We start from the raw sequence: 54872 nt of genomic DNA, 5'->3' as shown, positions 1-54872 counted from the left end.
CGCCAGTTCGTACTCGGGGTCCTCGGTGAACGGCCTGTCGTGAGCCTGCAGATAGGCCCGTGTGAGTTCGTCTGACTGGTACGTCGACAGGAGATTCGCGCCGCGGTCGCCAAGCTGCTCTGCCACGGCGACTGCGAGGTCGTGGGCTCCGTCTTCAACGGCCACGACCACGTCGTCACCCGCGTCGATGCGAGCGCTCCAGTCGACGAGAATCCGAGCGTGTTCGCGTATGCGGTCGTCCATGCCCTCACCAAGAGTGGCCGGAACAAAACGGCGGTGGTCCTCGGAATATCACGTATGATGTGATTGTATTCCGTAGATTTTTTTGGATTCCAGAGCCGGAGTATTCGGTGCAGTACGGGACAGCGCTACGTGGCAATTGCTGGCTTCCCACGGCCGCTTCCGAGGCAGTTGGGTGGCGATGGCGCTATGACTGACGACGGCACGGGTGGTGTTCGTGCCACGGTTTTCTGTCGAACCGCAACCCCTACCTGTTCGGTCGGCGACTCCTCGGTATGGAACTTGGCGTCATCGGACTCGGACGCATGGGCCGAATCGTCGTCGACCGCGTACTCGAAGCCGGCCACGAAGTCGTCGTCTTCGATATCGACGAGGAGAGCGTCGCCGACGCGGCGGACGCCGGCGCTCGGCCGGCGTCGTCCATCGCGGACCTCGCGGAGAAACTCGGCTCGGAGAAACGCATCTGGCTGATGGTTCCGGCCGGAGACCCAGTCGACGCTGCGCTGGACGAGTTGGCTCCGACACTCGACGGCGACGACATCGTAGTCGACGGCGGCAATTCCTACTTCGAGGACTCGGTTCGCCGCGCCGAGTCGACCGAGGCGGCCTATCTCGACTGTGGAACGTCCGGCGGTCCGGCGGGTGCAGAACTGGGGTTCTCACTGATGGTCGGCGGCCCGCAGTGGGCCTACGACGAACTGGTTCCCGTCTTCGACGCCGTCTCGACCGGCCCCGACGGCCACGACCGGATGGGACCGGCCGGCTCGGGCCACTATGTCAAGATGGTCCACAACGGTGTCGAGTACGCACTGATGCAGACCTACGGCGAGGGCTTCGAACTGCTGGCCAACGGCCGTTATGACCTTGATCTCGAATCGGTCGCCAACACCTGGAACAACGGCGCGGTCATCCGGTCGTGGCTGCTGGAACTCTGCGAGGAGGCGTTCCGCGAGGAGGGCAACGACCTCGGTGACGTGGCCGACCGCGTCGAGGGCGGGTCGACGGGGACCTGGACCGTCCAAGAGGCGCTCGAACAGGAAGTCCCGGTGCCGCTCATCTACCAAGCGCTGGCCGAGCGGTTCGGTTCGCGGGCCGACGACGGCCGCTTCTCGCGCCGCCTCGCGAACCGACTCCGATACGGCTTCGGCCGCCACGAGGTCCCTCGCCGGGAGTAACGCGCTCGCTGTGCCGTGACTCTGCGGGACCTTCTCGCCAGCGCTCTACCTGACTCAGCGCTCGGGTGTCGGCACCTGTCCGCGGGCGAGGACCGCCGTCCCCTCTTCCCCGTGCCAGACCAGTCTGACGGTGGCTCCGTTGGGTGCGTTCATTCCGAACTCATCGCCCGCAGTCACGGTGCCGTCCTCGTCTTGCCACGTCTTCGTCGGCCGGTCGTCTGCTTCGAGCGTGAGTCGTTCGGCGGCGATGGCGTCACCGCCCTCGTGCCTGACGACGACTATGGGGCCAGTCATCGCGTGATCGTACTCGATAGAAAACGACGTCTGCGGTGCTCTCGGCTCCTCGACGCTGTCTCCGACTCCGAGAACGAACGACCCCAGAATCGCCGCAATGATGACGATGAGCACGACCGCTACCACCAGGGCGCCGAACCCGGCAACGATTCCCACGAGTACCTTCGTAGAGCCGTCCATCTCGGACCAGGACTCTCTAATTCCCATACCTCTCGAACAGCATTAGTATTAATATATTTTTTGAATAATTTAACACTAATATCTTCAAGAAATGACTAGTCCGAGACGTGCGACAGGAGGCCCTGCAGGCGGAAACAACAGCTAATTAAACCAGTATTCCATAGCCGTGCACATGGTAGAACTCGTTGGACTCGCCGCCGGGGCCACGCTTACCCTGATAGTGGTCGCGCTCCACTACGCCAAAGGGACCGGTTGGGAGGCACCGGAAGATATCTCTCAGGAGGTCCTTGAGCAGCGGGCCGCGACAGTCCCCGAGACGGACTTCCCGGAGCCGTACAACCGCTCTATCGGCGGTGGCGGTGCCACAGCGATTCCGGCCGGTGAGGCCGAAGGCGAACTCGGCGAAGGCGAAGAGGTCGAAGAGGAGGACGACGGCTTCGACCCCGACGACATCGCCGACGACGAGGTCGAGTACTACGAAATCGAATTCGCCAAGGAAGGCGAGACAATCGAGGTCGCCAACAACGAGACGATTCTCGATGCTGGCGAAGAGGAAGGCTGGGACCTCCCCTACGCCTGCCGTGAGGGCCAGTGTATCTCCTGTGCCGGCCATATCGAGGACGGCCCAGCGACGGACTACATCCGTCACAGCAACAACGACTCGCTGATGGACGACGACATGGAAGAGGGGTACTGTCTGACCTGTGTCGCGTACCCGACCAGCGAGTTCACTATCGAGACCGGCGAGTCGCCCTGACGGGTTCACAATCGTTAAGACGCGCAGTCCGATAGCGTTTCTTGTGGGCGGCTAGTTCAGCGGACAGAACGCCTGGTTCCGGACCAGATGGTCGGGGGTTCAAATCCCTCGCCGCCCGTGCAGCGAACCCGAGTTTTACGAGCGGTGAGCGAACCGGAAGCGAGGATTTGAATCAGGGAGTGTAGCGGTGCGAAACGACTGTGGTTCAAATCCCTCGCTGCCCGCTATTCTGCGAGGAGCGGACGTGACGAGCGAATAGCAGTATCAGAGCGGTTTGAACCCGGGGAATCGCAACGCCCGTCCCTGTTTCTCACGGCCCCGGTGACTGTCACGGCACGGGAATCGCCGCAACGTCCTTGAGGTTCCGACACAAGGTACGAACACATGCGTGTGCTCGTCGTGGGTGCGACCGGATTCATCGGACAGCGACTGGTCCGTGCCCTGAACGACGCAGGCCACGACGTGGTGGCGTTCTCCCGGAGTGCGAGCGAAGAATCGTTTCCCGACGGGGTCGAACCGTTCGAGGGTGACCTCGGCGACCCAGACTCCCTCGATGGACTCTGCGACGACATCGACGTTGCGTACTACCTCATCCACTCGCTCACTTCCGAGAACTTCGCTGAGCTGGACCGTCGCTACGCCCGTCGGTTCGCGGACTCGGCGTCGGCCGCGGGCGTCGACAGGGTTGTCTATCTCAGCGGTATCAGCGGTGACGAGGAGAACCTCTCGCCCCATCTGGCGTCGCGGCGCGAAGTCGAGTCGGTGCTGGCGGAGGGGTCGTTCGACCTGACGGTACTCCGTGCGGCGGTCATCATCGGCCCGGAGAGCGCGAGCTTCCGGATCGTCAACGACCTGACCGACCGGCTGCCGCTGATGCTCGTCCCCAAGTGGGTCAGAACGCCGTGTCAGCCCATCGGTGTCGACGACGCGATTAGCTACCTCGTGGCGTTGCTCGATGCCGACGAGACCCGTGGCGAGACCTACGACATCGGCGGGCCGTCAGTGTGGTCCTACGAGTCGCTGCTGAAACTCACCGCGGCAGAGAAGGGCAAGCGACTGTTTATCATCCCCGTGCCGGTGATGACGCCGGGCCTGTCCTCGCACTGGCTTCGATTCACGACAGACGTACAGTACGCCATCGCCCGGCCGCTGGCCGAGAGTATGCGGAACCCGGTCACGGTTGACCCGGCAATGGACCTGCAAGATGTCGTGCCAATCGACCAGACGCCAATCAAGGACGCTGTCCGGAAGGCGCTCGCTGCGGCGTGAGGACGGCCATCGACGTGTCCCGGCGGAACCCCTTTGAGTCTGTCTGGTGCATATCCTTGCATGCCCGAATCGGTCGCCGTCACTGGCGGTAACGGCCGTGTCGGCACGCACGTTCTCGAATATCTGGATGCAGCGGGATACCGGACGGTCAATCTCTCCCGCGGTCGGCGCGACGAGACACACTCGGACGTATACATCGAGACTGACCTGCTCGATGCGGGCGAGGTGTACGGTGCACTCGCAAAGAGCGATGCCGACGCTGTCGTCCACCTCGGAATGGTTCCCACGCCCGACCAGACGCCGGGATACCGGACCTATGAAAGTAACGTCATGTCCAGCTATCACCTACTGGAAGCAGCCGGCGAACTGGGTATCGACACGGTCGCTCTGGCGTCGAGTTTCAGCGCCATCGGCGGCGGGTTCGAACCGGACGCCATCACGCTCGACTACCTCCCAATTGACGAGGACCACCGCCTCACGCCGTCGAACCCGTATGCAATGGGGAAACAGGCACTGGAGATCGCTGCTGATGGGTTCGCCCGCCGGAGCGCGGACGCACCCCAGACCATTACGTCGCTTCGGTTCCCGTGGGTGGTCGACGATGACTTGGCCCACGAGACGTTTGTCGAGGCCGACCGTACCCTCGCTGGACTCCGGAACTCGGCGCATTTCCATACCCAGCGTAACACGCTCTGTGGATATGTCCACGCGACCGATGCTGTCACGCTCGTCGAGGCAGCCATCGAGGCGTCGTTCGATGGCCACGAGCGATTCTGGGTGTCGGCCCCGGACACGAGTGCTGAGACACCGAGCGCCGAACTCGCAGCGGAACTGTATCCCGAGGCCGACTACCGAAGACAGACGGGCGAGGACAGCGACCCGTATGCGGCGCTCATCGACACCTCGAAAGCCCAGCAGCTGCTCGACTGGGAACCGACGTGGAGCTGGCGACAACTGGCGTGAAGCCGACGGTGGCCCGTGCATCGCGCCGGACGCTGCCATTACCACGCCGCATGTAGCGGCCGTTTCATCCGGAACACGTTGCTAAAATGTAATGTGTATGTAACTAACAAGCATGAGTGACGCCGAACAGCCGTCAGAGAGCGAGACACACGACCATCACGAGCATCACGACCACGAGGGGCCGGGCTATGCCACTCCGCAGGCGGCCATTGAGGAGGCCGAGCGCGAACGGACCGCCTACGTGATGGGGCTGCACGTGGGTCAGGACGTCGACGCGCCGGACTTTCTGGCTGTCGTCGATGTCGACCCTGACTCGGACACCTACAGCGAAATAATCAATCGAGTCAAAATGCCGAACAAGGGCGACGAGCTCCACCATTTCGGGTGGAACGCCTGCTCCTCATCGTGCCACATGGACGGACTGGAGCGCCGGCATCTCGTCATTCCCGGCCAGCGGTCATCTCGAATTCACATCGTCGACACCAAGGAGCGACGCGACCCTGAACTGACGAAAGTCATTGAACCGGAAACGGTGTACGACCACGACCTCTCCGCGCCCCACACCGTCCACTGCATCCCCGACGGTGAGATCCTTATCTCCATGCTGGGCGACGCCGACGGCGACCTCCCCGGCGGCTTTCTGGAACTGAACGACGACTTCGAGGTGCAGGGTCGGTGGGACCCGCCCGGCGAGATAGAGATGAACTACGACTACTGGTATCAGCCCCGCCAGAACGTGATGCTGTCGACGGAGTGGGCGGCCCCGAAAACCTACTACCCTGGGTTCGACTTAGAGGACGTTGAGGACGGCAAATACGGCCAGCATCTCAATTTCTGGGACTGGGAGGCTGGCACCGTCGAACAGACCATCGACCTCGGCGAGGACGGTCTGATTCCGCTCGAAGCCCGCTTTCTCCACACACCCGAGAGCACGCACGGCTACGTCGGCGCGGCGCTATCCTCGAATATCATCCACTTCCACGAATCGAACGGTGAGTATCATGCCGAACCAGTCATCGAGTTCGACGACCGTGAACACGAGGGGTGGGACATGCCGGTGCCAGCACTGGTAACGGACATCCTCATCTCGATGGACGACCGCTACCTCTTCGGGTCGAACTGGCTCCACGGCGAGGTGTGGATGTACGACATCTCGGACCCGTCGAACCCCCGGAAGGCCGATTCGATCTCTATCGGTGGCTACTTCGGCGACATTCAGCAGGTACAGGGCCGTGACATCGTCGCGGGTCCGCAGATGCTTCAGCTCTCACTCGACGGCGAGCGGCTGTACTGGACGACCTCGCTGTTTTCGTCGTGGGATAACCAGTTCTTCCCCGAGGAGGCCGAGACCGGCTCGGTAATGCTCAAAGCCGATGTGGATCCGCGGACGGGGACAATGTCGCTCGACCGGGACTTCCTCGTGGACTTCGGCGACCTGCCCGAAGGCCCTGCTCGTGCCCACGAGATCCGGTGGCCCGACGGAGACTGTACCAGCGACGTGTGGCAATGACGGCGGTGCGGGTGGGCAGCTGATGTCCGAGGTCCAGCTGGACTGGCGGGACAGCGACCGGACGGAGACGATTTTCGTCCCGGACGGCAAGACGATACTCGATGCCGCGGCGGCCGCGGATATCGGACTGCCGTTCGGCTGTCGAACCGGTGCGTGCGGGACCTGTACCGCTCGGCTGCTGTCCGGTGACGTGGTGCATCACCGCTCGCCGCGGGCACTCAAGGACCGACAGCTTGCGGACGGCTACGTCCTGCTCTGTATCGCCGAGCCGACAACCGACACGCATCTCGCCGTCGGCGCGACGGTGCAGGCCGAACTGGTCCCGAACCCCTGGAAGTGACGGGGAGCCGGTCAGGTCCGGTGGTGACCCGACAGCGCTTGCTGGAGTACCTGTCCCAAGAACCCGATGGCCGGGACGACGAACACCGTCGCGTGGACCCAGGCGTCGTACGTGATATCGCTCGGCTTGGTGACCAGAAAGAGGCCGTAGAGGACGAGCATCACGATAACCCACAGGACGGTGATGACCAGAAACGGGAGCGCGTCCCGGGCTGGGTCGACGACAGCGTCACGCAGTATGTTGGACATGCTTGGGGTGTCAAGCTGAAGCGCTAAAAGCGTACCCGCTACCGGCCGAACTCCGTTACCAGTTCGATACCGTCGGTCCCGTAGTCTGTCATCGCGGCCAGCCGCTCCGAAACTTCCTCTAGTGCCACCCGGCGGGTGACGAGTGCGCCGGGATTGAGCGTCCCGTCAGCGACCAGACGGAGGAGTTCGTCGTACCGCGACGGCGGCATCCCGCGTGAGCCGAGCACGTCGATATCCCAGCGGGTGATCCAGTCGGTCGGCAGCGCCACCTCGCCGCGTTCAGCATCGGTCGTCAGCCCGACCTGAACGTGCGTTCCTCGTGGTCGGAGGCATCGAACGCTGTTCCGACAGGTCTCGGCCCGGCCCAGCGCGTCGACGGACACCTCCGCGCCGCCGTCGGTTTCGGCCTCGATGGCCGCTGGCACGTCTGCCACAGCGCTGGCGTCAACGACAGCGGTCGCACCCACATCACGGGCCATCGCCAGCGGGTCCTCGCGGATGTCGACGGCGATGACGCTCGCACCCAGCGCCGACGCGATCTGGACGGCCGCCAGCCCGAGGCCGCCACAGCCATGCACCGCGACGCGGTCCCCGGCGGCGATGTCAGCCCGATGTGCCAGCGCGTGAAAGGCCGTGACGTACCGACAGCCCAGCGCTGCCGCGGCGTCGAAATCAACGCTGTCGGGCAGCCCCACGAGGTTGTAGTCGGCCTGTGGGACGGCGACCTGCTCGGCGAACGCGCCCGGAACGTCGGACTCGAAGCCCAGCGCCCACCCGCCCGTACAGACGTTGCCGTGACCGTTTCGGCAGTAGCCACAGGTCCCGTCGCCGAGGTTGAACGGCACGACGACGCGGTCGCCGGACGACACTGTCGTCACCCGGTCGCCCGCTTCGACGACGCGGCCCGCCGGTTCGTGGCCCAGCACCTGTCCTATCGGCACGTCGTCGTCGGCCCAGTCGCCGTGGCCCTGCCAGGCGTGCCAGTCGCTCCGACAGATGCCACACGCCTCGACCGCGACGACGGCCCCGTCCGGGTCCGGGGTCGGCGGATCGCGGTCCCGGACTGCCAGCGGTTCGTCGTACGCCTCAAGCACTGCGGCGCGCATAGGTCTGCTTCGCGCGCTCCGGACAAAATACCGGAGGCCGCCGTCGCTCGGGAGTGACTTTATGACTCGGACCAGCGATATCCGGACATGACCCTCCTCCCGGTGCTCGCTGCCCTGTTCGTGTCACCGGTCGCGGTCGCGCTGGTGTATGCCGACGCCGGGCGACGCGACCTGTCCAGCCGGTATCGCGCGGTCGCCGCCGCGACCGTCGGCGTCGCCAGTTTCGGCGGGTTCCTCGCCGCCGCCGTCTTCGGGAGCGGGCTCCTTTCGGCGTACCGCCGCCTGCTGGACCAGCCGGCGGTCGCCGTCACGCCGCTGGAGTTTCTCCTCTCCCTGCTCCTGTTCGGCCTCGTCGGCACCGCGCTGGCTGTCCTGGGGTACGGAGTCGCCAGCCGGTTCGGTCCGCTCGCGCCCCGGTAATCGCCGCGCCGGCCGCCGACCCCTACCTTCAAACCCGGCACGACCCCACCGAGAGGTATGGACGACACTGACTGGATAGGCGAGACCTTCACCAGCACGGTCGGGTGGGACCACCTGGAGAGGCTGGTCGACATCGGGAACCGGATGGCCGGCAGCGACGGCGAACGGAGGGCTGCCGAAGCGACCCGAGACGCGCTGGCGGCGTACGCCCGCGACGCTCGACTCTCCGAGTTCGAGATACAGGGCTGGGAGCGGGGCGACAGCGCCGTCCACGTCGATGGGTCACCGGTCGCGACACAGGCGCACGAATGCATCGCCCTCCCGCGGTCGCCGTCCAGCGAAGTGACCGGCGAACTGGTCGACGTCGGCCACGGCCTCCCGGAGGATTTCGAGGACGCTGACTGTGAGGGCCAGATAGTGCTGGCCCGCTCTGACGTGCCCGACTGGTACGACCGGTATATCCACCGGCGGGAGAAGTACTACCTCGCCGTCGAGGCCGGGGCGGCGGGGTTCATCTACCGCAACCACGTCGAAGGCGTGCTGCCACCGACCGGGAGCGTCGGCACGGCTGAGACCCCCATCGGCGAGATTCCGGCAGTCGGCGTCGCCAGCGAGACGGGCGCGCGACTGGGTCGCCGCTACGCCGGTGATGATGTCGCCCTTAGCGTCGACTGCGAGACGCCCGCTGCGACGAGTCAGAACGTTCACGCCGAACTCGGACCGGACACGGACGAACGACTGCTGGTGACCAGTCATGTCGACGCCCACGACATCGCGGAGGGCGCGATGGACAACGGCGCGGGGACGGCGATGGTCGTCGAACTCGCGCGGGCGCTGGCCGGCCGCGAGCACGAACTGGCGACGCGCGTGGAGTTCGTCACCTTCGGCGCGGAGGAGGTCGGACTCGTCGGCTCGAACCGGCTGGCCGCCCACGTGGCCCCCGACGACGTGACGGCCGTGCTCAATCTGGACGGCGTCGTCCAGGGCCGGACGCTGAAGTGTTTCACCCACGGGTTCGACGCGCTCGCGGCCGCCGCCGAGGACGTGGCCGACCGTTTCGACCACCCCATCTCGCTCACGCCGGAGCAGGGTCCCCACAGCGACCACTGGCCGTTTGTCCGGCGCGGCGTCCCCGGCTACCACGTGACCAGCGAAACCGGCGGCGAGGGCCGCGGCTGGGGCCACACCCACGCCGACACGCTGGACAAACTGGAATCCCGGACGTTCCGCGAGCAGGCCGTCCTGCTGACCGAACTCGCCGTGACGCTCGCCGACGGCTCGGTGCGCGCCGACCGCAAGGACCCCGCGGAGATAGCTGCCGCCCTCGAATCGCAGGACCTCGCCGAGGGGATGCGGATTACGGGCGACTGGCCCTTCGACGACTGAGACCCACTGCCGCGGTGGTCTCCGCGACTGGCGGCGGATACATACCAGATTTCTAGTATATCGGACCCCTCTCGTGTTCGGCAGTCCTGGTGTCTGACGATGGATTATAATGATTTACTCGGTATAGAAGTAACATATTCCGTAGGTTATTTACCATATGGGGACATGGAAACCGATGGCAGGTTGATTGGTCTACGTACTGTAGCCCGTATGTGAACGCCGTTACCGGCGTTCGCTGCCAAGCTCCCATGCTCTATCGGCCTCGCGGAGTCCGAGGCCGAGTCGACGTGAGTAACCACACCTGCCGTCGTCAGTCAACACCAACACCAATACCTGACACAACGGCCGTCCACGTGCCAGGACGGCCGCTGTGTCCACTTTCGGACATACTACTCCAAACACCGACTGGTAACGCAGACTGAGCAAAGCGGCACGTAGCGGCAGGGCCACTCTATGAGTCGTACGCCTGCGCTACGTCAGCCTTCGCCGACGGAATGACCTGCTGTTCGGCGTGGCGCATCGACCGCAACGCCTCGTCGGTGAATTCGACGTTGAGCGTGGGCAGGGCCCGTGCGAGACCGCCAAGCACCTCGCCGGGGTCGATGCTGAGTTCGAAGGCGAAGGCGTTCTGGTCCTCCTGCAGCGGAACGGAAAACTCGAAGTGCGTCTGAACGATATCCGTCGCCGTCTCCTGGTCGTATGTATCAGTGACAGCCGTCCAGAAGTCGTCGCTGTCGGCGGCGACCAGCGGCGCGAGGTCGTCTCCAAACGACTGCTGGCGGGCCAGCAGCCGCTCCCGAATCTGGTCTCGTCGGTCGCCACGGACAGTGTCACGGAGCGCGTTCCAGTAGATATCGCGGGCCAGCACGTCGTCAGCGTAGGCGTCGAACGCCGCGTCGGTGGCAGCGTAATCCAGCACCGGCTCCAGCTGGTCGAGTATCTGCTGCTGGTAGGACTGGAGTTTCGGCCGGATAACGTGTCGTTCCAGCGGGCGGCTGTTGTTCAGCAGTTTGCCCGCAACGCGGCCGCCGCTCCCGTTTGACCCGCGAAGCACGGCTGCCACATCGAACGCCGCGTACGTCTCGTCGACGAACTGCGAGAGGTAACGCTCGAACTCCCGTTCGACGGCACGTCGTGTCACACCCAACCCTGTGGGCTGCAGTGACCTATCCCTTACGCCGATATCCGCGAACGATAGTCGCCTGTGAGATGGGACTCCCGTCCATCGCTTTCGACCGCTGTGTTCCGAGATCACTGCCGGCCACAGCCCGCCCACCCACCCACAGGCGTCCGCACGGCGAGGGTACCACAGGTGCTGTCCGGGCTTGCGCCTCGGGTCCCCGCTGGACATCTAACACGGCCGTTATCACTGTGCGTGCCTAACAGCGTTTGTGTCCAGTGACCTGCCCAGCGACGTACACGCGGTGCTGACACAACTCGCTGAAGAGGGCGAGACGGCGATCAGCGGCGCGGAGTTCGATACGGCTCGACAGGCAGTTGCGACAGCCGAGACGGTCAGCCAGCACAAGCTCCCGGAGTGTGAGTTGCGCTCGCAGTTGCTCCACGGCTGCGAGCAGGTACACACGGCGCTAGATGACGGCCATCCCGACGCTGCCGCCGAGTATCTCCGAGCGATGAACCGACGACTTGCGGCCGTCGCCGACGATTCACTCTCCGAGTGACTTGCCACTCCCACTAACACGTAGCGCGGTCTTCGATGGTCGTCGAGCGCCGTCCCACGGTGAACGCTGTCCGTTCGTTCCCGAGGGGTGTCTCCACTGCGCACCTACTGTCGGACAGTGACGACTCGCCCCCGCTCGTCTCAGTTCTGTGTTACCGAGGCACTGGCTAGCCAGCTCCCGTGAGAGTTAAGCCACCGACCGATAATACCGTGGTATGTCTCAGGGACTATCGAAGGCCGATGACACGCTCGCCGACGCTGGCGAACGGAACCTCGTCGTCGGCGGTGATCGGCCGCTCCGTATCTCTGCGGGCCATCGATTGCTACATCACGACGGGAAATGCTCGCGCCCGCACGGACACAACTACGAAATAACGGTCCGTGTCACCGGTGAACTCACCGACGAAGGGTGGGTCGTGGATAAGGGAGACATCACGGACGTGGTCGACGAGTGGGACCACCGCTTCCTGCTCGAGGCCGGTGACCCGCTGGTCGAAGCCTTCGACGCCAGCGGCGATGGCGATGCCGTGGTCGTCCTCGACCACCCGCCGACGGCCGAGGTCATGGCCGCGATACTGGAACAGCGTCTCGCCGACCGCCTCCCGGAGACGGTGTCGGACGTCGCCGTCTCCGTCCGGGAGACCAGCGAACTCTGTATCCGCTGATGCCGGTCGCAAACGACACGCCCGGGGTCGACATCGAGGGGACCGACGCCGACGCGGAGACGGGCGACCTCCCTATCAACGAACTGTTCCAGTCGCTTCAGGGCGAGGGCCGACTGGCCGGCGTCCCGAGCGTGTTCGTCCGAACCAGCGGCTGTAATCTGCGGTGCTGGTTCTGTGACTCCTATCACACCTCCTGGGAGCCGACCCACGACTGGTTCACCGTCGGCGACGTGGTCGCGGCTATCGACGAGTACGACGCCGACCACGTCGTCCTCACCGGCGGCGAGCCGCTGATTCACGATTCGAGCGAGACCCTGCTGGCGCGGCTGGCCGACCGCGGGTATCACACGACGGTCGAGACTAACGGAACCGTCGTCCCGGACGCCCCTATCGACCTTGCCAGCGTCAGCCCGAAACTGGCCTCCAGTACGCCGACGGCCGACCGCGACCCCGACGGCGACGGCGAGTGGGCGGACCGCCACGAGGACCGGCGACTCGACGTGCCGACGCTGGCCGAACTCGTCGAAAGCTACGACACGCAACTGAAGTTCGTCGTCACCGGCCGCGAGGACATGGCCGAGATCGAGCGCCTCATCGACCGACTCCGCGACGCCGCGTCCGCACGCGTGGATGACGACGACGTGTTGCTGATGCCGGAAGGACAGACGCGCGACCAGCTCGAATCGACCCGGGAGACAGTCGCGGACCTCGCACTGGAGTACGGCTATCGGTACACGCCGCGGCTCCACGTCGACCTCTGGAACGACGCACCGGGAACGTAACTGCCTGCGATACCACTTAGCATGACTAACGACACCCGCGCTGTCGTGCTCGCCTCCGGCGGCATGGACAGCGCCACGGCGGCGTACGAAGCACAGACCCGCGGCTACGACGACCTGTACCTGCTGCACACCAGCTACGGGCAAAACACCGAAGACCGGGAGTACGAGTGCGCCAGCGCGCTGGCCGACCACGTCGACGCGGCGGACTTCCTCCACGTCGAGACCGAGCACCTCACCCAGATCGGCGCGTCGTCGCTGACCGACGACTCGATGGCCGTGGCCGACGCCGACACCGACAGCGACGAGATTCCGAGTTCCTACGTCCCGTTCCGTAACGCGAACCTGCTGTCGATGGCGGTCTCCTACGCCGAAGCCAACGACTGCGGGGCTGTCTTCATCGGCGCACACAGCGAGGACTTCTCGGGGTACCCGGACTGCCGGCCCGCCTTCTTCGACGCCTTCCAGGGCGTCATCGACGCCGGCACAAAGCCCGAGACGGACATCGACCTCGTCGCGCCGTTCGTCGAGTGGTCCAAGACAGACATCGCCGAGCGCGGCGTCGAACTCGGCGTCCCCTACGAGGACACATGGAGTTGCTACCGGGACGACGAACCGGCCTGTGGGACGTGTGACGCCTGTGCGTTCCGACTCGAAGCTTTCCAGCGCATCGGCGAACGGGACCCAATCGAATACGCCGAACGACCGACGTACGCCGAATAAGCAGATTACGGGCGGTCGTCCACCGAGGAATTAGTCGTCAGCTTGGTCCCGAGCCAGTCCGTCCAGCACGTACTCCGCCGAGGTTCGCGTCGTCGCCAGCGGCACGTCATGGACATCACAGATACGCAGGAGCGCCGAGATGTCCGGCTCGTGAGGCTGTGCTGTCAGCGGGTCCCGAAGGAAGACGATGCCGTCCATCCGGCCCTCGGCGACTTCCGCGCCGATCTGCGTGTCCCCGCCCATCGGCCCGCTCTCCTTGCGCTCGACCGTGAGGTCGGTCTCGGCCATGATGCGCTTGCTCGTCGTGCCGGTCCCGACGAGGTCGAACGCCGACAGCGTGTCCTCGTAGCTCTGTGCCAGGTCTATCATCTCGGGTTTCTCGTCGTCGTGTGCGATGAGCGCGACGCGAGTCATACTTGGGGCTCTCGGGCCATCGACTTATCTCATTTGGACGGGGGCGTGTCAGCGCCGGTTACCCGTCGACAGAAATCGCTCCGTCAGCGGTTATTGTCACGTCGTGTCCTTCGACAGCGAACGTTAGCGACTCCGTCGTCCCCTCGCCGACGACTGCACGGAGAGACTCGCTGTCGACGTACGTATCAAGCCTGTCAATATCATCCGCAGCCAGATCTGTCGCTTCAAGCACCGCATCGGCAATAACATCTTCTGCGGGCTCGGGGCTCACCCAGTCGTCGGACCCCTCCGTGGCCCGGTTCCGCAGCATATACACAGTCCCCTCGTTCGAGCTCATACGCCATCATACGCTCCCTTCTCTTATAACAGCGGATGAGCTATTTCACTGTCTGAAGTAACCGACGTGCCGATGACGGACCACTCTTCGGCACTGTCAGCTCACACGCGGCTACTTACCACTGTGTCGCCACAGACCTGTTGCTCACAGCTGGTCGGCGTCCCACCACCACCGCGTTCTCCCACCCGGAAGTTACTCTCTTCCGGTCACTCTGGCGGTGAGCCGACAAGCGGTCGCTCAGGGGCCGCCAGCGTGTTCTGGACCAACGTCCGGGTTCCCCGCCGGAGCCGCTCTGAAGCGGCTTGGCTGGAGATACCGAGTTCGGCGGCGAGGTCCGAGAGAGAGGACTCCCGCGGGACGGTGAAGTAGCCACGATTGAGCGCGAGCAACAGCACTTCTCTCTGTGGGTCCGTCACGCCGAACTGCGGGGAGGCTTCCGTGTCATCAGTGATGGTCTGAATGTCGATGGTGATATCACTGGACACGAGCGCGTCACGGAACGATAGCACCGAACTCTTCTCGGGGAACCGGGCCCGGAAGACCCAGTCTTCGCCGGTCTGTGCGGCGCCGAGCAGGAACCCGTCCGCGTTCAACAACGCTTCTCCGATCGTGTCGATTGTCGTATCAGTCGTATGTAGGGTGTACCAGTGACCATCTCCTTCTGCCGCTACGTGGGCATAGTCGGTGATACTCTCGTCCTGGGCCAGATTCGCTTCAATGGCGGGCCGCTCAACGGGGCCAATCCAGGCGACGGCACGACAGTCGCCGCTCTCGCAGTGCAGTCGCTGTATCCGTATCGCTGCTTTACTCAGCGTTTCAGCTGTTCGCTGCAAGAGGGGGGCGTCGATGTGAAATTCTACTATCATGTCTCACTGTCACGCAGCAACGATGATAAACCCCGGTCAGACAGTTGTCGTACCTGAAAACGGTGCTTGTGTAATTTCCGGGTACTGAAGGCTGACGGCGGTATGGACCGGGGTATAGTCGATTCAAGCACCAATGGATAGCACTCGGGAAATCCACTTAAATTCACAGCATGGCCTACCATGTCTCAACCATCAGCACCCTTTTGACTGCGAACGAGTACTAGTACACTATCCGCTCTGCCGACGCCTGCTGACACCATGTGTCGACGGTTCCACACAAGGCGCTGCGGTCGGACTTGACATGACTGACTCATCCCGCGGTCAATCGGAGACGGTCGGCATCGTGTTACTGACGGCTGTTATCGTCGTGCTGGTCTCGGTGCTGGGTGCCGGTGTTCTCTCGTCCGGACCACAATCGACCGCGGAGCCGCTGGTGGACCTCGACATAGATATCACGAGCACTACCGTCTCGATCACACACAACGGCGGTGACACTGTCGACGGCAGGTCATTCGACGTTATCATCCGAAACGAAACTGCGAGTCAGCGCTACGAGTCAGCCGTCACCGGCCCGTTCGAACCGACCGATACCGTGCGACTGTCTCATTCCTACACCGGCACCGTCACCGTCCTCGCCGTTGCTGTCGACAGCAGTACGGTCCTCGGTCGGGAGAGCCGGACGGTGGCTACTGATCCGACGCCGACCACAGACACCGCGACGCCGACTCCGGAGACTGAGACACCGGCTACGGAGACTGCGACGCCAGCTCCGGAGCCACCGGCTATCGATTCGGCGACACTCCCCGGAACACCGATAGATGACACAGAAGCTAACAACAACGTCGAACGCACGCTGACGCTGACTTTCGATACGGAGATGGACCGGACTATCGCGCCGAGCATCGAACTCGACGGCGTCACCGAAAGCTCGGCGACAGTAGTGACCGCGGACGGGACCTGGACGACGGCGAAAACGTACGAGGTCCCGATCCGGTTCGCCGACAACGACGTGGACAAGACTATCGACGTGACGGTATCGGAAGCGCAAGACGCCGACGGAACCGAAATGTCGCCACAGACTGCCCTATCCTTCGTGCTCGACAGTCGCTCGCCAGGCGACGTGAACAACGTCGTTGTCGAACCCGACGCCATCACCCAGGCGAACCAGAACGCCGTCGACGTGACTATCACAAACCCGGATTCGCTGGACGGTGACGAGACGGCACGCGTCACACTGACCGACCAGACCGGGACTGACATCACGCGGTCGGCGACTATCGACCCGGCGACTGACGAGACGACGCTGACGTTCGACACGAGTTCACTCGCCGACGGGACAGTCACGCCAACGGCGGTCGTCGAAGACGACGTGGGGAACCGCGGCGATTCCGTCACAAATGACCAGACGCCGAAGGACACGACCGCTCCGGCGGTCGATTCCTTCACCGCGACCGAGACCGGCAGCCGAACGTTCACTGTGACACTCGAAGCGACAGAGCAGACCTCGATTCAAGCGAGTGACGTGACACTGGGCGTGTCCGGACCCGGCACTGTCGAAAACGTCGAGCAGTTGAACCTCGACAACAGCGGCTCGTCGTTTACCTACAGAGTCAAGTACACCGTGAGCCAGCCCGGCGAATACACGGTCACGCTGTCGGAGCTGACGGACGCGTACGGTAACGACGGCGCGACCGGCCAGACCGCGACCGTGGCGCTGGGCGACGCGGCTGACTTTGTCAGGTACACCGGCGACGCAGAGACGTTCGGTGGTGACGGCTCTGGTGTCGCGCTGTCCATTGAAAACACGGCTTCGACGGCAGTCAGCGTCAGGAACGTCACTGTCAGTACGGACGCTGCCAGCACGCTGTTCGAGAGCGGGTCCGGTAGCACCCGGACTGACCACGAAATCCGTGTCGTCGGCGCATCGACGGGGGTCTGGGACACGAACAAGGAACGCAACGCCGGGAAAGACGGCTACCAGATCGGGAGCACGGCGGTGCTATCTGACGCCGCAATGGTTTCCGGAAATTCGACGGCTGAGGTCACAATGTATGAATTCCTGACCTCAGGAAAGGGTAACTCCGGGAAGCCCGTCGACATGGCCGGGGACGAAATCACGGTTACGCTCGGATTCAGCGACGGGAGCGAACTCACGTTCACTGTGACGCCGTAAGCGGCCCGTCGCAACTACAGGTTCTCGCCCTGATACGACCCCTCGTACGTCCCCTCGTGAGCGGCGTCGGCGAGCACGAGCTGTGCGATCCGCGCGCCCTGTTCGAGTTCTATCGGGTGGTGGACTTCAAGCAAGCCCTCGCCCCGCCCCTCGTAGCCGGCGTCCCAGACGGCTGTATCGAGCATGCAGGAGTTGCGAAGCAACGACGACCGGGGAAGGAGAAAACCGATGTGTCCATCTGGAATGACGACGCGGTCGGCGTACTCGACGATGTACCCGCCACGGTCGAGCTGATAGACACCGTCGCTGGGTTCGACTTCCCGTCGGTCACCGACGGTCTTGCCGTCGCGCTCAATGCGCCCCGGTTCGACCTGTTCGTAGATTGCCCCGAGCGTGAGGTCGACGCCGTTCGGTTGCACTTGTGGTTCTCTCAGGTCGCCGAGGGCATCGGCGACGAATCGCCCACTTTTGAACATACCCGGTTCTGTGCGAGTATCGTGGAAAGGCCTGCCGGTCTGGCCAACCGCTGTTCTGTCTCGTTGACTCGCTTCCGAGTGACGGACGGCACGGGTTTTTATATGAAAAATACGACGGAATACGCGGGATTTATACCGCCGCGCCATCCATTGACGCACGTTATGGGACAGACGCTTACGGAAAAAATTCTCGACGACCATCTCGTCGAAGGGGAACTTACACCCGGAGAAGAGATCGGGATCGAGATCGACCAGGTGCTGACACAGGACACGACCGGGACGCTCGTCTGGCTGCAGTTCGAAGCGCTGGGCCTCGAAGAGGTACAGACGGAGCTGGCCGCACAGTACTGTGACCACCAGACCTATCAGTTTGACTTTAAGAATACCGACGACCACCGCTTCCTCCGTTCTGCGGCGGGTACGTTCGGGGCACACTTCTCGCGCCCCGGCAACGGTATCTGTCACAACGTCCACAAGGAGAACTTCGCCGCACCCGGCAAGACGATGCTCGGGTCCGACTCGCACACGCCGACGCCCGGCGGCCTCGGCGAACTCGCCATCGGGTCCGGTGGCCTCGACGTCGCCGTCGCGATGGGTGGCGGCGCGTACTACATCGAGATGCCGGAAGTCGTCAACGTCCGCCTCGAAGGCGAACTGCCCGACTGGGCAACCGCCAAGGACGTCATCTTGGAGCTGCTCCGCCGGCTTTCGGTCAAGGGCGGCGTCGGCAAGGTGCTGGAATACACCGGGCCTGGCGTCGAGACGCTGACCGTCCCCGAGCGGACGACTATCACCAACATGGGGACCGAGCTCGGTGCCACCTCCTCGATCTTCCCGACGGACGAGCAGACCAAGGACTACCTCGAACGCCTCGGCCGCGAGGACGTCTTCGAGGACATCGGCCCCGACGAGGACGCCGAGTACGCCGACGAAATCGTCGTCGACCTCTCGGACCTCGAACCGCTCATCGCCGAGCCGTCGATGCCTGACAACGTCGTGCCCGTCTCCGAGGTCGAGGGCGTCGACGTCGAGCAGGTCATGATCGGCTCCTGTACGAACGGTGCCTACGAGGACATCCTCCCGGCCGCGAAGATGCTGGAAGGGCGCAACATCGACAAGAAGACCGAGATGATCGTCGCCCCCGGATCCAAGCAGGCCTCCGAGATGCTGGCCCGCGAGGGCTGGACCGCGGAGATGATGGCCGCTGGCGTCAACTTCTCCGAGGCGACGTGTGGTGCCTGTATCGGCATCGGGCACGTCCCGGCCTCAGATTCAGTCTCGCTGCGGACGTTCAACCGCAACTTCGAAGGTCGCTCGGGTATCGAGGACGACAACGTCTACCTCTGTTCGCCGGAAGTCGCCACCGCGGCGGCCATCAAAGGCGAAATCGTCGACCCGCGGGACCTCGCCGACGAACTCGGCGACCTCGAGGCACCCGGGCTGGAGATGCCCGACCAGTACATCGGCAACTCCGAATCGGACCTCATCGCGCCGGAGAACGCCGTCGACGACGAACTCATCAAGGGCCCGAACATCGGCGACGTGCCGCTGAAGGACCCGCTGGAGACCGAAGTCGGTGGTGAAGCCCTCCTCAAGATGGAGGACAACATCACGACGGACCACATCATCCCGGCCACGCAGGACATCCTGATGTACCGGTCGAACGTCCCGAAGCTCTCCGAGTTCACGCTCTCGCGCGTCGACGACACGTTCGCGGAGCGCGCACTCGAAGCTGACGGCGGCGTGCTCGTCGCTGGCGAGAACTACGGTCAGGGCTCCTCGCGTGAACACGCGGCCCTGTGCCCGATGTACCTGGGTATCGAGACCGTCCTCGCACAGAGCTTCGCCCGCATCCACAAGGCGAACCTGTTCAACTTCGGTATCGTCCCGCTCACCATCGACGAGGAGACCTACGAGAAAATCGAGGAAGGCGACGACATCGAGATCGTCGACGACGCGGCCGAGGCCGTCAAATCCGGCCAGACGGAGTTCACCATCCGCGTGAACGACGACTGGGAAGCAACCGGTCAGCTCGACGCCTCCGAGCGTGAACGCGAGATCCTCGCCGCCGGTGGCAAACTCTCGCACACGAAGCAGCAACACGACGAAGGCGGCGCTGCACCCGCAGACGACTAGAGCGAGGTTTCGCAGAAACCTCGTATTGGGAACGGGACCGCAGGTCCTGCGAGCAGAGCGATTCCGAGCGTAGCGAGGAATCCTTTCGAAGTCGAACAGCGCTTCGCGCCGTGAGACAGCAGATCGCTTTTCGAGCAGTGAAGCCACAAACAGCGCGGCATCCGCTCCGGTCGAGCGACACATTCCTCGGTCTATCGGGAAACACACGCACAGAGAGATGTGGTTCGGGTACCGGCACAGGACGACCGGTTAGCGACAGCGCGAGACTGTCTTTTTCGTTCTCCATACTCGTAGCCGACGCTGTTTCACGGGAATGAGTGTCCCGGTTACGGCATAGCGGTCCCCAAGACAGACCCAGGTGGCGATGGAAAAGTTTGGAAAGAGGGGTGGGGGTGGGGGTGGTGGCACCCAAATGGGTGCATGCATAGATACACTCGTCAGAGTAAAGAACCTTCCGCATTTCTAACCATGGCAGGGTCGTATCGATGCATGAATTATCAGTACCTATCGACAAACAGTCAGAACTCGGGTATCTTCGGTCGGCGGTAACACATATGTAGGTCCACACCGAAATGCGTACGTGACAACGGTCGCTCCAGACGGGCCGGAGACGCCGGGTACCCCGGCGGTTCGGCGCGCTGTCCGTGCGGACCTCATCGAGGTCCACCGCGTCGAGCAGGCGTCGTTTCCACAGCCGTGGCCGTTTTCTGCACTGGAGAGCTATCTCGGCGAACCGGGGTTTCTCGTCGCCGAAACCGGCAACGACGATGGCGACCCGCCCGCCGTCGCGGGCTACGTCATCGCGGACACGGTGCCGAACCACGGTACCCCGCTCGGCCACATCAAGGACCTCGCGGTTCGGCCAGCGTACCGTCGGCAGGGGGTTGCGAGCGCGCTGTTGACGCGCGCACTCGAGGTTATCGGCGAGACGGGGGCCGGCTCAGTCAAGCTGGAGGTCCGGGCCGACAATGACGGCGCACGAAAGCTGTACCGGCGGTTCGGGTTCGAGCACCGCAAGACTATTCCGAACTACTACAGCAACGGCGAAGATGCGCTTGTGATGGTCCGACTATTATGACTGTGTCGGCTACGTCTGGCATTGTCTGAGCGCTGTGGTCGCACTCCCGTCGTCTACTGCCGGACGCCCCTTCGCAGCCAGTCCTCTCGCAGTACCCACCGCTCCGAGACCCCGACTGCATATACGGCTCCGCGTCCACGGTTCGCACACTGATGGGATACGCCTGTCCAGTGTGTGACGACCCGCAAGCCGACGACGTGCATCTGGCGAATCATCTCGCGTTTACGGCGATGACCGGCGGCGACGACCACGAAGCGTGGCTCGACGAGCGCGTCCCCGACTGGGGCCAGCTCGGTGAGGACGAACTGTCCACCGAGGTCGTCGAGTACGCCGAGGAGACGGAGTTCCCACAGGTGTTTGAAGACACCGTCGACCGCAGCGACGGGGGCCACAGCCATGAACACGACCACGGCCACACCGACCTGCCGCAGGGGGCGGACCGCCACCGTGGGTCGAACGCGCTCAGCGACCACGACAGCGAGGTGCTGGCCGAGGCGCGCGACCTGACGCGGGAGATGCTACGCGAGAGCGACAACGAGAGCGATGGCGACGCCACCGACGGCGATACGTCGGTCGACGGCGACGACACTGCCACGAACGAAGACGAAACCGAATAGTCCCGCCGGCGGCAAGGGGACGTATGGACACTGAGGGGCAGTTCGCGCCGGCATCGGCAGCCGAGGCCAGTGAGCGCTACGACGCGTTCGGGCCGACGGCGCAGGTGGTCGTCAAGGAAGTCGCGAAGGCGATGGGTCTCGACCCGGAGACCTACGAGGAGCGGGTCACCAGTGAGGTCATTGAGACCGCCCGCGACGTACTGTTCGCAGAGTCGCTCGCAGTTCAGGTCGGTTCGATGGCGGAGTTCGAGGAGTGGCGCGAAGACACGGACTGTGAGGTGACGCTGGTCGGCGCGGAGAACGTCGACCACGTCGCCTGGCACGCCGCCCCGTTCGCAGAGCAGGCCGTCGCGGCGACGTTTCAAGATGAACGCCGGGCCGCCGTCGGGACGCTCCGTCGGCAGGCCTTCGGCCGCATCTACCGCGAGGTCGTCTGATGCGTCCGGTCACACGGAACACATTGCTCGGAATCATCGCCGTCGTTGTGCTGTTGCTGGCGCTGGGTGCGCTCCCGGGCCTCCTCAAGAGCGGCGACCCGTACTACACTGTCGCTACGCCGAGCGACGGCGAGTACAGCGTCGACAACGGCACTGCCATCAACTGGAGCACCCAGTCCGAGCGACGCTTCCCGTACACGAGCGCGGCGCTGGCCGAGGCATCCGCGTCGGCGGCCGGGCAGTCCGAGCCGTACTGGCGCGGCCCGTTCGGACTCAAGGGCGCGTTCACCCACTCGCCCTTTGACGAACGCGACGCCTTGCGACAGCAGTACGACGGGGCTGTGACCGACGACGGCGTCGTCGTCCGGCACAACGGCACGTTTTACCACGTCGCGGTCCGACAGGACGTATGACCCGCGAGTCGGCCCACGAGTGGCCCATCGTCGAGAGCAAACGTGAGTACGAGACCGGCTGGTACACCGGCGGCTACGACCGAGTTCGCCAGCCCGACGGGTCCGAGAAAGACTACTACTGGGCTGAACTGCCCGACGCGGCCGTCGTGGTGGCCACGACCGGCGATGAACTCGTCATGGTCGACCAGTACCGCCCGACCATCCGCGAGCAGTGTCTCGAACTCCCCGCCGGCATCGTCGAGGACGACGAGTCCTACACGACTGCGGGCGCGCGCGAACTCCGTGAGGAAACTGGGTTCGAAGCTGCCGGCGTCTCACTCATCGAGGAGTTCTCGTGTTCGACCGGCGTGCTCCGGCACCGCCGCGGCATCGTCTTCGCTGAGGGACTGGAACCGGTCGACCGGGAACTCGACGAGAACGAGTTCCTCTCCGTGACGACCGTCCCAATCGACGAAGCGCTGCAGGTCGCCCGCCGCGAACCGGCCAACGACGCAACCATCGAAGGCATCCTGCTGGCACAGGCCGACGGTTTGCTGTAGCCGGTGAAGGTTTAGGCATCGCCCGCTAGCGGCTGGGTATGGACGGCGAAATCGACGCCGACGAGCTCCGGTCGAAACTCGACGAAGAGACGGTCCGGGTGGTCGATATCCGCTCGCCCGGCGCGTTCGAGCGAGGCCACATTCCCGGAAGCGAGAACGTCCCGTTCCCGTCGCTCGTTGACGAAGTCGAACGGTTCGAAGGCGACGACGAGGTCGTGACAGTCTGTCCGAAGGGGAAGTCTAGCGTCCAGGCTGCCCGGCTTATCGCGTCGTATGAAGGCTTTGATGGCGATGTTGTAAGTTTTGAACCAGGCCTGAACGGCTGGGACGGGCCGCTGGAACGTGCAACCGCTGACGGGGAGGCGACGGCAGACACTGCGGCTGTTGACGGAGATTCCGACGAAGGCCCTGCTGCACCGTTTTAGCTGTTGTTCGGGGTGAAATGGTGGCTCAGGAATAGTGCATCGTCACAAGGGGCTCAGCGGGGGTAACATCTCGTCATCGCCACCAGCAGGTCGTAGTCTCCCACTCGGGAAAAGTGCATCCGTTGCGGACGGCGTGAGTCGACGGACTGCCGGCACCTGTTGCTGGCAGCGAAGTGTCGCGCTGATCGTAGCGGACCACTGCCGACTTCACCGGTAGGAATACGGTCGTCTATATAGCGAACATATAAAATACCTATACGACGAGAGCAAACACTCCGGCTGAGTGTTCCGTGTCTAACACCGAGACAAGCCAGCCGCGAACCGAGCAGGCGCTCGCTGTCGTTCAACGAGAAATCGACTGTGTCGAGGCTGAACTGACGGCGTTCCGGCGCTTTCGGACCCAGCTTGTGTCTATCGAGCCGCCGGCACGAGCCGCAGGCACTGTCGACACATCTGGGGGAGGGATGTCGGCGCTCAGTGCCCGGCAGCCGAAACCCGATACGAACCTGCGTGCCGTCCGGGAAGCCTACCGAGAGACGGTTATGGCTGTGCCACATTTCGAAGCCGAGTACGATGACTCGCTGGAAGCCAACATGTCGATGGAGTTCGGCCCGGAACTCGGCACGCAGATCGCCACGGGAACGCGCCTGACTCCACAATTGTACGAGGCGCTGCTAACCGCAAGTGAGAGAGCACGCGACGAGCGCGAGACGCTGCTCCCGGCGCTCGAACGCGAGCGGGAGTCGTTACAGTCAGTGCGAGCAACGCTTGACAACTGTGAACGCCGCGGGGCCGCACTCGGTGCGAACGCACGCAGAACGACTGACCCGGCCCGACTCGACAGCATCGACAATCAGCTCGCCGAGATCGAAAGCGAGTGCGAGGCAGTGGCAGCGACCCGCCAGCAACAGCTTCACGGTCGGTCGACCGCCGCTCTCTCCGGTGTCGACGGAACCAGTCTCGTTCGGTATCTCTACGACGACTGTCCGGTGACGTGTCCGGCACTCGCTGACACCGTCGCGTGCCTCGAAACGCTCAGGCGGCATCGTCGCCACTGCATCGTTTCGACACGCTAAGGCCGCAGGGTGGCTGCGCCTGATTTGTATACTGTCGAGTGGTCAGGATTGTGGCCGCGGTGCGGCTTTCTGGAGCGCGCTCTCGGCGATGTTGCCGCCGTAGTCGGCGGTCCGGGACAGTGAGTCGACGACGAGCCCGAGCACCTGCGCGCTCTGTGGGTCGAACTCGCGGATCTGGCCGTCGACTTCGCGAGCGGTCTCGTCGACGTCAGGGATCTGACTCCGGGCCTCGTTTGCCAGTTCGACGGCCTCGTCGGAGTCTTCGGTCAACAGTGCGTCCATCGCTGTTTCGGGGACGGCAATGGCTTCGGTTTCCAGCTGATCGAGCAGGTCGGCGGTTTCGCCAGTTATCTCCCCAATCTCTTGGGAGAGGCTAGCGATCTTGGTCGCGTGGTCAGCGATACGCTCTAATTGGCGGGCGCTGGACTGGAAGTCGAAGACGGTCTCGCGCGGGAAGCCGATCTCGTTAGCCGCCGTCGGGTTCCGGAGGACGGTTCGGAACACGCGCGAAACCATGTACCAGAGCCGGTCCACGTCGTCGTCGCGTTGCATCACGTCCGCTGCGAGGTTGTCGTCGTCCTCGATGAGCGCCTCGACAGCATCGGAGAGCATCGTCAACGAGACCAGTCGCATTCGTGTGATCGCGTTGTGGACCGACAGTTCCGATGAATCGAGCAGGTCCTGCAGGACGACCCGGTCCGTCGTCTCCTCGATCATCTCCAGACCGACCAGTCCCTGGGTCGCATCGCGGATGATGCGTCGCTGCTCGGCCGTGATCCGGGTCGCTTCGAGTTGGATGATGTCGAAGCCGCTGACGTACATCGTCATTACCGCCCGCGTGAGTTCGTGCCTGTTTTCGAGCCCTTCCACGTCGAGACTCCCTTCTACGCGGCCGTTGTCCCGCTGCGGAGCGAGCAACAGTAGGTCCCGTTCAGCGTGGAATTCGACGACGCTGCCAGCGCTCACGTCGTTCTCTGTTGCCCACTCTTTGGGGAGGGAGACGGTGTACGTCGACCCGCCTGTCACCTGGACCTTGCGTGTCTCCATGTGACTGGCACTCGTTCACGGGATGGTATAAATCCACTCATATCTATATACTGTATCGGAGCTCTAATATTTGAGGACATATTGTCCGGCTACACGCCGATGATACGACGATATTCGCCGGTATAGGTAATTCAAACCGGTGAAAATGCTATATCTGGCGGCTCATCAGTATCGGTCATATTCGGGGCTCTGACGGCATGATAGCGGCATATTCGCTGCTATATGTCTACCTGTTTGTGAGTTTTTGCCATACCATATCTATATAGTAATACACCAATAGATATAGCTATCTTAGCAGGTTACTTATTACCTGTCCCGCTGGGTTCTGGTGATGGCGCACGATCCAGACGGGCTGTCAGACCTCGTATCGCGGCGGAAATTCATCGCAACAACGGGTGCGACCAGTATCGCTGCAATCGCCGGCTGTTCCAGCGGCAGCGACGGATCCGATTCCGACGGAAGCTCCGGCGGGAGCGCGGACACCGAGGCGGCGTCGACGGAGATGGACTCGGCGGAGACGGAAGCGACCGAAAGCTCCAGCCAGGAGAGCGTCGGCCCGCTCGAATCGGGCGGCTCCTCGACGGTGTACCCCATCGCCAACACGGCGGCGTCCTACTGGAACGCCAACCGCCCGGCCAGCGACAGCGAGTACTGGCCCCACGGCGAGTACGACATCGACACGGACCAGAACCTCGCCGATTACTGGGCCGGCCTCTACGGCTTCGAAGCCGGCGGCGAGGAGGGGCCGCCGTTCCAGTTCACCGTCGGCCTCTCCCACTCCGGGACCGGCGTCGAGAAGGTCATGAACGGCCAGAACGACATCGGTAATTCCTCCGGGAACGTCGAGGACGAACTCCCGGACCGTGACTCCTACGAGCAGTTCGTCGACCACGTCGTCGGGGTCGACGGCCAGCCGCTCGTGGTCTCCCAGGAAATCGCCGACGCTGGCGTCGAGAAGATAACCGGTGACCAGCTCAAAGCCCTCTACAAAGGTGAACTCACCAACTGGAGCGAACTCGGCGGTCCGGACCGCGAGATTCAGGTCCTCGGCCGTGTCAAAGGCTCGGGTACCCGGACCTCTTTCGTCTCCAACGTCTTCGGCAACCCCGAGGAGGACACCTCTGTCGCCAACCGCTACGGCCAGAACCAGCGCCTCGCACAGGCCATCGCACAGGCCGACAACGCCATCAGCTACCTCGCGCTGGCGTTCATCGACACCGACGGCCTGGCCCCCGTCGCCCTGGAGTGGGAAGGGACGACCTACAGCTATCAGGACGACCAGAACGGTCTGGACTCGAAGGCCTACCCCCTCTCACGTGACCTCCACATGTACACGTGGGAAGGCACCTCGAAGAAGGAAGCCGCGGTCATCAACATGATCCTGTCCGACTTCGGTCAGGACACCTTCGTCGCGCCGAACAACTACTTCAAGCTCGGTGCGCGCCGTCAGGAAGAACAGCGCGCCAAGCTCCCCGACCAGGTGTAACCGGCCGGACGCAGTCTGACGATTTCGACCGTCTCGGTCGATTTTCAATAATATGACAGAAGACATACCAACGACGGAGAGTGAGTCGGTGTCGGGCGGGGGCAGAATCGACGGCGCAGCACTTGCGGTCGGCGCGATAGCGACGACGCTGGCGGCGACGATTCTCGTGTTCCTGTTTCGGCCGGCGATAGCGCTGCCGATGCTACTCGCGTTCGTGTTCGTCACGGCGGTCGGGTGGGTCACCTATCAGGCCGAGGTTGCACGCCTGCTCACGCTGGTCGCGACGATTTTGACGGTGCTGACCGTCGCGTTTATTACGTTCTTCCTGTTCGCGAGCGCATTACCAGCGTTTCTCGAACACGGGCTTGGACTGCTACTGATTCCAGAACAGGGCGGGTCGGCTCGCTGGTTCTTCTGGCTCGACGCCGTCCTGCCGTCGGATTCGACGTACTGGAACCCACTCAGCGGGGCGTACTCGCTGATCCCGATGATCTGGGCGACGGTAGTCGTCACTCTCATCGCGGGCGCAGTCGCCGGCCCGCTGGGTCTGTTCGGCGCGCTATTTATCGCCGAGGTCGCCAGCGACCGCCTGCGGGAACTCATCAAGCCCGGCGTGGAGATTCTGGCTGGCATCCCCTCCATCGTCTACGGATTCATCGGTTTCCAGGTACTCAACGGCTTCATCCAGACGAACTTCCTCGACGACGGGGCAAGCTTCCTCATCGCCGGGGTTGTCGTTGGCGTGATGGCGCTGCCGACGGTCGTCTCCGTCGGCGAGGACGCCCTCTCCAGCGTCCCGCAGTCGATGGGTGACGGCTCCGTCGCGATGGGCGCGACCGAGTGGCAGACGATGAAGAGCATCTCTATCCCGGCGGCGTTCTCGGGCATCTCCGCGGCCGTCATTCTCGGCCTTGGCCGAGCCATCGGCGAGACAATGGCCGTCGCCGCCATCATGGCTTCGGGGACACAGTTCGCCGACCCGCTGTTCGATATCTTCGACGCCAACGCGACGCTGACGAGCCTGATTGCGACCCAGTACGGCAGCGCCTCGGAGAGCACCGTCGACGTGCTGTTCGTCGCCGGTGTCATGCTGTTCGTCATCGTCGCCGGCATGAGCATCGTCTCGCAGTACATCGAGCGACGTATGCAACGGAAACTGAAGGGGCAACAATGAGTGACGCTTACGCGACAACGGATCAGCTCGTCAGTGCGGATTCGAACATTTACGACCGCGGACTCGATGCGGCGATAGCGCTCAGCGTCGTCGGCTTCACGCTCGGGCTCGTCACGCTCGTGAACCTCGTCCCGCCCGGGACCAGCGGCAGTGCCCTCACCACGGCCCTCGGAACGCTGCTGGCCGTCGTCGTCGGAGCCGTCGGCATCACTGGCCTTGCCTCTTTCCTCAACGTCGTCCCGGTCACTTCACAGCGAGTCCGCGGCATCGGGCTGGGCCTCGTTATCTCGACGGTGGCGCTGACTGCTCTTGCCGCGACCCTTCCGGTGACGATGGCGACACTGCTGGGCACCGTGTTGCTAGTCGAGGCACTGGCGATCACTGCCGCCGGTGTCTCCTCCCGGCTCGAACTCGTGGACACGGAACCGAACATGAGTGCCGGCCTGCTCTCTGGCGGCGCGCTCGGCGCGCTCGGCCTCGCAATGGGGGCCGTCGTCGGGGGTTCCCTTGCCGGATTCGGCTCGCTCCTGTGGCTTGTCACCGCCGCCGTCGCCGGCGTCGGCCTGTTCCTGCTGGCGATCCTCCCTCGTGAGGACCTTGGTTCGACGCTCCCGACGGCTATCGTCGTCGGCGCACTCGGGCTGACAATCGTGACCGGAACCATCGGGGTGGGCTGGCAGTGGAGCCCGCAGACGCTCTCCGGTGGCTTCACCGGCGGCGCGGTCATCCCCGTGTTCCTCCTGGTCGGGACGCTGCTGTCGGCTTGGTCGGCCGCGAAGTGCCGCGCCGGGTTCGGTGCCCGGGGACGCGAGTACGGGGCCTTCCTCGTCATCAACCTCAACGCCTTCCTGATGGTGGCTGTGATGGCGACAATCGTCGTGTTCGTGACCATCAAGGGCATCGGCTACGCCGTCCACGGACTGTCGATCGGTGCGCTGACGGCACTGGTCCTCCTGTCGCCAGCTCTTCTGGCTACAATCCAGTTCGCTCGTTCGCCTGCGGGCACGACTGACTGGAACACTGGCGCGCGACAGCTATTCCGGATCCTCCCACTGGCGGCGGTTGGTTCGCTCGCTGCGGTGTTTGCGAGCGTGCTCGTCACCGGCACCCCGCTGCGGTACGCCTACACCTACACTGTCCAGGTCAACCGACAGGGACGTGCGCTCGATACAGCGCTCGCAGTGACGCCCAGCACGACGGTCGGGACGCTGCTGCTTGTCCTCCCGGCACTATTGCTCGCGGTCACGTTCTTCCGGTCGTTCGGCTCGCTCCGCAACGTCGGGACCCAGTCTGACCGAGCCGGCTCGATCCGACAGGCCGTCCCGACGGCAGTTCTCGCGATGGTCGTCCTCATCGGCTTTTTCCTCGCCTTCGGCCCGACTCCGTTCGGCCTCCCACTCAACGAGACGGTTGCATTCGCCGCTGTCGTCGCCGGATCGGTCGCCGCGGGCGGTCTCGCAGTCTCCCCACTCGTCGGCGTGCTCGCAAGCGACGGGCCGACGCTGGCGGAGAGCGCACAGCGGGAGGCCCCGCTGTTCACGCTGGGGGTGTTCGGCGGACTCGGGCTGTTGCTGGCGACGCTGCTGCTCCAGCCAGTTGCCGGCATCAATCCGCGAGTTGGTCCGGTAAATCTCGTGCCTGCGGTCGCGCTCGGGGCCGCTGTGGCCTCGCTCGCGCTGGCGACGCTCACCACGGCTGCAAAGCGGTCCAGCGAAGAGACGATTACCCGCCGCCTGCTGACTGAGGAGACGCGACTCGGCCTCGTCGGTGCGGCCGGCTTCACCGCGCTAGTGGGCCTGCACGTAGCCGCTACCGGCACATCGTTCAACGTTCTCGGCGTCTCCATTGCCAACGAGGGGAGCCTCTCGTGGCCGATGGTGATGCAGGCCTACATTCCGCTGGGAGCCGAGCCCGGCGGTATCGTGCCTGCGATCATCGGCACGGTGTGGCTGGTGATCGGCGCAACGCTGTTCGCCGTCCCGCTGGGTGTTGGTGCGGCAGTGTTCCTCACCGAGTACGCCGAGCAGGGCCGATTCACTTCGGTGGTCGAAATCGCGACAAACGCGCTGTGGTCCACGCCGAGCATCGTCTTCGGTCTGTTCGGAGCAGCATTCCTGATTCCCCGGCTTGGCGGCGACGAGTCGCTGCTTGCCGGGATGCTGGTGCTTGGCTTCATGCTCCTGCCGCTGGTGCTCATCACCTCGCGGGAGTCAATCAAGTCGGTCCCCGACGAGTACCGCGACGCCAGCGCGGCACTGGGTGTGACCCAGTGGGAGACCATCAAAAGCGTCGTCCTTCCGGCGGCGATGCCGGGCGTCATCACCGGCGTCATCCTCGGCGTCGGCCGCATCGCTGGCGAGACTGCCCCGCTCATCCTTGTCCTCGGCTCGACGCTGAACGCGACGGCCGCCGTCGACGTCATCGACGGCTTCCGCTTCGTCTCGGGGCCACCGTTCATCGTCAATGACGCCTTGCTTTCGGCCTCGGCGTCGCTGCCGACGCAGGTGTGGGCCGTCATCGCGGCCGGGGTGTCGGGGTCGCCACAGATGGGATGGGCAACAGCGTTTATTCTGCTGATCGTCGTGCTGACGTTCTACGCAGTCGGTATCACGGCGCGGACATACTTCCGGAGGAAACTCAACTATGAGTGATAGCATCAACACGGAGCCGAGCACGGACACGCAAACGAACAGCGGACAGACAGTCGACACCACCTCGCCAAGCGCCGAGACGACGGCCGGCGAGAGCGACGAGCGGATCCGCGAGGCGTGGCGGCAGTACGACTTCGACGGCAAATCGAAGCTCTCGGTCGAGAACCTCGACGTGTGGTACGGTGATGACCACGCGCTGAAGGATGTCTCGATGGAGATCCCCGAGAACAGCGTCACGGCGCTTATCGGGCCATCCGGCTGTGGCAAGTCGACGTACCTTCGCTGTCTCAACCGCATGAACGACCGCATCAAGGCCGCCCGCATCGACGGCTCGGTCGAACTCGAAGGGACCGAGATCTACGACCCCAACGCCAACCTCGTCGAACTGCGCAAGCGTATCGGGATGGTCTTTCAGTCGCCCAACCCCTTCCCGAAGTCCATTCGGGAGAACATCTCGTATGGCCCGCGCAAGCACGGCGACATCAACAAGGGCCTGCTCGCGCGCCTGTTCGGTCGCGACGACACCGAGGCAGAGGCTGAACTCGTCGAGCGCTCGCTGAAGCAGGCCGCGCTGTGGGACGAGGTTAGCGACCGACTGGACGACAACGCGCTCGGCCTCTCGGGCGGGCAACAACAGCGCCTCTGTATCGCGCGCTGTCTGGCCGTTGACCCCGAGGTCATCCTGATGGACGAGCCGGCCTCGGCGCTGGACCCCATCGCCACCTCGAAAATCGAGGACCTCGTCGAGGAGCTGTCGAAGGACTACACGGTCGTCATCGTCACCCACAACATGCAGCAGGCGGCCCGCATTTCCGACCAGACGGCCGTGTTCCTCACCGGCGGCGAACTCGTCGAGTACGACGACACCGACAAGATATTCGAGAACCCCGAGAGCCAGCGCGTCGAGGACTACATCACCGGCAAGTTCGGGTGACCCATGTCGCGCGAGTCGTACCAGCAACAACTGGACGAACTCCGGGACGGCGTGGTCGGGATGGGCGATCTGGTCGTCGAGCGACTCGAATCGGCGCTCACTGCGCTCCGGACCGTCGACCGGGAGATGGCGCAGTCTGTCATCGATGGCGACGAAGAAATAAACGAGCTGTACTTGACGCTCGAAGCCGACTGCATCGACCTCTTTGCCCTCCAGCAGCCTGTCGCCACCGACCTGCGCTTCGTCGCCGCCTCCTTCAAAATCATCACCGACCTCGAACGCGTCGCGGACCTCGCCACGAACCTCGCGGCCTACGCACAGTCGGCCGACCGTCGACTTGCCCCCGAGGTCGACGTCGACACTATCGGCCGCGAGGCCACCGACATGGTCGAGCGTAGTATCGACGCCTATCGACTGGAAGCCGTCGAGGACTGTCGCGCTATCGCGGCTGATGACGACGCGCTCGATGCGCTCTGCCAGCGGGCCAGCGAGACCGTCGCCCGGGACCTCATCGAACGGGAGGCCGACGGCGACGACGGCTGGGCGGTCGAGCAACTCCTCGACGACGTGTCCCGGCTCCTGTTGACGGTTCGGGACCTCGAACGCGTCGGCGACCACGCGGTCAACATCGCGGCACGCACGCTGTACATGGTCGAAACCGACTCAGAACTCATTTACTAGCTATGGAAACCCGAAAGATACAGACCGTCGGCGGCGGCACGTACACCGTTTCGCTCCCAAAAGAGTGGGCCGAATCGGAGAACTGTACGGCCGGAACGACGGTGAACCTCCACACGCACATCGACGGGCTCCTGGTAATCCAGACCCCTGAGTCACAGACGACGGCGCGGAACCGCCTCAGACTGGAAGTCGGCAACGACGACCCGGCGGAAATAGAGCAGCTGTTGCGGGCGGCCTACGCCGCTGGCGTCGAATCTGTCGTCCTTGAAGTCCCCGATGGCTACAGCGACGAACAACACCGGGCCATCGAACGCGTCACCCGGAACCTGACAGGTGTGACCGTCGCTGAGGCGACCGAGTCACAGGTCACGGTCCGGACGATGCTCGATGCTGGCGAGGTGTCCGTCAGCCAGTCGGTCCGCCAGCTCCAGTTCGTCGCCCTGTCGATGCACCGGGACGCGATGGCCGCGCTCACGACCGGGACGACCGGCGACCGGTGGGCCGACCGCGACGAGCAGGCCGACCGGCTGTACGCCATGATAGACCGCTACTTCGAGCGCGGGCTGGCCCGCCTCGACGAGATAGACGCGCTCGGGCTGACCCGTCCCGAACTGTTCACCCTCTGGGGGACCGCGAACGAACTCGAACGCGTGGCCGATCACGCCGAGCGCATCGGGACCGTCGCCGACCGACTCGACGGCCAACCCGACGAGCGTATCATCACAGCCCTCGACAGCATTGCACAGGATGTCCACGCTGTCGTCGAGGACGCTGTCCGAGTGATCATTGGCGACGCCTGTGTCGACACCGCCCGACAGACACTGGCCACGCGCCGGGACGTTCGAGAGCGGATAACCAGTCTCGACCGACAGCTGTTCGAGTCCGGTGACGCCGACTACCGGCTCACGCGCGCCCTCGACAGCCTCGCTAGAACGGCGGAACACGGCGGTAATATCGCCGAGTTCGGGCTCCGGATGGCTGTTCGCGACGGCGCGCTCTCGGACCCGGCAACTGACACCGACGAGGCAAACGCGTCGAGTTCGACAGCTGAAACAGAGTCCTGACCAACGCACAGCACACAAGAGTCATCGGTTCCGAGACTGGCTATGGTTGACTGGGACGTGTATCTCGTCACGCAGGCGTCGCTCTCGGCAGGTCGGAGAACCGACGAAATCGTCGCAGACGCGATTGACGGTGGCGTCGGCGTCGTCCAACTCCGCGAGAAGGACCGGACCGCGCGCGAACGCTACGAACTCGGTCGGGAACTGCGGGACCTGACCCGCGAGGCCGACGTCGCGTTCGTCGTCAACGACCGCGTAGACATCGCACAGGCACTCGACGCTGACGGGGTCCACCTCGGCGACGACGACCTTCCTGTTCCGGTCGCGCGGGACTTGCTGGGCGAGGACGCACTCATCGGGCGCTCGGTCTCGACTGTCGAAGACGCCCGGGAAGCGGCGGCGGCCGGCGCGGACTATCTTGGCGTTGGTGCAGTGTTTGCTACCGGCTCGAAAGACGACATCGATGACGACGAGTACGCCATCGGCACCGAGCGAGTCGCTGCTATCGCAGAAGCAGTAGACATCCCGTTTGTCGCTATCGGCGGCATCACGGCCGATAACGCCGTTGAGGTCGTCAGAGCGGGTGCGGACGGGGTCGCTGTCATCACAGCAATCACGCAGGCCGACGACCCGACAGCGGCGACGGACGCGTTACACAGTGCCGTCGAGCAGGGGCGATAGCACTGGCTTGTTCGCGGTACCGCCGAGACAGCCCGGTTTGCGGGCGGCGCTCAGATACCGAGAAGGTCGGGCGCGACGAGGGCGACGACGACGAGACAGAGAAACACGAGAATCGCGACCGAGCGGAGGACGCCGGCTGTCTGTCGTCTGCGCTTTGGCAACACCTCCGCAACGCCCGCTAATCCGGTTCCGACGACCATCGCGAGTAACCAGCTGTCCGGGACAGCACCCTCGGTAACCCAGGCGGACACGTAGAGACCGGCGAAGACAAGTGACCCAGCGAAGTGGACGAGAGCAATCCGTGGCCCGGACGGTTCGCTGAACACAGCGTTGCTGATACTGGAGGGCATCAGCGGTGAGATGCGTCCCAGAATTAATAAATTGCGGTGGTAGCCGCGACAGAGGGTCTGTCGTGTCCAGACCGCTACGCCGACTGCTGCAGCTTCTCGCGTAACTGTCGCTCGTCGACGTGGTACTTGAACGCCGGCGACTCGTCCACGAAGACGTAGGGAACGCGCTCGCCGTACTCCGCCTGAAGCTCGGGATCTTCGTCAACGTCGACGAGGTCTAGCGCGATAGCGACTTCCTCGTCGTCGGCGACTTGCTCGATTGTCTCGATGGCCTTCTCACAGAGATGGCAGTCCTCGCGCGTGTAGACGGTGATCGACACGTCGCTCATCACTGGAACACGGGGGCGACAGCATAAGACTCTCACTCTCCCGTCGGCGATGGGTTTCAGTGCTTCGCGCCCGTAGCTCCCTCAATGACAGGCTGGACTATCGAAGACATGCCCCCGCTGACGGACCGAACCGTGGTCGTAACCGGCGCGAACAGCGGGCTGGGACTTGAAGGCTCGAAGGCGTTCGCTCGCAGAGGCGCGACGGTTGTGATGGCCTGCCGGAGCGTCGACCGCGGTGAATCGGCCGCAGCGGAGATCCGCGAAGCCGTGCCGAACGCGACGCTCGATATCCGTGAGTGTGACCTCGCGGACCTCTCGAACGTCGAATCCTTCGCCGACGGCCTCCAAGACGACTACGACGCCGTCGACATTCTCTGTAACAACGCCGGCGTCATGGCGATTCCCCGGAGCGAGACGGCCGACGGTTTCGAGACGCAGTTCGGCGTCAACCATCTGGGTCACTTCGCCCTGACCGGGCACCTCCTTGACCTCCTCGGGGCCGCCGACGGCGAGTCCCGAATCGTCACGCAGTCCAGCGGTGCACACGAGATGGGCGAGATTGACTTCGACGACCTGCAGGGCGAGCGCTCCTACGGGAAGTGGTCGGCCTACGGCCAGAGCAAGCTCGCCAACCTCCTCTTTGCCTACGAACTCCAGCGCCGGCTGGGCAACCACGGCTGGGACGACGTGATAAGCGTCGCCTGCCACCCCGGCTACGCCGATACCGACCTCCAGTTCCGCGGACCCCGGGAGATGGGGTCGACGCTGCGAACCGCGGCTATGGGCCTCGCCAACGCTGTGCTCGCCCAGTCCGCCGAGCAGGGCGCGCTCCCGATGCTGTACGCTGCCACCGCCGACGACGTCATCGGCGGCGAGTACGTCGGCCCCGGCGGCCTGCTCGACATGCGCGGCCCGCCCGAGTTCCAGCAGTCCAACGCGGCCTCGCGCGACGAGGCGACCGCCGAACGGCTCTGGGCGGTCTCGACCGACCTCACCGGCGTCGAGTACGACTTCGAGCGCGCGTAAACGGTTATTTCTCGGGTGCGGACGTGCTATGCCAGCTCCGGGCCGTTCCTCCGCCTCTTCGCCTCGCGCTCGCCGCGGTCGCGGGCGCTGCCGCGCTGGTCGTCGGTCGCTGGCTCGCCCGCCGTCGGGGGGCCGGCGACTGACCCGATGTCACCACGCTTTCCTGTCCGGCTGGTGAATCCCGCCGATACATGCAACCAGTCGAAATCGCGCTCAGGCTGCTTGCAGGGGTCGCCCTGATCCTCGCAAACGGCTTCTTCGTCGCCATCGAGTTTGCCCTGACCCGGGCCAGACAGTACTCGGAGTCGGAGTTCGACGAACCCGGCCTCCGTCGGGCCTGGGAGATGACCGACGACCTCGAAATCTACCTGACGAGCTGTCAGGTCGGCATCACCGCTTCCAGCATTGCGGTCGGTATCGTCGCCGAGCCGGCGCTCGCTGCCATCTTCGAGCCGTATTTCCAGTCTTCTGCGCTGGCCGGCGTCGGGGCCGGCGCGGCCATCGCCTTCCTCATCATCAACCTCGTCCACCTGACCCACGGCGAGCAGACGCCGACGTACCTCGGCGTCGAGCGCGCGAAGTTCGTCTGCCGGTACGGCGCGACGCCGCTGTACTACTTCGCGTGGGTCATCTCGCCGATTATCAAGGTCGGCGACGGCGTCGCCAAGTGGACGCTCGGCCTGTTCGGCGTCGAGATGTCCGGCGCGTGGCTCGAAGCGGAGGTCGACAGCATCGAGTCCCGGGCCGAACTACGCAACGAACTCGGTTCCGTTCTGGACCGCGGCGACGTGCCCGACGAGCGTCGTGAGGAGATTATCTCTGCGTTCCGCGTTGGCGACCGTGAAGTCGGCGACGTGATGGTGCCCCGCGAGGACATCGTCGCGCTGTCGCCGACCGACGACGACGTGACCAACGCCGAGCGCATCGCCGAGACGCCCCACACCCGCTACCCGCTCGTCGGCGAGACGCTCGAAGACTTCCTCGGCATCGTCTACATCCCGGCGCTGGTCGACGAGCGCGAGGAACAGGACGGGGCGGGCGGCCTGCTCGACGGCATCGACCTCGAAGCCGTCGCCTCGCCGCCGATGACGATGTCGCCCGACACCACCGTCAGTGACGCCATCGACCAGTTCCAGGCCGAGCGCCAGGAACTGGCCTTCGTGCTCGAAGACGGCGAAGTCGTCGGGCTGGTGACGGTCACGGACCTGCTGGAGGAGGTCGTCGGCGACATCCAGGACCCGATGGACGCCGAAGCCGGCGTCGAGTGACGCTGAAAGTACTACCGGTCGACGGCACTGAGGCCTGACGGCTACCGCGGCGGCGTGTAGACGTTGACCGTCTTTAGGGGCGTCTCCGTCGTTCTCTATGCTGTGGCGTTTGCCGGCCTCCATGACCACTTCGAAGTAGCGGTCGAAGTCGAGTCGCGTTCGCTCCATACGCGCCGGTCTGTCGTACCGCAGCCCCACTCTCGGGACGCTCAGTCCCCGCCCGCGAGCCGCCCGACCCGGCCGGTGAGCCGGGCCGCGATGCCCTCGAAGTGGGCGGTGCTCCAGCCCGCGACGACGAGCGCGCCGACCGTGTTGAACACGAGGTCGTTCACGATGTCCCCCGTGCCGTACTGTGCCAGGACCGCCTCGCCGCCGACCACCGACGCGAGGCCGCCGCTTGCGAACTCAAGTATCTCCCACCCGACGCCAACCGCGAGGACAAACAGGACGACGAAGGTGGCGCGGAACCCGCGGTTGAAATCGACCGCACGGGAGTGGCGTTCGACCGCCCGCGCGACCGCGTACCCAACGCCGGCGACCAGCGACGCCGAGACGGCGTGGGCCAGGCTGTCGTACCAGCCAAACGCTTGGTACAGTTCGAGCGCGCCGGCCGCGTGCAGCGTCGACGCCACCGTGATCCACAGCACAAGACCGGTGTCCATCGCGTAGTCGTATTCCCGGCGGAACAGCGCCGGCAGGAACGTTATCGCCAGCGGGCCGGCGCTGTTGACGAACAGCGTCACGTTGCCCCGGACGAGCGCGAAGGCGGATATTACCCCGAGGACCGCCTGTAGCGTCCGGACCGCGATGCGGTGGTGCTTGCCGTCTCCGGGAAGGGACGTACCCGACTGGTCACGTTCGGATGGGTCTGCGCCCGAGACGCGCAGTCGGGCGATGCGCGCCGACCGTTCGAAGTACAGTTCGAACACGACACCGGCGATGATACCGGCGGTCGCTGCAGTGACGAGGTCCCACATCAGCTCCGTCTGCCCGTCGAGGAACGCGGTTCCCAGTAGCGTGTCGGTCGCATAGATACCGACCGCCCAGACGCCCGCGACGGCCATCGTCACGATGACGACGAACACCGTTGCGAACCGCGGCGTCATCGTCAGTGAGGTACACGCATCGAGGACAACGGCCAACAGCAGTGCGACCCCGGCGATTACGAGGAACGGGGTGACCTGCGGGAAACCGCCGACCGTCCGGACGAGTACCGGGACCGCGACCAGTCCGAGCAACTCCGCAGGCACCGTCGTTTCGAGATTCCGCGTGGCGAACGGAACCGTGACCGCGATACCGACGAGGAGTGCCGTGAGCACTGCCCACTCGAATTCGCCACCGGCCAGGAACCGTCCGACGCCGCCGATGAGAATTCCCGTTACCGTCCACGCGCCGAGCGCGTCGAGCCGGTGGGGACCGATAAGAGACTGTAGCGAGCCCATCACGACGTGAATACGACACGAGTCGTAATCAAAGCACGGCGGTTTCCTGACAGGCTTCTGGAGTTCATCGCCTCTATGGCCCCTGTCACGCGACTGACCGACGGCTGTCTGACGAGGATATATTTCTCTGGCCGTTCAACTCCCCGTAATCAATGGACGAAGCGTTTCTGGACCTCGAATCGATCGAGGTCGAACTGGACGAGGAGTTGCTCGATGCGATTGACGACAAGGCGTTCGCCGACCACCGCGACAACCGGGACGCCGCGATTCGCGACCTGCTCGATGAGTGGCTGAAACAGCGCGCCACCGAAGACGCGAACGAGCGTGACTGAGCGAGGCCGAGGTCGCCTGCGTGACAGCCTACTGGAGGGTGACGGTCTCGCCTAATTCGGGCGCGGTCGCGTCGTAGCCGTCTTCGCGGAGTGTGGTTGCAAACCCCTCGCAGCGGTCGCCGTGGTTCACGAGCACCGGCGTGTCACGATAGTCACCGAGGTACGCCAACAGCCCACCGCGGTCGGCGTGTGCCGAAAAGTCGTACTGCTCGACGCGCGCGCTGACAGGCATAATCCGCCCGTCTATCTCGGCACTACCGGTCTCTAGCAGGTCCCGGCCCGGCGTTCCCTCGACCTGATACCCGGTCATCGTGACCTTGTTCATCGGATTTCCACGGACCTCCGGGATATACGTCATCGCCGGGCCGCCCGAGAGCATCCCGCTGGTGGTGACGATTGCCGCCTTCTGGTCGGTGATACGTTTGCGCTGGCCGTCCTTGCCAGTCACAAACCGTGCGTGCGATTTCGCCCGCCGGAACGCGTCGGCGTCCCGGAGGAACTCGGGGTACTGGGCGAGCATCTCGGTCACCTCCTTACCCATCCCGTCGACGTAGCAGGGGATGTCGTGGGCCTCGCAGACGAGCAACATCTCCTGTGTTCGTCCGATGGCGAAGGCGGGGACGACGACGGTGCCGCCCTCCCAGAGCGTCGTTTCGACGCTTTCGACGAATCGACCCTCGACCGTTTCTCGGAGTTCGTGGTCGACATCGGAATAGGTGCTCTCACAGATGACCGTGTCCGCGTCCGGACGGGCCGTCGTCCCTGAGACGAGGCGCTGGTCGTCGGTGTGGAAATCGCCCGTGTACAGCAGTCGGGTGTCGCCGTCGTCAACGAGAACGTGTGCGCTTCCCGGGATGTGGCCGGCGTTGTAGAAGGTGACCTCGTAGCCGGCGGCCTCGAACGTCTCCCGGTAGCCGTGGGTCTCAGACACCTGCGTCACCCGCCTGACGTTGGTCTCGGTGAACGGACAGTTGACCGTCCCGCCGTGGAGCTTGAGCGTGTCACGGGCGAGCGTCATCGCCAGTTCGTACGTCGGCGGCGTCCAGTGAATCGGTGGTCGCGCGTCGCCCGATACCAGCGCCGGGATGGTCCCGACGTGGTCGAGGTGGCCGTGGGAGACGACGACGGCGTCCGGCGACGGCGTCCGAACCGGAAACTGTGGCGGCGAGTCGGTCAACATCCCGAAATCTAGCAGTAACGACTCGTCAATGAGGATGGCGCTCCGACCGATTTCACCCGCCCCGCCGAGAAACTGCACATCCATTATGGGGACAGACGCATCGCGTCCGTTTCCGTTCGTCGGTTCTGGCCGGCTCGTGTCGTCAGCCGCCGGGGCAGCGTAATATCTATGAGCAAGAACACGACGATATATCGACGCTTAGTGGCTATGAAAGCTCAAGGAGCTATTTTTCGGTACTGTATTGTGTGTGGCTAACATATCTGGTGGGCAGTGTTACCACCCTAGCATAAACAATTATTATACTCGGGGCACATTGTTCACTTGTCATGGCGACACGCCAGCAATCCCCGACGACGTACCACACGTGCAGTTGCGGTGAGGAGTTCGACACGACGGAGGAACTCCTCGAACACGCACGAGAGGCACACGGGCTTAGCGTACACTAACTGGCGTCGCGCCGCTTTTCGCACACAGGAATCCCGACAGCAACAGGTCAGGACGTTTTGTCGATGTCCTGCCGAACGCTGAACCGCGCGTAGCCGCCGTGTGAGAGGTCAAGTGCACCCAGCCACCAGTTCCATCGCTCGGCGAGTTGATACTCCTCGGGCGCGTCCGCGAGGTTGTCGATGACATCTTCAACGGTCAGTTCCGCCCCGAAGTCGGTCACGAACTGGTCTGATTCCGAGAGGTCCCGCGCCTGTCTGGCGACGACCGTAACGATATCCGGGTCGGCGTCGAAGGCGTCGCGGAGTTCCCGTTCGAGTTCCGTTCGGTCCACACCCGCGTGTAGGATGCGCATCTGACTTGAATGTACGGTTGGGAACGCGACTGGCTTTTCGAGCCGTGCCGCCCGGAACAGATGTCACTGTCTCAGGGACGCCATCGCTCTCGAACAGCGCCACAAAAATCCGAAAGTAAGCCGTTACCGCTCCGATTTGACGCGTCGTGCGCTTGCGCTTACTCAGCTTCGTCCTGCTTCACGGCTGCCGGTGGTCGCCGTTCCGATTCGAGGCCCCGCGCGCTTGCGCTTACTCAGCCTCGCCCTGCTCCACGGGTCGCCCTGCGGGCTCCCCGCTCCGCTACGAAGCGAACGCCTTCGCTATGCTCAGTCGTCCGCTTCGCCTTTCTCGATAGGCGCACCAACCAGATTGCCCCATTCAGTCCAGGAGCCGTCGTAGTTGATGGTGTCGTCGTAGCCCAGCAGTTCGTGCAGGGCGAACCAGGCGACCGAGGAGCGCTCACCGATGCGGCAGTAGGCGACCGTCGTGGAGTCGCCGTCGATGCCGTACTCGGCGTAGAGTTCTTCGAGTTCGTCGTAGTCCTTGAACGTCCCGTCGTCGTTGGTGACGGCCGCCCAGGAGATGTTCTGTGCGCCGGGGATGTGGCCGCCGCGCTGGGCGGTCTCCTGGAGTCCCGGGGGTGCGAGGATTTCGCCGGAGTATTCCTCGGGCGAGCGAACGTCGACCAGCGGCAGTTCGCGCTCGATGGCGTTCTCGACGTCCTCTCGGTAGGCGCGGATGGACTCGCGCGGGCCGGAGGCCTCGTAGTCGACTTCGGAGAACTCGGGGACCTCGTCGGTGAGTTCGTAGTCGTTCTCGACCCAGTACTCGCGGCCGCCGTCGAGCAGCTTCACGTCGTCGTGGCCGTAGTACTTGAACTGCCAATACGTGTAGGCGGCGAACCAGTTGGAGTTGTCTCCGTAGAGAACGACCGTCGAGTCCTCGCTGATGCCGTGACTGCCAAGCAGGTCCTCGAAATCTCCCTTGTCGAGGATGTCGCGTGTGGTCTGGTCCTGAAGCTGTGTCTCCCAGTTGAAGCCGATCGCCCCGGGGGCGTGGCTCTCGTCGTACAGTTCCGTGTCGACGTCCACTTCTACCAGTCGGTGGGCGGGGTCGTCGCTCTGGAACTCGTCCAGATGCTCGCTGACCCAGTCGGCCGAGACGAGCACGTCGTTAGCGTAGTCAGTCATAGTGCATCGAAGCGTAAGTCTACCAGACATATATTACTACGACTTTCGGCATGTTCGGCCACTCGTCCACCGTGTCGGCAGACGTTGCCTCTACTGAGCACTGTCGCTATTCAACACGTCCGCCGCCCAGCGGACAGGAGCCATGGCGTTCCATGTCCGGATGTGAGCCCTGCTGTGCGTGCGCGAAATGCGGCAGCATTTGCACCCACCTTCGACCGCACATGATGAGAGTTTTCAAGCGGACGGAGCGGTTACGCGTGGACGATGACTGATTTCGTCTCTGCGGAGTGGGTGTCGAGTCGGGGCGACGACCTCCGGGTGGTCGACGTGCGAGACGCGTGGGAGTACGACGGCCTCGGACACCTCCCGGGTGCGGTGAACGTACCCTTCGATTTGTTCCGGGCGGACGAACACGGCGCGGAGTCCGATGCTGGCGAAGGAATGCTGCCTGCCGAAGACGAGTGGGCACGGTTGCTCTCGGAGGCCGGCATCTCGCCGGAGAGCGAAATCGTGGCGTACGACGACCACCACGGCGTCTTCGCCGCGCGGTTTCTGGTCACCGCAGAACTGTTCGGCCACGACCCCGACCGACTCCACCTCCTTGACGGCGACTTCTCCAGTTGGCAACTCGAACGGGAGACCTCGAGCGAGACGCCCGATGTCACACCGACCGACTACGCCGTTCAGCGGCCGGCGTCGACGCCGCTGGTCGGCCCGGATACGGTCGCTGAGGCGGCGAACGACTCCGACACGGTGCTGGTCGACACCCGCGAGGACGAGGAGTACGACGCGGGCCACATCCCCGGTGCGGTCCTGCTGGACTGGCGGGACCTCGTCGACGACGAGACGCGAGGCCTGCTCGCGCGCGAGGAGGCGCTGTCCGTTCTCGAAAGTGCCGGCGTCGCCCCCGAGAAACGTGTCGTTCTCTACTGCAACACCGCCCGGCGCATCAGCCACACGTACGTCGTCCTCCGGCATCTGGGCTTCGAGCGGGTGGATTTCTACGAAGGGAGCCTCACTGAGTGGGAAGCACAGGGGCGGCCGCTGGAGACGAACTGAGGCGTCGTCGCGCTGGCATACTCTACATTACGTCAGTTTCTGCTGGTCGCCCTGCCGCTCGCTGGTCAGTAGCGACGACAGTTCGACCAGCAGCGCGATGACGACCGGGCCGGCGATGAAGCCGATGACGCCAAGCGTCAACACGCCGCCAGTGAATCCGACGAAGTAGAGGCTGGCCGGGAGACCCGTCGTGTAGCGGGCGAGCTTCGGTCTGATTACCGCATCGGGGAGGAAACCGACAAAAACGAGGCCGAACACGGTCACCAGAACTGCCCCGGTGATGTTGCCGTTGATAACATCCGCGACAGCGATGGTGAGGACGACGACGCTGGGGCCGATGACGGGAACGAACTGCAGAATACCGGCGACCACTGCCAGTGCGAACGCGCCCTGATAGCCCAGCAGCCAGAACACGACCCACGCCACGACGAAGGTCCCGAACGCCGTCGCCGCCTGAAGCACGTAAATCGCGTACAGCGTCCCCCGGAGTCGCTGATGGAGTCGGTTGACGACCTCGTGATACGACGCCGGGACCGTCCGATAGACGGCCGTTTTCGGAGCCTGCGGCTGCCAGAGCATCGCGTAGACGAGGATCGCAAACAGGACGGCCTTCAGCGCCAGCACGGGCGATTCAGCGGCTAAATCCACCGCGACGGCCGTGAGCGTCTCTCGGGCGGCTACTAACGTCGGATCTATCTCGATCGGGTAGCTGAACTCGCCGAATTCGAGGGTCACCATCGACGGGAGCTGCTGGAAGAAAGAAAACAGGTCGCGGCGGCGGAGATACAGCACGGCCCCGAGCGGGACGATGATGAGTGTGCCGCTGATGAAGGCGATACCTGTTGTCACAGCCGCCGACAGTCGCCTGTTGAGTCCGTGGCGTCCAAGCCATTCCGAGACGGGGAAAAGCACGTATGCGACCGTGATTGCGAAGAAAATCGTCGCTAGCACCCGCGCGAGCAGAACTCCTGTCAGACAGCCGGTGAGGACAAGCAGGCCCGCGAGGACGTAGGTACGTCGGCGTGTTACCACGCCCGTCTTTTTCCATCGGCCGGTAAAAACGTTACCCGCAAACGCCAGCAGGGTAACACGTCTGTCAGGACCGTGAGAACAGCGCCGCTAGCTGTTCTCTGGAGAACAGCGTTGTCGGCCGGTCCATGTGGACGCCGATCTCGCCTTCGAAGGCTTTCATCCCGACTTTCTGTATCGGTTCCGGTGCGGAGTAGCCCGCCCGAACGGCGTGGCCGAGGCGGATCTCCTGTCGAAGGTCGTCGCGCCACGCGCGCTCGTACTCGCCCAGCGTCGCCGGGTCGTCGGGGTCGATTTCTCGGGCCGCGTGGTCGGCGGCAGTCATGCCGTATCGGATGCCACCGCCGGTGAAGGGCTTGGTCTGGGCTGCGGCGTCACCGATGAGAAACGACCGTCGACCGGTGACTCGCTTCGGCGGGCCGATCGGGATAAGTCCAGAACAGCGGTGGTCGGTTTCGACGCCGTAGCCGTCGACGAACTCCTCGAAACGGCCGCGAGCGTCAGCACCCGGTGGTACCGCCAGTCCGTACTCGACGCCGGCTTCGCCTCGTGGAATGCGCCAGGCGAAAAAGCGCGGGACGGTAAGGTGCACGTCGACGAAATCGCTGTGGTCGACCTCGTCGCTGAACCCGAGGACGCCGTGCAGTAGTTCGTCGGGTTCGGGCAAGTCCAGTTCCCGCCGGACGCGGCTCTTCGGGCCGTCACAGCCGGCGACCATCTTCGCGCGGTGGGTCTCGATGCCGTCGGGTCCGCGGACTTCGACGGTGACGCCATCTTTGTCCTCAGTGACGCCGACGACCGAGTGCTCCTCGCGGACCTCGGCACCGGCGCCACGGGCCACTTCGGCGAGATGCCTGTCCAGACCGACGCGGTCGATAACGTTCGATATGACCTCGTCCTTGTAGAAGGGATGGTCCTGACTGCTGGGACCGCCAGTGTGAAACCGAGCGCCCGAAATCTCGTTCTGGAACAGGTCGTCGCGGGCGTCTTCGGTGAACTCCCAGATATCCGTGCTGACGTGACCCGAGCAGGCAAGGGGCTTCCCGACCTCCCCCTGTTCGAAGACGACCACGTCAAGCCCCCGCTCGGCCGCCCGACGCGCGTACCGCGACCCGGCCGGTCCCGCCCCGACGACCACAACGTCATACATACACGTTCTCTCGGTGTCACGAACCAAATACCTTCTCGATTCGCTCGCTCCCGGTCAGCCGCCCGCGGCGGGGACCCGCGGATGGCCCTGCCGCTCGGCCAGCCAGCCGCCGAAGCGGCCGGCGAGCGCGCCGCCGAGCGCCGGAATGAGCATGGCGAGCGCTCCGACCGACAGCCCCATCGCGACGCCGACGGCCTGGAACCACAGCGGATTCGGCACGGAAGGGATGGACCACACGAACTCGGCCACCCCCCACAGCGCCGGAAGGCCGCCGACGAAACCGGCTCGCAGTCCGGTCGCAGTGCCGTTTCCGCCGCGGCGCTTGACGAGGTAGCCGGCGAGCGCGCCGCCGACCACAACCATGTTGAACATGATGCTGTCCGGGGACTGAATCACCTGCAACGCGGTGAAGGGGGCGGCCAGCAGCCCGCCGAGCAGGGCGCACGTCCACGTATCCGAGCGGTCGAGTTGGAGGGACATCACGGCACGGTACGACGGCCAGGTGCATCAGTGTTCTCCGCTGATATGTCATGGAATCGTTGCGAACGGCGGCCGTGTGGCTGTCTGCGGGACGCCGCTCACCGGAGCACCGGCGAACGCGACGACGGCGAGCAGGAGCGGGCCAAGCGCCACCGCGATGCACTGCCCGTGACCGAGCGGTATGCGAGATAGCTGACACCGCCACGTCGCCGGTCGAAGCAGGGCGTATTTGTCGGTGTAGCCCCTGTCGTCGGCTATGGCAGAGTACCAGCCCGGGGTGTGTAACATCGGAGCGAACCAGCGCCGCGCCCGGCGGCTGTCGGCCGTCGGGTCGTTCGCCGTCGCTGCTGGCATCGCAGTCGCCGTCGGGGTCGGCGCAGTCCCTCGACTGTCGCTGTGGGCGACTGTCCCCTTCATTTTTGGCGGGTTCCTCGGCGCGTTTCAGGATTACTTCCAGTTCTGTGTCGCTTTCGGAGCGCTGGCCCGCTACGACCTCTCGGGGTCCGGTGGGGAAAGCGGACGCGTCGGCACGAGCGAGGCCGTTCGCGCTGATCGGCGAAAAGCGGCGAAAATCATCCTGCTCTCGGCTGTTGCGACGGTCGTGACAGCCGGCATCGGGTCCGTGGCTGTTACCGCCGTGTAGGGCTTCTGTCCGCTGTGTGTTCTGTTTGTCACCAGAGCCGCTCAGGCGGTGGCGGTATCAGATGACGGCCAGCCCGCTCGGGACTTGCTCGTAGTCGCTCGGCCAGTCCCCGCCGTCGAGGTCGTGTCGCGTCCACGCGTCCCCGCGGTTCGACTGGAACAGCCCGTGGTTCGTCAGTGCGAGGAAGCTGCCGTCCGGGTCGGCGGCGAGGACCGGGCGGGCCAGCCCACCCGGACCCGGCAGGCCGTCCATCGATTGTGTCCACCGCTCACCGTCCCACCGATACACGTAGCTCTCTCCGTGTGTGCTGTGCGCGGACTGTGGGCCGCTGGCAGCCGAGACGACGACGCGGTCCGGGTCGTCGGGGTGGACAGCCAGCCCCCATACGTACCGATGGGCCAGCCCGTCCTGCGGGTGGGTCCACGTCGCTCCCCGGTCGGCCGACAGCGCGAAGCCGTCGCCGGCGGCGGTGTACACCCGGTCCGGGGCGTCTGGATGGGTCGACAGCGTGTGGTTGTCCCGCCGAGCACCGTCGGGATGGTCGACCCACGTTTCGCCGCCGTCCGGACTGCGGATGAACGCGCCGGCCTCGATAGCGGCGTACACCTGCGCCGGGTCGTCTGGGGCGAGCGCGAGCCAGCGGACGTGGTGGGTGTGTGGCCGCGGCGGAAACGACCACCGCGACGCCGTATCGAGGTCGGTCAGCCCCGGCCGCTCCGTCCACGTCTCGCCGCCGTCGGTCGAGCGGTAGACGGCGCTCGGTTCCGTCCCGGCCCACACCATGTCAGGGTCCTGTGAGCTGACTGTGGCGCTCGTCACGCGGTCGCCGGCGTCGAGGACCGATTCCCACGTCGCGCCACCGCCGGTCGTCCGCTGGAGGCCGGCGTCGGCGGTGCCGACGAAGGCCCGAGCCGGCTCGGCCGCGCCCGCGGCGACACACTCGATGTCGTGGCCGAGCAGGCAGTCGTCCCAGCCGGTCCCGCTGCCTCCGACGAGGACGCGGTCGCCGAGCGCGGCGTAGACGGTGTCCATAGACGACTGTACGATGCCCGAGCGAAGAAAGCTGGTGGTGGTCAGCGACTCGCCGACCGCGTCAGCGCGAAGACGTACAGCGCCACGAAGAAGCCGCCGAGGAACGCTTCTGACTGGGCGAGGAGGCTCACGGTGGGATTGCTGACCTCGCCGACGCCGCCGAGGAAGAAGGCGATGAACGACCCGAGGCTGAGCTGTGCGTACTGGCCGACGCTCCCGAACAGGTCCGGCGCGATAGCGACGTACAGCCCCGCGTAGGCGGCGATGAGCGCCGCGGACGCCGCGAGCGTGTACGACGCCCGCTCGCCGTAGCCAGTGGTCACGAACAGGAACGCGTTCATTCCCCAACGGGCGAGCGCCCGACCGTCGATTGCGCCGTGTGGACACTCCCACTCCTGAGTCTCGCCGTCGGACTCCGTGCGGTCGTCGGTGTACGTACAGCGACTCCCGGCGCGCCCCGACCAGGCCATCGTTGCCAGGAACTGTCTGCAGGCAGGCATAAGCGCTTCCACACCCGTCCGGCCCGTCTGTAGCCGCGGCCGTGCCTACGGCGTCCACCAGCGCAGCCCAACCATCACGAAGACGATTGCCAGCTGCATCAGGCCCTGAAGTCCCCCGAGCTTGGCGTTTCGCATCCCGATTTCCGAGACGAGGTCGACGTCCGGGTTCTCGGAGACGACCTGCCGGTAGATGCGGACCTCGCCGGGCAGGATGACGCCGAAGCCCTGCACGGACAGCAGCGTCACGATGGCCAGCGTGGCGACTATCCACCACGAGGTCATCGCGAACTGCGGGAGCGCGGTCGCCAGATACGCCCCGGAGCCGAGGACGGCCACGCCGAGGACGCCCAGCGTCTTCGGGTCGGTCAGCGCGTCGAACTGGTAGCCGATGAGGAGGACGACGGGGATGAGCGTCGCCGCGGTCAGAATCGCCAGCCACGGGTCGGCGTTGGGGAACTTCCCGAGCCGGAGCGCGAGCAGGATGCCGCCGCTGATGGTCACTGTCGCCAGCGTCGGCATCAGGAACGTCATCTTCGGCGTGAACGACGCGAAGAAGTCGGCCCGGGCCTCCGGCTCCTGGCCGCCCAGGACCGGGCCCAACACCAGCCCCATGAACAGGTCGATACCGGTCCACAGCACGCCGGCCATCACGTGCACGTAGGTCAGCGCCCGGATGTTCCCGCTGGCGAGCGCGCCCGCGAAAGCCAGCAGCGGGACGGCCACCGCCCCCGCGGCGAAGGCCGGGTTCGCCTGCCTCGCCAGCCCACCGATACCCCGTTTCCGCTCGACGCCGTCCGCTGTCGACTGTGCCATGGCTGGCTCTATCAGGTTCCGCCGGCGACTAAAACGTTGGTGGCCGCTTCGGATATCGCCGCTACACTGCTGACCGAACCGCCCGACCGCACGTTTAATGCAATGCGTTGCGTCGTATTACGCATGGAGAACGTCACCACCCGTATGAGCGACGAGGAACTCGACCTGGTGGCGCGACTCGCCGACGCCACCGACGCGAGCCGCAGCGACGCCATTCGACAGGCCATCCAGCGGGGGGCCAGAGAGGAACTGATTCGGGTCGCCCTCCAGCGGTATCAGGACGGAGAGGTCGGGATGCGCGGTGCGGCGGAGTTGGCAGGGCTCACCATCGCGGAGATGATGGCCGAGGCCAACGACCGCGGCGTCATGACGAACTACGACGAGGCCGACCTGGCCGACGACGTAGACGCGCTTCGATGACCGGCGGCGAGCGAACGGTCCTGGTCGACGCGAGCGTCCTCATCACGCTGGCCGATACCGGGAGCGCTGCCCTGCTCGCCGGACTCGACGGCTCGGTCGTCGTCCCGGATCCCGTCCGCCGGGAGGTTACCAGCGACCCGGCAGCGAAAGCCCTGTCCGACGCCATCGACGACGGCTGGGTCACCTGTCCGCAGTCCGTCTCCACGGCGGCCGTCGAGGAGGCAGCCAGCCACCTCGGTCGCTCTGACGGGGACCCGCGAGGCGATGCCGTACTGCTGGCTCACGCGCTGGTCGCCGCCGACCCCGTTGTTGTCACCGACGACAAGCCGCGCCGACAGACCTGCAAGGCGCTGTCGATACCGGTCGCTGGGTCGATTGGCGTCCTCGTACGGGCCGTCGAACGGGGCGACATCGAGCCCGACGACGCGACCGAGACGCTCTACGCGATGGACGAGGTCGGCGCGCGGTTCAGCGCGAGCCTCGTTAGAAAAGCGGAGCGGCTCATCGACGACGCGGCCGATTAGTCGTCGTCAGCCGCCGGCTGAGCCACGTCGCGGTCGGCGCGTGGCCCCTCCAGGTCGACGTTCGGCAGGAGGTCCCGGAGGTACTGCCCGGTGTAGGAGGCTTCGGTCCGGGCCACCTCCTCCGGGGTCCCCTCGGCGACGAGTTCGCCGCCGTTCTCGCCGCCCTCCGGCCCGAGGTCGATGATGTGGTCGGCGTTTTTCACCAGGTCGAGTTCGTGCTCGATGACGACCACGGTGTTGCCGTCGTCGGTGAGCCGGTGGAGCACGTCGATGAGCTTCCGTTCGTCCTCGGGGTGGAGGCCGGTCGTCGGCTCGTCGAGCAGGTACAGCGTCTCGCCCGAATCCTTCTTGCCGAGTTCTTCGGCGAGTTTGACGCGCTGGGCCTCCCCACCAGAAAGGGTCGTCGAGGGCTGGCCCAGCCGCATGTAACCCAGCCCCACGTCTTTCAGGAGTTCGAGGCGGCGGCGAATCCCCGAGTGGCTCTCGAAGAAGTCGTAGGCCTCCTCGACGGTCATCTCCAGCACGTCGGCGATGGTCGCGCCCTTGTAGGTCACGTCCAGCGTTTCGTCGTTGTAGCGCGCGCCGCCGCACTCCTCACAGGGGACGGTTACGTCGGAGAGGAAGTTCATGTCGATGGTGACCGTGCCCTGGCCGCCACAGCCCTCACAGCGACCACCCTTGACGTTGAACGAGAAACGCCCCTTCTCGTAGCCCCGCTGTTTCGCGAGGCTGGTCTCGGCGAACAGTTCGCGGATGTGGTCGAAGACGTTGGTGTAGGTCGCCGGGTTGGATCGGGGCGTGCGGCCGATGGGCGACTGGTCGATAAGCCGCACCGTCTCGATGGCGTCGAGGCCCTCGATGGCGTCGTGCTCGCCGGGGTTCACGTCGGTGTCGTTCATCCGCCGGACCAGCCCCTTGTACAGCACGTCGTGCATCAGCGTCGACTTGCCGGAGCCGGAGACGCCGGTGATGGCCGTGAACGTTCCCAACGGGACGGACACGTCGAGGTCCGCGAGGTTGTGCTGGCGCGCGCCCCGGACCGTGAGTTCGCCGTCGGCCTCGCGGCGGCTCTCGGGCACCGGAATCGTCCGTTCGCCCGAGAGGTACTCCCCGGTCACCGATTCCTCGGTTTCGATGACCTCGTCCATCGGGCCGTTGACGACGACTTCGCCGCCGCGCTTGCCCGGACCCGGCCCCATGTCGATTATCTGGTCGGCCCGGCGCATCGTCTCGGTGTCGTGTTCGACGACGAGCAGGGTGTTACCGAGGTCCCGCAGTTCCTCCAGCGTGTTCAGCAGGCGGTCGTTGTCCCGCTGGTGGAGGCCGATAGAGGGTTCGTCAAGGACGTAGAGGACGCCGACGAGGCCGCTGCCGATCTGCGTTGCCAGCCGGATGCGCTGGCTCTCGCCGCCCGACAGCGTCGATGCTTCGCGGTCCAGCGTCAGGTAGTCCAGTCCCACCTCGGTCATGAAGCCAAGCCGGGCCCGAATCTCCTTCAGAATCTCCTCGGCGATTTTCCGGTCACGGGTAGAGAGGGTCGCCCCCAGGCCCTCGAAGTGTTCCAGCGCGTCGCTGATGGACATCTCGTTGACCTCGGTGATGGCGGTGCCGTCGACGAGCACCGCCCGGGACTCAGCCTTGAGTCGGGTCCCCTCACAGGCCGGGCACGTCGTCGTCGCCATGAACTCCTCGATGTGCTCGCGGGCGCGGTCGGAGTCCGTCTCGACGTGGCGGCGCTCCAGGTTGGGGATGACGCCCTCGAAGCGCTCGCTCTTCTCGCGGGTGCCGTTCTTGGTCCGCCACTGGAAGTCGACGATGTCGTCGGTACCATAGAGGAACTGCCGCCGAATGGACTCGTCCAGTTCCTCGAAGGGCGTCGAGAGGTCCACGCCGAAGTGCTCGGCGACGTTGTCCAGTTGCCGCGAGTAGTACGTCCGGTCGTAGCTCCAGGGTTCGAAGACGTGCTTGAGCGGCTTCGAGGGATCGGTGACCACGAGGTCCTCGCTGACCTCCTTGGTTTCGCCCAGCCCCTCACACTCCGGGCAGGCCCCGTGCGGGGAGTTGAACGAGAACGACCGCGTCTCGATTTCGGAGATGTCGATACCGCAGTGCGTGCAGGCGAGGTCCTCGGAGAGTTCGACGACGAGGCGGGTGCGTTCGTCCGCGTCGCCCTCGTCGCCGTCGGCCAGGTCGCCCGTGGCTCTGGCATCCGACCCGCCGAGGGTCTCGGCCGCGCCTTTCGGCGGGTCCGGGAGGATGACCTTCAGCGTCCCGTCGGCCTCGGTCAGCGCCGTCTCGACGGAATCCGTGATGCGCGAGCGGGCGTCCGGCGAAATCTTCACGCGGTCGACGACCACGTCGACCGTGTGGTCGTAGTTCTCGTCCAGTTCCGGCCGGTCCAGCGTGAGGTCGAACTCCTCGCCGTCGACCTCGACGCGACTGTACCCCTCGCCGACGAGGTCGTCGAACAGGTCCTCGAAGGCCCCCTTCTGGTCGCGGACGACCGGCGCACACAGCTTCGCGCGGGTGTCCTCGGGGAGTTCCAGAACCCGCGAGACCATGTTCTGGGCGGACTGCTCGCCCACTTCGCGGCCACACTCGGGGCAGTGCGGCGTCCCGACGCGGGCGTACAGCAGGCGGAGGTAGTCGTGTAGCTCGGTGACGGTCCCGACCGTTGAGCGGGGGTTGTTGGCAGCGTTCTTCTGGTCGATGGAGATGGCCGGCGACAGCCCTTCGACGTTCTCGACCTGGGGCTTGTCCATCTGGCCCAGGAAGTTCCGCGCGTACGCCGACAGCGACTCGATGTACCGGCGCTGGCCCTCGGCGTACACCGTCTCGAATGCGAGCGAGGATTTGCCCGACCCCGACAGCCCGGTGACGACTGTCAGTTCCTCGCGGGGGATCTCCACGTCGACGTCCTTGAGGTTGTGTTCCTCGGCCCCTCGGACCTCGATTATATCCTTGCTCATCTTTGCATCTTCGTTGGCCGGCAGGAGGGAAACCCTGTCGGTTCGGGTGCCGACAGACGACGCCTCGCACCTGCCTGATTTTATTTTGGACAGTGTGGCGAAAGATTTACCACGAATATCGAATATGAGATTGGTATGGGAACGAGCGACTACGACATCGCGGGGATTGACCTCTCCGACGACAGCTACACGGTTGAACAGAGTCTGGTCCGAAACAAGTACAAAGCGATGGATGCCGCCGGGAACGTCGTCCTCCGCGGGAAACAGAAGATGCTGAAGATGAAAGAGGAGTTCCCGTTCGTCGACGCAAACGGCGACGAGGTGTTCCAAATCAAGGCTGGCGGCATCATCGACGTGGCCGGAAACTACGTCCTCACTGACTCCAGGACCGGCGAGGACATTGTCATCCTCGACAACGACTACTCGATTTTTCAGGATACGTGGAAGATTCGGGACGCCAGCACCGAGGCGAAACTCGCCGAAATCAACTCCCAGGGTGCGCTCGTGACTATCGCCCGCAACGTCGTCCCGTTCGGCGGTTGGATTCCCCACAAGTACGAGATCACCGATCAGGACGGCAACCACGTCGGCAACATCGACGGGCAGTTTTCGCTGAAAGACCGCTACGAGATTACCATCGACGACGCCAGTACGGTTCCAAAGGAGCCGATAATAGCCGCAGCGATGGTTATCGACGCGATTCAGGGGAACTGACGCCCCACCGGAATCCTTCTTGCCCTGGCTCTCCGAGGGACGGCTATGCGCCGCCGGACGGTCCTCCGACGACTCGCTCTCGCAGGAACAGGCGTCGGGCTGGCGACGGGAACGACCCGCGCACATCCGACGCCGACCGGCGACGGGACGGCCGAGCCAGCGGCCGCCGACACCCCGACCGGCGGGGACCCGCTGGGCGTGCTGGAGATGGAGACGGTGTACGAGGTCGTCACCAGCCCTGACGGGCACACGGCCTACGTCGCGACCGGGGACGGTATCGCGCTCGCCGACCTCGTCACGCCGACCAGCCCCAGACTGCTCGGTCGGCAGACGGGCCTGCTGGCAGAGAGCGACGACGGCCCGATACAGCGGGTGCAGGACCTCGCCGTCAGCGGTTCGCGGCTGCTGGCCGCCGGGCCGGCCCACCCCGCGGACGGAGCCCACGGGTTCGTCGTCTTCGACGTGAGCGACCGGCAGAAGCCGACACGAATGGCGGGGCTGGAACTGGACACGCGCATCCACAACTGCGACTTCGACGGCCGGTACGCCTACCTGACCGCGAACGACCGCGACGGCAACCCCCTGCTCGTCGTCGACACCGAAACCGAGCAGGAAGTCGGCGAGTGGTCGCTGCTAGACGCCGCCGACGCCTGGGCCGACGTGCCCGCGGGCCTCTGGCCGCTACACGACGTGTGGGTCCAGGACGGCCGGGCCTACCTGGCCTACTGGGACGGCGGGACGTGGGTCGTCGACGTGTCTGACCCGAGCGACATCTCGCTGGTGGCGAAAGTTCGCGGGCGCGACCCAGAAGATCTCGCTGCCATCGAGGACCCCGGCACCGAGCGAAGCGAGCCGCCGGGCAACGACCACTTTGTGACGGTCGACGAGGACGCGTCGCTGCTTGGCGTCGGCGGCGAATCATGGGACCTCGGTGACGACGACAGCGGCGGCCCGAGCGGCATCGAACTGTACGACATAAGCGACCCGGCCGACGCCGAACTGCTGTCGACGCTCGACCCGCCGCCGACCTCGGACCCCTCGCCGGGGGGCATCCTCACAACGGCGCACAATTTCGAACTGACCGACAACCGCTGTTACTCGGCGTGGTACAACGGCGGGGTCCGGGTCCACGACCTGACGGACCCGACTGCACCCGAACTCGCCTTCGAGTGGCGCGACACCGATACGACCTCGTTCTGGACCAC

At 64.7% G+C, this 54872-nt stretch carries 59 protein-coding genes, 1 tRNA gene and 1 pseudogene (2 of these 61 cut by a window edge); 38 read left to right on the top strand and 23 right to left on the bottom strand.

The features are described from left to right. Positions 1-243 carry the 5' portion of an aminopeptidase gene (locus DVK01_RS04010; protein ID WP_101351008.1) on the bottom strand. The gene continues 855 nt to the left of window position 1, outside the view, so only the first 243 of its 1098 coding nucleotides appear in the window; the start codon lies at positions 241-243; its stop codon lies off the left edge, out of view. Positions 244-515: 272 nt separating this feature from the next. Between DVK01_RS04010 and gnd the strand changes: the two genes are divergently transcribed. Continuing rightward, a complete protein-coding gene (gene gnd / locus DVK01_RS04005; RefSeq protein WP_121535505.1) occupies positions 516-1415 on the top strand; it encodes a phosphogluconate dehydrogenase (NAD(+)-dependent, decarboxylating) in 900 nt (299 codons plus the stop codon). 54 nt (positions 1416-1469) lie between these two features. Here the strand turns inward: gnd and DVK01_RS04000 are convergent, their stop codons facing one another. After that, complete coding sequence (locus DVK01_RS04000) at positions 1470-1916, bottom strand: type IV pilin (RefSeq protein WP_121535502.1); 447 nt, start codon at positions 1914-1916, stop codon at positions 1470-1472. A gap of 145 nt (positions 1917-2061) precedes the next feature. Between DVK01_RS04000 and DVK01_RS22915 the strand changes: the two genes are divergently transcribed. The 6 genes from DVK01_RS22915 (at position 2062) to DVK01_RS03970 (ending at position 6728) form a co-directional block, all read left to right on the top strand. After that, on the top strand, positions 2062-2646 hold the full coding sequence (locus tag DVK01_RS22915) for a 2Fe-2S iron-sulfur cluster-binding protein (protein ID WP_101351005.1): 585 nt from the start codon (positions 2062-2064) through the stop codon (positions 2644-2646). 45 nt (positions 2647-2691) lie between these two features. Beyond that, positions 2692-2764 (top strand) — tRNA-Arg (locus DVK01_RS03990). Between the two features lie 266 nt (positions 2765-3030). Then, positions 3031-3915 (top strand): NAD(P)H-binding protein, encoded by an 885-nt coding sequence (locus DVK01_RS03985; protein ID WP_101351004.1) that lies wholly within the window; start codon positions 3031-3033, stop codon positions 3913-3915. A 60-nt stretch (positions 3916-3975) separates the two neighbouring features. Next, positions 3976-4878 carry an NAD(P)-dependent oxidoreductase gene (locus DVK01_RS03980; protein ID WP_121511393.1) on the top strand — a complete coding sequence of 301 codons (903 nt, stop codon included), beginning with the start codon at positions 3976-3978 and terminating at the stop codon, positions 4876-4878. A 112-nt stretch (positions 4879-4990) separates the two neighbouring features. Further along, positions 4991-6388, top strand: coding sequence for a selenium-binding family protein (locus DVK01_RS03975; RefSeq protein ID WP_101351002.1), 1398 nt, complete (start codon positions 4991-4993; stop codon positions 6386-6388). 22 nt (positions 6389-6410) lie between these two features. After that, complete coding sequence (locus DVK01_RS03970) at positions 6411-6728, top strand: 2Fe-2S iron-sulfur cluster-binding protein (protein ID WP_101351001.1); 318 nt, start codon at positions 6411-6413, stop codon at positions 6726-6728. An 11-nt stretch (positions 6729-6739) separates the two neighbouring features. Here DVK01_RS03970 and DVK01_RS03965 read toward each other — a convergent pair whose 3' ends face one another. Both DVK01_RS03965 and DVK01_RS03960 read right to left on the bottom strand, forming a co-directional pair. Further along, the gene (locus tag DVK01_RS03965; protein ID WP_101351000.1) at positions 6740-6976 is read right to left on the bottom strand and encodes a hypothetical protein; all 237 of its coding nucleotides are present in this window, start codon (positions 6974-6976) and stop codon (positions 6740-6742) included. 38 nt (positions 6977-7014) lie between these two features. After that, complete coding sequence (locus DVK01_RS03960) at positions 7015-8082, bottom strand: zinc-dependent alcohol dehydrogenase family protein (protein WP_121535499.1); 1068 nt, start codon at positions 8080-8082, stop codon at positions 7015-7017. An 87-nt stretch (positions 8083-8169) separates the two neighbouring features. Here DVK01_RS03960 and DVK01_RS03955 point away from each other — a divergent pair, with 87 nt between their 5' ends. Continuing rightward, on the top strand, positions 8170-8502 hold the full coding sequence (locus tag DVK01_RS03955; RefSeq protein WP_101350998.1) for a hypothetical protein: 333 nt from the start codon (positions 8170-8172) through the stop codon (positions 8500-8502). A 57-nt stretch (positions 8503-8559) separates the two neighbouring features. Then, positions 8560-9888, top strand: coding sequence for a M28 family peptidase (locus DVK01_RS03950; protein WP_101350997.1), 1329 nt, complete (start codon positions 8560-8562; stop codon positions 9886-9888). Between the two features lie 451 nt (positions 9889-10339). Here the strand turns inward: DVK01_RS03950 and DVK01_RS03945 are convergent, their stop codons facing one another. Then, positions 10340-11029 (bottom strand): hypothetical protein, encoded by a 690-nt coding sequence (locus tag DVK01_RS03945; protein WP_121535496.1) that lies wholly within the window; start codon positions 11027-11029, stop codon positions 10340-10342. Between the two features lie 250 nt (positions 11030-11279). Between DVK01_RS03945 and DVK01_RS03940 the strand changes: the two genes are divergently transcribed. The 4 genes from DVK01_RS03940 to queC all read left to right on the top strand — a co-directional run bounded on the left by DVK01_RS03940 (position 11280) and on the right by queC (position 13736). Beyond that, complete coding sequence (locus tag DVK01_RS03940) at positions 11280-11570, top strand: hypothetical protein (protein WP_101350995.1); 291 nt, start codon at positions 11280-11282, stop codon at positions 11568-11570. Between the two features lie 214 nt (positions 11571-11784). Continuing rightward, entirely contained in the window at positions 11785-12234 is a 450-nt protein-coding gene (locus DVK01_RS03935; protein ID WP_101350994.1) for a 6-pyruvoyl tetrahydropterin synthase family protein, read from the top strand. After that, positions 12234-13016, top strand: coding sequence for a 7-carboxy-7-deazaguanine synthase QueE (locus DVK01_RS03930; RefSeq protein ID WP_101350993.1), 783 nt, complete (start codon positions 12234-12236; stop codon positions 13014-13016). Before DVK01_RS03935 ends, DVK01_RS03930 begins: the two co-directional genes overlap by 1 nt. Positions 13017-13037: 21 nt before the next feature. After that, positions 13038-13736, top strand: coding sequence for a 7-cyano-7-deazaguanine synthase QueC (gene queC / locus DVK01_RS03925; RefSeq protein ID WP_101350992.1), 699 nt, complete (start codon positions 13038-13040; stop codon positions 13734-13736). A 30-nt stretch (positions 13737-13766) separates the two neighbouring features. Here the strand turns inward: queC and DVK01_RS03920 are convergent, their stop codons facing one another. The 3 genes from DVK01_RS03920 to DVK01_RS03910 all read right to left on the bottom strand — a co-directional run bounded on the left by DVK01_RS03920 (position 13767) and on the right by DVK01_RS03910 (position 15353). Beyond that, positions 13767-14150, bottom strand: coding sequence for a methylglyoxal synthase (locus DVK01_RS03920; protein ID WP_101350991.1), 384 nt, complete (start codon positions 14148-14150; stop codon positions 13767-13769). 58 nt (positions 14151-14208) lie between these two features. Further along, positions 14209-14487, bottom strand: a complete 279-nt coding sequence (locus tag DVK01_RS03915) for a HalOD1 output domain-containing protein (RefSeq protein WP_101350990.1) — start codon at positions 14485-14487, stop codon at positions 14209-14211. Positions 14488-14693: 206 nt separating this feature from the next. After that, positions 14694-15353 carry a helix-turn-helix domain-containing protein gene (locus DVK01_RS03910; protein WP_053967222.1) on the bottom strand — a complete coding sequence of 220 codons (660 nt, stop codon included), beginning with the start codon at positions 15351-15353 and terminating at the stop codon, positions 14694-14696. Positions 15354-15654: 301 nt separating this feature from the next. Between DVK01_RS03910 and DVK01_RS03905 the strand changes: the two genes are divergently transcribed. Then, entirely contained in the window at positions 15655-17526 is a 1872-nt protein-coding gene (locus tag DVK01_RS03905; protein ID WP_158598758.1) for a type IV pilin N-terminal domain-containing protein, read from the top strand. Positions 17527-17540: 14 nt separating this feature from the next. On the opposite strand, the pseudogene DVK01_RS03900 reads toward DVK01_RS03905, so the two are convergent. Beyond that, positions 17541-18023, bottom strand: a pseudogene (locus DVK01_RS03900) (deoxyuridine 5'-triphosphate nucleotidohydrolase); the annotation flags it as partial. Between the two features lie 141 nt (positions 18024-18164). Here DVK01_RS03900 and DVK01_RS03895 point away from each other — a divergent pair. From DVK01_RS03895 to DVK01_RS03860, 8 genes are all read left to right on the top strand, one after another. After that, positions 18165-20138, top strand: a complete 1974-nt coding sequence (locus tag DVK01_RS03895) for an aconitate hydratase (RefSeq protein ID WP_121535493.1) — start codon at positions 18165-18167, stop codon at positions 20136-20138. A 580-nt stretch (positions 20139-20718) separates the two neighbouring features. Beyond that, a complete protein-coding gene (gene rimI / locus DVK01_RS03890) occupies positions 20719-21216 on the top strand; it encodes a ribosomal protein S18-alanine N-acetyltransferase (protein ID WP_101350985.1) in 498 nt (165 codons plus the stop codon). Between the two features lie 152 nt (positions 21217-21368). Next, positions 21369-21833: a DUF5810 domain-containing protein gene (locus tag DVK01_RS03885; protein ID WP_121535490.1), complete on the top strand. Its 465-nt coding sequence runs from the start codon at positions 21369-21371 to the stop codon at positions 21831-21833. Between the two features lie 23 nt (positions 21834-21856). Then, positions 21857-22270, top strand: a complete 414-nt coding sequence (locus DVK01_RS03880) for a DUF5809 family protein (RefSeq protein WP_121535487.1) — start codon at positions 21857-21859, stop codon at positions 22268-22270. Beyond that, positions 22270-22683 (top strand): hypothetical protein, encoded by a 414-nt coding sequence (locus DVK01_RS03875; RefSeq protein WP_101350982.1) that lies wholly within the window; start codon positions 22270-22272, stop codon positions 22681-22683. The genes DVK01_RS03880 and DVK01_RS03875 overlap by 1 nt, the downstream gene beginning before the upstream one ends. Beyond that, positions 22680-23222 carry an NUDIX hydrolase gene (locus DVK01_RS03870; protein WP_101350981.1) on the top strand — a complete coding sequence of 181 codons (543 nt, stop codon included), beginning with the start codon at positions 22680-22682 and terminating at the stop codon, positions 23220-23222. The genes DVK01_RS03875 and DVK01_RS03870 overlap by 4 nt, the downstream gene beginning before the upstream one ends. A gap of 38 nt (positions 23223-23260) precedes the next feature. Beyond that, complete coding sequence (locus DVK01_RS03865; RefSeq protein ID WP_121535484.1) at positions 23261-23647, top strand: rhodanese-like domain-containing protein; 387 nt, start codon at positions 23261-23263, stop codon at positions 23645-23647. A 290-nt stretch (positions 23648-23937) separates the two neighbouring features. Continuing rightward, a complete protein-coding gene (locus DVK01_RS03860; protein ID WP_101350979.1) occupies positions 23938-24723 on the top strand; it encodes a hypothetical protein in 786 nt (261 codons plus the stop codon). Positions 24724-24765: 42 nt separating this feature from the next. On the opposite strand, the gene DVK01_RS03855 is transcribed toward DVK01_RS03860, so the two are convergent. Beyond that, on the bottom strand, positions 24766-25770 hold the full coding sequence (locus DVK01_RS03855; protein ID WP_101350978.1) for a phosphate uptake regulator PhoU: 1005 nt from the start codon (positions 25768-25770) through the stop codon (positions 24766-24768). A 331-nt stretch (positions 25771-26101) separates the two neighbouring features. Here DVK01_RS03855 and DVK01_RS03850 point away from each other — a divergent pair, with 331 nt between their 5' ends. From DVK01_RS03850 to thiE, 7 genes are read left to right on the top strand one after another with little or no spacing between them, the layout of a single operon-like run. Next, complete coding sequence (locus DVK01_RS03850) at positions 26102-27256, top strand: substrate-binding domain-containing protein (protein WP_101350977.1); 1155 nt, start codon at positions 26102-26104, stop codon at positions 27254-27256. Between the two features lie 52 nt (positions 27257-27308). Beyond that, positions 27309-28430, top strand: a complete 1122-nt coding sequence (gene pstC / locus DVK01_RS03845; RefSeq protein ID WP_101350976.1) for a phosphate ABC transporter permease subunit PstC — start codon at positions 27309-27311, stop codon at positions 28428-28430. Further along, positions 28427-31081 (top strand): phosphate ABC transporter permease PstA, encoded by a 2655-nt coding sequence (gene pstA, locus DVK01_RS22925; protein ID WP_101350975.1) that lies wholly within the window; start codon positions 28427-28429, stop codon positions 31079-31081. Before pstC ends, pstA begins: the two co-directional genes overlap by 4 nt. After that, on the top strand, positions 31074-32015 hold the full coding sequence (gene pstB / locus DVK01_RS03835) for a phosphate ABC transporter ATP-binding protein PstB (RefSeq protein ID WP_101350974.1): 942 nt from the start codon (positions 31074-31076) through the stop codon (positions 32013-32015). The genes pstA and pstB overlap by 8 nt, the downstream gene beginning before the upstream one ends. Before the next feature lie 3 nt (positions 32016-32018). Next, positions 32019-32696 carry a phosphate signaling complex protein PhoU gene (phoU, locus tag DVK01_RS03830; protein ID WP_121535481.1) on the top strand — a complete coding sequence of 226 codons (678 nt, stop codon included), beginning with the start codon at positions 32019-32021 and terminating at the stop codon, positions 32694-32696. A 2-nt stretch (positions 32697-32698) separates the two neighbouring features. Then, on the top strand, positions 32699-33760 hold the full coding sequence (locus tag DVK01_RS03825; protein WP_101350972.1) for a phosphate uptake regulator PhoU: 1062 nt from the start codon (positions 32699-32701) through the stop codon (positions 33758-33760). A gap of 42 nt (positions 33761-33802) precedes the next feature. Beyond that, entirely contained in the window at positions 33803-34438 is a 636-nt protein-coding gene (gene thiE, locus DVK01_RS03820; RefSeq protein WP_121535478.1) for a thiamine phosphate synthase, read from the top strand. 50 nt (positions 34439-34488) lie between these two features. On the opposite strand, the gene DVK01_RS03815 is transcribed toward thiE, so the two are convergent. Continuing rightward, positions 34489-34788, bottom strand: coding sequence for a hypothetical protein (locus DVK01_RS03815; protein WP_121535475.1), 300 nt, complete (start codon positions 34786-34788; stop codon positions 34489-34491). Positions 34789-34862: 74 nt separating this feature from the next. Next, entirely contained in the window at positions 34863-35117 is a 255-nt protein-coding gene (locus tag DVK01_RS03810) for a glutaredoxin family protein (protein ID WP_101350969.1), read from the bottom strand. A gap of 84 nt (positions 35118-35201) precedes the next feature. Here DVK01_RS03810 and DVK01_RS03805 point away from each other — a divergent pair, with 84 nt between their 5' ends. Together DVK01_RS03805 and DVK01_RS03800 are read left to right on the top strand one after the other, a co-directional pair. Then, positions 35202-36143 carry an oxidoreductase gene (locus tag DVK01_RS03805; RefSeq protein ID WP_121535472.1) on the top strand — a complete coding sequence of 314 codons (942 nt, stop codon included), beginning with the start codon at positions 35202-35204 and terminating at the stop codon, positions 36141-36143. Positions 36144-36334: 191 nt separating this feature from the next. After that, on the top strand, positions 36335-37411 hold the full coding sequence (locus DVK01_RS03800) for a hemolysin family protein (protein ID WP_101350967.1): 1077 nt from the start codon (positions 36335-36337) through the stop codon (positions 37409-37411). A gap of 209 nt (positions 37412-37620) precedes the next feature. Here the strand turns inward: DVK01_RS03800 and DVK01_RS03795 are convergent, their stop codons facing one another. Continuing rightward, positions 37621-38853 (bottom strand): hypothetical protein, encoded by a 1233-nt coding sequence (locus tag DVK01_RS03795; RefSeq protein ID WP_121511415.1) that lies wholly within the window; start codon positions 38851-38853, stop codon positions 37621-37623. A 152-nt stretch (positions 38854-39005) separates the two neighbouring features. On the opposite strand from DVK01_RS03795, the gene DVK01_RS03790 reads away from it, so the two are divergent. After that, on the top strand, positions 39006-39185 hold the full coding sequence (locus tag DVK01_RS03790) for a ribbon-helix-helix protein, CopG family (protein WP_101350965.1): 180 nt from the start codon (positions 39006-39008) through the stop codon (positions 39183-39185). A gap of 28 nt (positions 39186-39213) precedes the next feature. On the opposite strand, the gene DVK01_RS03785 is transcribed toward DVK01_RS03790, so the two are convergent. From DVK01_RS03785 to DVK01_RS03775, 3 genes are all read right to left on the bottom strand, one after another. Beyond that, a complete protein-coding gene (locus DVK01_RS03785; protein WP_121535469.1) occupies positions 39214-40449 on the bottom strand; it encodes an MBL fold metallo-hydrolase in 1236 nt (411 codons plus the stop codon). Positions 40450-40858: 409 nt separating this feature from the next. After that, positions 40859-41164, bottom strand: coding sequence for a hypothetical protein (locus DVK01_RS03780; protein WP_101350963.1), 306 nt, complete (start codon positions 41162-41164; stop codon positions 40859-40861). Between the two features lie 306 nt (positions 41165-41470). After that, complete coding sequence (locus DVK01_RS03775) at positions 41471-42334, bottom strand: sulfurtransferase (protein ID WP_121535466.1); 864 nt, start codon at positions 42332-42334, stop codon at positions 41471-41473. Between the two features lie 264 nt (positions 42335-42598). Between DVK01_RS03775 and DVK01_RS03770 the strand changes: the two genes are divergently transcribed. Continuing rightward, entirely contained in the window at positions 42599-43393 is a 795-nt protein-coding gene (locus DVK01_RS03770) for a sulfurtransferase (protein ID WP_121535463.1), read from the top strand. 27 nt (positions 43394-43420) lie between these two features. Here the strand turns inward: DVK01_RS03770 and DVK01_RS03765 are convergent, their stop codons facing one another. The 3 genes from DVK01_RS03765 to DVK01_RS03755 form a co-directional block, all read right to left on the bottom strand. Further along, the gene (locus tag DVK01_RS03765) at positions 43421-44425 is read right to left on the bottom strand and encodes an AI-2E family transporter (RefSeq protein ID WP_101350960.1); all 1005 of its coding nucleotides are present in this window, start codon (positions 44423-44425) and stop codon (positions 43421-43423) included. A 64-nt stretch (positions 44426-44489) separates the two neighbouring features. Further along, positions 44490-45572 carry a geranylgeranyl reductase family protein gene (locus DVK01_RS03760; RefSeq protein WP_121535460.1) on the bottom strand — a complete coding sequence of 361 codons (1083 nt, stop codon included), beginning with the start codon at positions 45570-45572 and terminating at the stop codon, positions 44490-44492. 54 nt (positions 45573-45626) lie between these two features. Beyond that, positions 45627-46052, bottom strand: a complete 426-nt coding sequence (locus tag DVK01_RS03755; RefSeq protein ID WP_121535457.1) for a DUF5518 domain-containing protein — start codon at positions 46050-46052, stop codon at positions 45627-45629. A gap of 256 nt (positions 46053-46308) precedes the next feature. Here DVK01_RS03755 and DVK01_RS03750 point away from each other — a divergent pair, with 256 nt between their 5' ends. Continuing rightward, positions 46309-46695, top strand: coding sequence for a hypothetical protein (locus DVK01_RS03750; protein WP_101350957.1), 387 nt, complete (start codon positions 46309-46311; stop codon positions 46693-46695). Between the two features lie 57 nt (positions 46696-46752). Here the strand turns inward: DVK01_RS03750 and DVK01_RS03745 are convergent, their stop codons facing one another. The 3 genes from DVK01_RS03745 to DVK01_RS03735 form a co-directional block, all read right to left on the bottom strand. Then, positions 46753-47727 (bottom strand): hypothetical protein, encoded by a 975-nt coding sequence (locus DVK01_RS03745; protein WP_121535454.1) that lies wholly within the window; start codon positions 47725-47727, stop codon positions 46753-46755. Between the two features lie 41 nt (positions 47728-47768). Next, on the bottom strand, positions 47769-48197 hold the full coding sequence (locus DVK01_RS03740) for a hypothetical protein (RefSeq protein ID WP_233562750.1): 429 nt from the start codon (positions 48195-48197) through the stop codon (positions 47769-47771). A 75-nt stretch (positions 48198-48272) separates the two neighbouring features. Then, positions 48273-49040: a hypothetical protein gene (locus DVK01_RS03735; RefSeq protein ID WP_121535451.1), complete on the bottom strand. Its 768-nt coding sequence runs from the start codon at positions 49038-49040 to the stop codon at positions 48273-48275. A gap of 144 nt (positions 49041-49184) precedes the next feature. On the opposite strand from DVK01_RS03735, the gene DVK01_RS03730 reads away from it, so the two are divergent. Together DVK01_RS03730 and DVK01_RS03725 are read left to right on the top strand one after the other, a co-directional pair. Continuing rightward, positions 49185-49460 carry a UPF0175 family protein gene (locus DVK01_RS03730; protein WP_233562749.1) on the top strand — a complete coding sequence of 92 codons (276 nt, stop codon included), beginning with the start codon at positions 49185-49187 and terminating at the stop codon, positions 49458-49460. Beyond that, on the top strand, positions 49457-49984 hold the full coding sequence (locus DVK01_RS03725) for a DUF3368 domain-containing protein (protein ID WP_101350953.1): 528 nt from the start codon (positions 49457-49459) through the stop codon (positions 49982-49984). Before DVK01_RS03730 ends, DVK01_RS03725 begins: the two co-directional genes overlap by 4 nt. Here DVK01_RS03725 and uvrA read toward each other — a convergent pair. Further along, complete coding sequence (gene uvrA, locus DVK01_RS03720; RefSeq protein ID WP_121535448.1) at positions 49981-52953, bottom strand: excinuclease ABC subunit UvrA; 2973 nt, start codon at positions 52951-52953, stop codon at positions 49981-49983. The two genes, DVK01_RS03725 and uvrA, sit on opposite strands and share 4 nt — an antisense overlap. Before the next feature lie 135 nt (positions 52954-53088). Here uvrA and DVK01_RS03715 point away from each other — a divergent pair, with 135 nt between their 5' ends. Further along, entirely contained in the window at positions 53089-53667 is a 579-nt protein-coding gene (locus DVK01_RS03715) for an LURP-one-related/scramblase family protein (protein ID WP_121535445.1), read from the top strand. Between the two features lie 45 nt (positions 53668-53712). Next, on the top strand, positions 53713-54872 hold the 5' portion of the coding sequence (locus DVK01_RS03710; RefSeq protein ID WP_121535442.1) for an LVIVD repeat-containing protein. It continues 256 nt past the right edge of the window; only the first 1160 of its 1416 coding nucleotides appear in the window; its start codon is at positions 53713-53715; its stop codon lies off the right edge, out of view.

The organism is Haloarcula sp. Atlit-120R (genome assembly GCF_003665885.1).
Lineage (GTDB): Archaea > Halobacteriota > Halobacteria > Halobacteriales > Haloarculaceae > Haloarcula > Haloarcula taiwanensis.
This window is presented reverse-complemented; position numbering and strand designations above follow the sequence as displayed.

What these genes read in the sequence shown, in the direction of transcription:
- DVK01_RS03870 (WP_101350981.1), top strand. Translation starts at nt 22,680, where the DNA reads ATGACCCGCGAGTCGGCCCACGAGTGGCCCATCGTCGAGAGCAAACGT.
- DVK01_RS03750 (WP_101350957.1), top strand. Translation starts at nt 46,309, where the DNA reads ATGGCAGAGTACCAGCCCGGGGTGTGTAACATCGGAGCGAACCAGCGC.
- DVK01_RS03770 (WP_121535463.1), top strand. Translation starts at nt 42,599, where the DNA reads ATGACTGATTTCGTCTCTGCGGAGTGGGTGTCGAGTCGGGGCGACGAC.
- DVK01_RS03895 (WP_121535493.1), top strand. Translation starts at nt 18,165, where the DNA reads ATGGGACAGACGCTTACGGAAAAAATTCTCGACGACCATCTCGTCGAA.
- DVK01_RS03855 (WP_101350978.1), bottom strand. Translation starts at nt 25,770, where the DNA reads ATGGAGACACGCAAGGTCCAGGTGACAGGCGGGTCGACGTACACCGTC.
- DVK01_RS03760 (WP_121535460.1), bottom strand. Translation starts at nt 45,572, where the DNA reads ATGTATGACGTTGTGGTCGTCGGGGCGGGACCGGCCGGGTCGCGGTAC.
- DVK01_RS03800 (WP_101350967.1), top strand. Translation starts at nt 36,335, where the DNA reads ATGCAACCAGTCGAAATCGCGCTCAGGCTGCTTGCAGGGGTCGCCCTG.
- DVK01_RS03915 (WP_101350990.1), bottom strand. Translation starts at nt 14,487, where the DNA reads ATGAGCTCGAACGAGGGGACTGTGTATATGCTGCGGAACCGGGCCACG.
- DVK01_RS03740 (WP_233562750.1), bottom strand. Translation starts at nt 48,197, where the DNA reads ATGGCCTGGTCGGGGCGCGCCGGGAGTCGCTGTACGTACACCGACGAC.
- DVK01_RS03955 (WP_101350998.1), top strand. Translation starts at nt 8,170, where the DNA reads ATGACCCTCCTCCCGGTGCTCGCTGCCCTGTTCGTGTCACCGGTCGCG.
- phoU (WP_121535481.1), top strand. Translation starts at nt 32,019, where the DNA reads ATGTCGCGCGAGTCGTACCAGCAACAACTGGACGAACTCCGGGACGGC.
- DVK01_RS03935 (WP_101350994.1), top strand. Translation starts at nt 11,785, where the DNA reads ATGTCTCAGGGACTATCGAAGGCCGATGACACGCTCGCCGACGCTGGC.
- DVK01_RS03980 (WP_121511393.1), top strand. Translation starts at nt 3,976, where the DNA reads ATGCCCGAATCGGTCGCCGTCACTGGCGGTAACGGCCGTGTCGGCACG.
- DVK01_RS03880 (WP_121535487.1), top strand. Translation starts at nt 21,857, where the DNA reads ATGGACACTGAGGGGCAGTTCGCGCCGGCATCGGCAGCCGAGGCCAGT.
- DVK01_RS03930 (WP_101350993.1), top strand. Translation starts at nt 12,234, where the DNA reads ATGCCGGTCGCAAACGACACGCCCGGGGTCGACATCGAGGGGACCGAC.
- pstC (WP_101350976.1), top strand. Translation starts at nt 27,309, where the DNA reads ATGACAGAAGACATACCAACGACGGAGAGTGAGTCGGTGTCGGGCGGG.
- DVK01_RS03965 (WP_101351000.1), bottom strand. Translation starts at nt 6,976, where the DNA reads ATGTCCAACATACTGCGTGACGCTGTCGTCGACCCAGCCCGGGACGCG.
- gnd (WP_121535505.1), top strand. Translation starts at nt 516, where the DNA reads ATGGAACTTGGCGTCATCGGACTCGGACGCATGGGCCGAATCGTCGTC.
- DVK01_RS03780 (WP_101350963.1), bottom strand. Translation starts at nt 41,164, where the DNA reads ATGCGCATCCTACACGCGGGTGTGGACCGAACGGAACTCGAACGGGAA.
- DVK01_RS03775 (WP_121535466.1), bottom strand. Translation starts at nt 42,334, where the DNA reads ATGACTGACTACGCTAACGACGTGCTCGTCTCGGCCGACTGGGTCAGC.
- DVK01_RS03745 (WP_121535454.1), bottom strand. Translation starts at nt 47,727, where the DNA reads ATGGACACCGTCTACGCCGCGCTCGGCGACCGCGTCCTCGTCGGAGGC.
- DVK01_RS03810 (WP_101350969.1), bottom strand. Translation starts at nt 35,117, where the DNA reads ATGAGCGACGTGTCGATCACCGTCTACACGCGCGAGGACTGCCATCTC.
- DVK01_RS03960 (WP_121535499.1), bottom strand. Translation starts at nt 8,082, where the DNA reads ATGCGCGCCGCAGTGCTTGAGGCGTACGACGAACCGCTGGCAGTCCGG.
- pstA (WP_101350975.1), top strand. Translation starts at nt 28,427, where the DNA reads ATGAGTGACGCTTACGCGACAACGGATCAGCTCGTCAGTGCGGATTCG.
- DVK01_RS03715 (WP_121535445.1), top strand. Translation starts at nt 53,089, where the DNA reads ATGGGAACGAGCGACTACGACATCGCGGGGATTGACCTCTCCGACGAC.
- DVK01_RS03985 (WP_101351004.1), top strand. Translation starts at nt 3,031, where the DNA reads ATGCGTGTGCTCGTCGTGGGTGCGACCGGATTCATCGGACAGCGACTG.
- DVK01_RS03970 (WP_101351001.1), top strand. Translation starts at nt 6,411, where the DNA reads ATGTCCGAGGTCCAGCTGGACTGGCGGGACAGCGACCGGACGGAGACG.
- thiE (WP_121535478.1), top strand. Translation starts at nt 33,803, where the DNA reads ATGGTTGACTGGGACGTGTATCTCGTCACGCAGGCGTCGCTCTCGGCA.
- DVK01_RS03825 (WP_101350972.1), top strand. Translation starts at nt 32,699, where the DNA reads ATGGAAACCCGAAAGATACAGACCGTCGGCGGCGGCACGTACACCGTT.
- DVK01_RS04000 (WP_121535502.1), bottom strand. Translation starts at nt 1,916, where the DNA reads ATGGGAATTAGAGAGTCCTGGTCCGAGATGGACGGCTCTACGAAGGTA.
- DVK01_RS03950 (WP_101350997.1), top strand. Translation starts at nt 8,560, where the DNA reads ATGGACGACACTGACTGGATAGGCGAGACCTTCACCAGCACGGTCGGG.
- DVK01_RS03725 (WP_101350953.1), top strand. Translation starts at nt 49,457, where the DNA reads ATGACCGGCGGCGAGCGAACGGTCCTGGTCGACGCGAGCGTCCTCATC.
- DVK01_RS03975 (WP_101351002.1), top strand. Translation starts at nt 4,991, where the DNA reads ATGAGTGACGCCGAACAGCCGTCAGAGAGCGAGACACACGACCATCAC.
- DVK01_RS03735 (WP_121535451.1), bottom strand. Translation starts at nt 49,040, where the DNA reads ATGGCACAGTCGACAGCGGACGGCGTCGAGCGGAAACGGGGTATCGGT.
- DVK01_RS03790 (WP_101350965.1), top strand. Translation starts at nt 39,006, where the DNA reads ATGGACGAAGCGTTTCTGGACCTCGAATCGATCGAGGTCGAACTGGAC.
- DVK01_RS03850 (WP_101350977.1), top strand. Translation starts at nt 26,102, where the DNA reads ATGGCGCACGATCCAGACGGGCTGTCAGACCTCGTATCGCGGCGGAAA.
- DVK01_RS03875 (WP_101350982.1), top strand. Translation starts at nt 22,270, where the DNA reads ATGCGTCCGGTCACACGGAACACATTGCTCGGAATCATCGCCGTCGTT.
- DVK01_RS03865 (WP_121535484.1), top strand. Translation starts at nt 23,261, where the DNA reads ATGGACGGCGAAATCGACGCCGACGAGCTCCGGTCGAAACTCGACGAA.
- DVK01_RS03805 (WP_121535472.1), top strand. Translation starts at nt 35,202, where the DNA reads ATGACAGGCTGGACTATCGAAGACATGCCCCCGCTGACGGACCGAACC.
- DVK01_RS03795 (WP_121511415.1), bottom strand. Translation starts at nt 38,853, where the DNA reads ATGGGCTCGCTACAGTCTCTTATCGGTCCCCACCGGCTCGACGCGCTC.
- DVK01_RS03885 (WP_121535490.1), top strand. Translation starts at nt 21,369, where the DNA reads ATGGGATACGCCTGTCCAGTGTGTGACGACCCGCAAGCCGACGACGTG.
- DVK01_RS03815 (WP_121535475.1), bottom strand. Translation starts at nt 34,788, where the DNA reads ATGCCCTCCAGTATCAGCAACGCTGTGTTCAGCGAACCGTCCGGGCCA.
- DVK01_RS03905 (WP_158598758.1), top strand. Translation starts at nt 15,655, where the DNA reads ATGACTGACTCATCCCGCGGTCAATCGGAGACGGTCGGCATCGTGTTA.
- DVK01_RS03910 (WP_053967222.1), bottom strand. Translation starts at nt 15,353, where the DNA reads ATGATAGTAGAATTTCACATCGACGCCCCCCTCTTGCAGCGAACAGCT.
- DVK01_RS03785 (WP_121535469.1), bottom strand. Translation starts at nt 40,449, where the DNA reads ATGGATGTGCAGTTTCTCGGCGGGGCGGGTGAAATCGGTCGGAGCGCC.
- DVK01_RS22915 (WP_101351005.1), top strand. Translation starts at nt 2,062, where the DNA reads ATGGTAGAACTCGTTGGACTCGCCGCCGGGGCCACGCTTACCCTGATA.
- DVK01_RS03755 (WP_121535457.1), bottom strand. Translation starts at nt 46,052, where the DNA reads ATGTCCCTCCAACTCGACCGCTCGGATACGTGGACGTGCGCCCTGCTC.
- DVK01_RS03920 (WP_101350991.1), bottom strand. Translation starts at nt 14,150, where the DNA reads ATGACTCGCGTCGCGCTCATCGCACACGACGACGAGAAACCCGAGATG.
- uvrA (WP_121535448.1), bottom strand. Translation starts at nt 52,953, where the DNA reads ATGAGCAAGGATATAATCGAGGTCCGAGGGGCCGAGGAACACAACCTC.
- queC (WP_101350992.1), top strand. Translation starts at nt 13,038, where the DNA reads ATGACTAACGACACCCGCGCTGTCGTGCTCGCCTCCGGCGGCATGGAC.
- pstB (WP_101350974.1), top strand. Translation starts at nt 31,074, where the DNA reads ATGAGTGATAGCATCAACACGGAGCCGAGCACGGACACGCAAACGAAC.
- DVK01_RS03730 (WP_233562749.1), top strand. Translation starts at nt 49,185, where the DNA reads ATGAGCGACGAGGAACTCGACCTGGTGGCGCGACTCGCCGACGCCACC.